General features: G+C 66.2%; 62 protein-coding genes and 1 riboswitch (1 of these 63 cut by a window edge). Of the genes, 26 read left to right on the forward strand and 36 right to left on the reverse strand.

Going from position 1 to position 54487, the window contains the following annotated elements:
- Positions 1-131: 131 nt before the first annotated feature.
- Together GGR40_RS10830 and GGR40_RS10835 are read right to left on the reverse strand one after the other, a co-directional pair.
- A complete protein-coding gene (locus GGR40_RS10830; protein ID WP_429276255.1) occupies positions 132-1160 on the reverse strand; it encodes a HoxN/HupN/NixA family nickel/cobalt transporter in 1029 nt (342 codons plus the stop codon).
- Positions 1161-1336: 176 nt separating this feature from the next.
- Positions 1337-1581, reverse strand: a riboswitch (cobalamin riboswitch).
- Between the two features lie 87 nt (positions 1582-1668).
- A complete protein-coding gene (locus GGR40_RS10835; RefSeq protein WP_429276256.1) occupies positions 1669-2238 on the reverse strand; it encodes an FMN-dependent NADH-azoreductase in 570 nt (189 codons plus the stop codon).
- Between the two features lie 91 nt (positions 2239-2329).
- Between GGR40_RS10835 and GGR40_RS10840 the strand changes: the two genes are divergently transcribed.
- The 3 genes from GGR40_RS10840 to nadB all read left to right on the forward strand — a co-directional run bounded on the left by GGR40_RS10840 (position 2330) and on the right by nadB (position 5946).
- Positions 2330-2740 carry a winged helix-turn-helix transcriptional regulator gene (locus tag GGR40_RS10840; protein ID WP_429276257.1) on the forward strand — a complete coding sequence of 137 codons (411 nt, stop codon included), beginning with the start codon at positions 2330-2332 and terminating at the stop codon, positions 2738-2740.
- Positions 2741-2782: 42 nt separating this feature from the next.
- Positions 2783-3745, forward strand: coding sequence for an ABC transporter ATP-binding protein (locus tag GGR40_RS10845; protein WP_429276258.1), 963 nt, complete (start codon positions 2783-2785; stop codon positions 3743-3745).
- Positions 3746-4344: 599 nt separating this feature from the next.
- A complete protein-coding gene (gene nadB, locus GGR40_RS10850) occupies positions 4345-5946 on the forward strand; it encodes an L-aspartate oxidase (RefSeq protein WP_429276259.1) in 1602 nt (533 codons plus the stop codon).
- A 36-nt stretch (positions 5947-5982) separates the two neighbouring features.
- Here nadB and GGR40_RS10855 read toward each other — a convergent pair whose 3' ends face one another.
- Positions 5983-6225 carry a GlsB/YeaQ/YmgE family stress response membrane protein gene (locus GGR40_RS10855; RefSeq protein ID WP_429276260.1) on the reverse strand — a complete coding sequence of 81 codons (243 nt, stop codon included), beginning with the start codon at positions 6223-6225 and terminating at the stop codon, positions 5983-5985.
- 557 nt (positions 6226-6782) lie between these two features.
- Here GGR40_RS10855 and GGR40_RS10860 point away from each other — a divergent pair.
- The 5 genes from GGR40_RS10860 to GGR40_RS10880 all read left to right on the forward strand — a co-directional run bounded on the left by GGR40_RS10860 (position 6783) and on the right by GGR40_RS10880 (position 12931).
- The gene (locus GGR40_RS10860) at positions 6783-8705 is read left to right on the forward strand and encodes a ribonucleoside-diphosphate reductase subunit alpha (protein WP_429276529.1); all 1923 of its coding nucleotides are present in this window, start codon (positions 6783-6785) and stop codon (positions 8703-8705) included.
- 94 nt (positions 8706-8799) lie between these two features.
- A complete protein-coding gene (locus tag GGR40_RS10865; RefSeq protein WP_429276261.1) occupies positions 8800-10335 on the forward strand; it encodes a peptide chain release factor 3 in 1536 nt (511 codons plus the stop codon).
- Between the two features lie 64 nt (positions 10336-10399).
- Positions 10400-11104, forward strand: coding sequence for an endonuclease/exonuclease/phosphatase family protein (locus GGR40_RS10870; RefSeq protein ID WP_429276262.1), 705 nt, complete (start codon positions 10400-10402; stop codon positions 11102-11104).
- Between the two features lie 164 nt (positions 11105-11268).
- Positions 11269-11607, forward strand: coding sequence for a P-II family nitrogen regulator (locus GGR40_RS10875; protein WP_007687500.1), 339 nt, complete (start codon positions 11269-11271; stop codon positions 11605-11607).
- A 13-nt stretch (positions 11608-11620) separates the two neighbouring features.
- Positions 11621-12931, forward strand: coding sequence for an ammonium transporter (locus tag GGR40_RS10880; RefSeq protein WP_429276263.1), 1311 nt, complete (start codon positions 11621-11623; stop codon positions 12929-12931).
- Between the two features lie 220 nt (positions 12932-13151).
- On the opposite strand, the gene GGR40_RS10885 is transcribed toward GGR40_RS10880, so the two are convergent.
- Entirely contained in the window at positions 13152-13577 is a 426-nt protein-coding gene (locus tag GGR40_RS10885; RefSeq protein WP_429276264.1) for a protein tyrosine phosphatase family protein, read from the reverse strand.
- 283 nt (positions 13578-13860) lie between these two features.
- On the opposite strand from GGR40_RS10885, the gene GGR40_RS10890 reads away from it, so the two are divergent.
- From GGR40_RS10890 to queC, 6 genes are all read left to right on the forward strand, one after another.
- Entirely contained in the window at positions 13861-14643 is a 783-nt protein-coding gene (locus GGR40_RS10890) for a cold-shock protein (protein WP_429276265.1), read from the forward strand.
- Positions 14644-14806: 163 nt separating this feature from the next.
- Positions 14807-15997, forward strand: coding sequence for an aspartate aminotransferase family protein (locus tag GGR40_RS10895; protein ID WP_429276266.1), 1191 nt, complete (start codon positions 14807-14809; stop codon positions 15995-15997).
- Positions 15997-16923 (forward strand): ornithine carbamoyltransferase, encoded by a 927-nt coding sequence (gene argF / locus GGR40_RS10900; protein WP_429276267.1) that lies wholly within the window; start codon positions 15997-15999, stop codon positions 16921-16923. The genes GGR40_RS10895 and argF overlap by 1 nt, the downstream gene beginning before the upstream one ends.
- Positions 16920-17822 (forward strand): Hsp33 family molecular chaperone HslO, encoded by a 903-nt coding sequence (gene hslO, locus GGR40_RS10905; protein ID WP_429276268.1) that lies wholly within the window; start codon positions 16920-16922, stop codon positions 17820-17822. Before argF ends, hslO begins: the two co-directional genes overlap by 4 nt.
- 93 nt (positions 17823-17915) lie before the next feature.
- Positions 17916-18335 (forward strand): DUF3617 domain-containing protein, encoded by a 420-nt coding sequence (locus tag GGR40_RS10910; protein ID WP_429276269.1) that lies wholly within the window; start codon positions 17916-17918, stop codon positions 18333-18335.
- 53 nt (positions 18336-18388) lie between these two features.
- On the forward strand, positions 18389-19102 hold the full coding sequence (gene queC / locus GGR40_RS10915; protein ID WP_429276270.1) for a 7-cyano-7-deazaguanine synthase QueC: 714 nt from the start codon (positions 18389-18391) through the stop codon (positions 19100-19102).
- A 145-nt stretch (positions 19103-19247) separates the two neighbouring features.
- On the opposite strand, the gene GGR40_RS10920 is transcribed toward queC, so the two are convergent.
- The 19 genes from GGR40_RS10920 to GGR40_RS11010 all read right to left on the reverse strand — a co-directional run bounded on the left by GGR40_RS10920 (position 19248) and on the right by GGR40_RS11010 (position 34511).
- The gene (locus GGR40_RS10920) at positions 19248-20270 is read right to left on the reverse strand and encodes an OmpA family protein (RefSeq protein ID WP_429276271.1); all 1023 of its coding nucleotides are present in this window, start codon (positions 20268-20270) and stop codon (positions 19248-19250) included.
- Positions 20271-20460: 190 nt separating this feature from the next.
- On the reverse strand, positions 20461-20919 hold the full coding sequence (locus GGR40_RS10925; protein ID WP_429276272.1) for a DUF2793 domain-containing protein: 459 nt from the start codon (positions 20917-20919) through the stop codon (positions 20461-20463).
- Positions 20920-20947: 28 nt separating this feature from the next.
- The gene (locus tag GGR40_RS10930) at positions 20948-23143 is read right to left on the reverse strand and encodes a GTA baseplate fiber-binding domain-containing protein (protein WP_429276273.1); all 2196 of its coding nucleotides are present in this window, start codon (positions 23141-23143) and stop codon (positions 20948-20950) included.
- Positions 23144-23153: 10 nt separating this feature from the next.
- Complete coding sequence (locus GGR40_RS10935) at positions 23154-23558, reverse strand: hypothetical protein (protein ID WP_429276274.1); 405 nt, start codon at positions 23556-23558, stop codon at positions 23154-23156.
- Positions 23555-24379, reverse strand: coding sequence for a DUF2163 domain-containing protein (locus tag GGR40_RS10940; RefSeq protein WP_429276275.1), 825 nt, complete (start codon positions 24377-24379; stop codon positions 23555-23557). Before GGR40_RS10940 ends, GGR40_RS10935 begins: the two co-directional genes overlap by 4 nt.
- A complete protein-coding gene (locus tag GGR40_RS10945; RefSeq protein ID WP_429276276.1) occupies positions 24376-26724 on the reverse strand; it encodes a phage distal tail protein, Rcc01695 family in 2349 nt (782 codons plus the stop codon). The genes GGR40_RS10940 and GGR40_RS10945 overlap by 4 nt, the downstream gene beginning before the upstream one ends.
- 10 nt (positions 26725-26734) lie before the next feature.
- Positions 26735-27295, reverse strand: coding sequence for a tail tape measure protein (locus GGR40_RS10950; RefSeq protein ID WP_429276277.1), 561 nt, complete (start codon positions 27293-27295; stop codon positions 26735-26737).
- Positions 27285-27476 (reverse strand): phage tail assembly chaperone, encoded by a 192-nt coding sequence (locus GGR40_RS10955; RefSeq protein WP_429276278.1) that lies wholly within the window; start codon positions 27474-27476, stop codon positions 27285-27287. The genes GGR40_RS10950 and GGR40_RS10955 overlap by 11 nt, the downstream gene beginning before the upstream one ends.
- Positions 27473-27778 carry a gene transfer agent family protein gene (locus tag GGR40_RS10960; RefSeq protein WP_429276279.1) on the reverse strand — a complete coding sequence of 102 codons (306 nt, stop codon included), beginning with the start codon at positions 27776-27778 and terminating at the stop codon, positions 27473-27475. The genes GGR40_RS10955 and GGR40_RS10960 overlap by 4 nt, the downstream gene beginning before the upstream one ends.
- Positions 27775-28182 carry a phage major tail protein, TP901-1 family gene (locus GGR40_RS10965; protein ID WP_429276280.1) on the reverse strand — a complete coding sequence of 136 codons (408 nt, stop codon included), beginning with the start codon at positions 28180-28182 and terminating at the stop codon, positions 27775-27777. The genes GGR40_RS10960 and GGR40_RS10965 overlap by 4 nt, the downstream gene beginning before the upstream one ends.
- Before the next feature lie 39 nt (positions 28183-28221).
- On the reverse strand, positions 28222-28611 hold the full coding sequence (locus tag GGR40_RS10970) for a DUF3168 domain-containing protein (protein ID WP_429276281.1): 390 nt from the start codon (positions 28609-28611) through the stop codon (positions 28222-28224).
- Between the two features lie 3 nt (positions 28612-28614).
- Entirely contained in the window at positions 28615-28776 is a 162-nt protein-coding gene (locus tag GGR40_RS10975) for a hypothetical protein (protein ID WP_429276282.1), read from the reverse strand.
- The gene (locus GGR40_RS10980; protein WP_429276283.1) at positions 28773-29321 is read right to left on the reverse strand and encodes a head-tail connector protein; all 549 of its coding nucleotides are present in this window, start codon (positions 29319-29321) and stop codon (positions 28773-28775) included. The genes GGR40_RS10975 and GGR40_RS10980 overlap by 4 nt, the downstream gene beginning before the upstream one ends.
- Before the next feature lie 99 nt (positions 29322-29420).
- On the reverse strand, positions 29421-30560 hold the full coding sequence (locus GGR40_RS10985; RefSeq protein WP_429276284.1) for a phage major capsid protein: 1140 nt from the start codon (positions 30558-30560) through the stop codon (positions 29421-29423).
- 43 nt (positions 30561-30603) lie between these two features.
- Positions 30604-31008 (reverse strand): HK97 family phage prohead protease, encoded by a 405-nt coding sequence (locus GGR40_RS10990; protein ID WP_429276530.1) that lies wholly within the window; start codon positions 31006-31008, stop codon positions 30604-30606.
- Positions 31008-31316 carry a DUF6127 family protein gene (locus GGR40_RS10995; protein ID WP_429276285.1) on the reverse strand — a complete coding sequence of 103 codons (309 nt, stop codon included), beginning with the start codon at positions 31314-31316 and terminating at the stop codon, positions 31008-31010. The genes GGR40_RS10990 and GGR40_RS10995 overlap by 1 nt, the downstream gene beginning before the upstream one ends.
- Positions 31313-32461 (reverse strand): phage portal protein, encoded by a 1149-nt coding sequence (locus GGR40_RS11000; protein WP_429276286.1) that lies wholly within the window; start codon positions 32459-32461, stop codon positions 31313-31315. The genes GGR40_RS10995 and GGR40_RS11000 overlap by 4 nt, the downstream gene beginning before the upstream one ends.
- Before the next feature lie 222 nt (positions 32462-32683).
- Complete coding sequence (locus tag GGR40_RS11005; protein WP_429276287.1) at positions 32684-34009, reverse strand: DNA-packaging protein; 1326 nt, start codon at positions 34007-34009, stop codon at positions 32684-32686.
- Positions 33996-34511 (reverse strand): hypothetical protein, encoded by a 516-nt coding sequence (locus GGR40_RS11010; protein ID WP_429276288.1) that lies wholly within the window; start codon positions 34509-34511, stop codon positions 33996-33998. The genes GGR40_RS11005 and GGR40_RS11010 overlap by 14 nt, the downstream gene beginning before the upstream one ends.
- Positions 34512-34691: 180 nt before the next feature.
- On the opposite strand from GGR40_RS11010, the gene GGR40_RS11015 reads away from it, so the two are divergent.
- The 7 genes from GGR40_RS11015 (at position 34692) to GGR40_RS11045 (ending at position 40894) form a co-directional block, all read left to right on the forward strand.
- Complete coding sequence (locus GGR40_RS11015) at positions 34692-35330, forward strand: YqaA family protein (RefSeq protein WP_429276289.1); 639 nt, start codon at positions 34692-34694, stop codon at positions 35328-35330.
- A gap of 117 nt (positions 35331-35447) precedes the next feature.
- A complete protein-coding gene (locus GGR40_RS11020) occupies positions 35448-35996 on the forward strand; it encodes an NADPH-dependent FMN reductase (protein ID WP_429276290.1) in 549 nt (182 codons plus the stop codon).
- A 177-nt stretch (positions 35997-36173) separates the two neighbouring features.
- Positions 36174-37307, forward strand: coding sequence for a DUF47 family protein (locus GGR40_RS11025; RefSeq protein ID WP_429276291.1), 1134 nt, complete (start codon positions 36174-36176; stop codon positions 37305-37307).
- 11 nt (positions 37308-37318) lie between these two features.
- The gene (locus GGR40_RS11030; RefSeq protein WP_429276292.1) at positions 37319-38320 is read left to right on the forward strand and encodes an inorganic phosphate transporter; all 1002 of its coding nucleotides are present in this window, start codon (positions 37319-37321) and stop codon (positions 38318-38320) included.
- 120 nt (positions 38321-38440) lie between these two features.
- Positions 38441-39106, forward strand: coding sequence for a glutathione S-transferase family protein (locus GGR40_RS11035; protein WP_429276293.1), 666 nt, complete (start codon positions 38441-38443; stop codon positions 39104-39106).
- Positions 39107-39110: 4 nt separating this feature from the next.
- A complete protein-coding gene (locus GGR40_RS11040) occupies positions 39111-39956 on the forward strand; it encodes a S1/P1 nuclease (protein ID WP_429276294.1) in 846 nt (281 codons plus the stop codon).
- 35 nt (positions 39957-39991) lie between these two features.
- Positions 39992-40894, forward strand: a complete 903-nt coding sequence (locus tag GGR40_RS11045; protein WP_429276295.1) for a DMT family transporter — start codon at positions 39992-39994, stop codon at positions 40892-40894.
- Here GGR40_RS11045 and GGR40_RS11050 read toward each other — a convergent pair.
- From GGR40_RS11050 to GGR40_RS11060, 3 genes are all read right to left on the reverse strand, one after another.
- The gene (locus tag GGR40_RS11050; protein ID WP_429276296.1) at positions 40891-42216 is read right to left on the reverse strand and encodes a NupC/NupG family nucleoside CNT transporter; all 1326 of its coding nucleotides are present in this window, start codon (positions 42214-42216) and stop codon (positions 40891-40893) included. The genes GGR40_RS11045 and GGR40_RS11050 overlap by 4 nt on opposite strands.
- Positions 42217-42325: 109 nt before the next feature.
- On the reverse strand, positions 42326-42529 hold the full coding sequence (locus GGR40_RS11055; protein ID WP_429276297.1) for a hypothetical protein: 204 nt from the start codon (positions 42527-42529) through the stop codon (positions 42326-42328).
- Positions 42530-42561: 32 nt separating this feature from the next.
- Positions 42562-43863 (reverse strand): replication-associated recombination protein A, encoded by a 1302-nt coding sequence (locus GGR40_RS11060; RefSeq protein ID WP_429276298.1) that lies wholly within the window; start codon positions 43861-43863, stop codon positions 42562-42564.
- An 81-nt stretch (positions 43864-43944) separates the two neighbouring features.
- Between GGR40_RS11060 and GGR40_RS11065 the strand changes: the two genes are divergently transcribed.
- Together GGR40_RS11065 and GGR40_RS11070 are read left to right on the forward strand one after the other, a co-directional pair.
- Positions 43945-44385, forward strand: a complete 441-nt coding sequence (locus tag GGR40_RS11065; protein ID WP_429276299.1) for a hypothetical protein — start codon at positions 43945-43947, stop codon at positions 44383-44385.
- A gap of 69 nt (positions 44386-44454) precedes the next feature.
- Complete coding sequence (locus GGR40_RS11070) at positions 44455-45288, forward strand: sugar phosphate isomerase/epimerase family protein (RefSeq protein WP_429276300.1); 834 nt, start codon at positions 44455-44457, stop codon at positions 45286-45288.
- A 33-nt stretch (positions 45289-45321) separates the two neighbouring features.
- On the opposite strand, the gene ilvD is transcribed toward GGR40_RS11070, so the two are convergent.
- The 10 genes from ilvD to gmk all read right to left on the reverse strand — a co-directional run bounded on the left by ilvD (position 45322) and on the right by gmk (position 52585).
- Positions 45322-47178 (reverse strand): dihydroxy-acid dehydratase, encoded by a 1857-nt coding sequence (gene ilvD, locus GGR40_RS11075; protein WP_429276531.1) that lies wholly within the window; start codon positions 47176-47178, stop codon positions 45322-45324.
- A 102-nt stretch (positions 47179-47280) separates the two neighbouring features.
- Positions 47281-47856 carry a DUF805 domain-containing protein gene (locus GGR40_RS11080; protein WP_429276301.1) on the reverse strand — a complete coding sequence of 192 codons (576 nt, stop codon included), beginning with the start codon at positions 47854-47856 and terminating at the stop codon, positions 47281-47283.
- Entirely contained in the window at positions 47853-48599 is a 747-nt protein-coding gene (locus GGR40_RS11085) for an N-formylglutamate amidohydrolase (protein ID WP_429276302.1), read from the reverse strand. Before GGR40_RS11085 ends, GGR40_RS11080 begins: the two co-directional genes overlap by 4 nt.
- Positions 48600-48639: 40 nt before the next feature.
- Positions 48640-49461: a 4-(cytidine 5'-diphospho)-2-C-methyl-D-erythritol kinase gene (locus GGR40_RS11090; protein ID WP_429276303.1), complete on the reverse strand. Its 822-nt coding sequence runs from the start codon at positions 49459-49461 to the stop codon at positions 48640-48642.
- A gap of 226 nt (positions 49462-49687) precedes the next feature.
- Positions 49688-49891 (reverse strand): hypothetical protein, encoded by a 204-nt coding sequence (locus GGR40_RS11095; RefSeq protein WP_429276304.1) that lies wholly within the window; start codon positions 49889-49891, stop codon positions 49688-49690.
- A gap of 39 nt (positions 49892-49930) precedes the next feature.
- On the reverse strand, positions 49931-50413 hold the full coding sequence (locus tag GGR40_RS11100) for a DUF1810 domain-containing protein (protein ID WP_429276305.1): 483 nt from the start codon (positions 50411-50413) through the stop codon (positions 49931-49933).
- Positions 50410-50631, reverse strand: coding sequence for a hypervirulence associated TUDOR domain-containing protein (locus tag GGR40_RS11105; RefSeq protein WP_429276306.1), 222 nt, complete (start codon positions 50629-50631; stop codon positions 50410-50412). Before GGR40_RS11105 ends, GGR40_RS11100 begins: the two co-directional genes overlap by 4 nt.
- Complete coding sequence (locus GGR40_RS11110) at positions 50628-50843, reverse strand: hypothetical protein (RefSeq protein WP_429276307.1); 216 nt, start codon at positions 50841-50843, stop codon at positions 50628-50630. The genes GGR40_RS11105 and GGR40_RS11110 overlap by 4 nt, the downstream gene beginning before the upstream one ends.
- A 103-nt stretch (positions 50844-50946) precedes the next feature.
- On the reverse strand, positions 50947-51780 hold the full coding sequence (dapD, locus tag GGR40_RS11115) for a 2,3,4,5-tetrahydropyridine-2,6-dicarboxylate N-succinyltransferase (protein WP_429276308.1): 834 nt from the start codon (positions 51778-51780) through the stop codon (positions 50947-50949).
- A gap of 139 nt (positions 51781-51919) precedes the next feature.
- Complete coding sequence (gene gmk, locus GGR40_RS11120) at positions 51920-52585, reverse strand: guanylate kinase (protein WP_429276309.1); 666 nt, start codon at positions 52583-52585, stop codon at positions 51920-51922.
- Between the two features lie 180 nt (positions 52586-52765).
- Between gmk and GGR40_RS11125 the strand changes: the two genes are divergently transcribed.
- The 3 genes in view from GGR40_RS11125 to GGR40_RS11135 are tightly spaced (at most 8 nt apart) and all read left to right on the forward strand, a layout consistent with a single transcriptional unit that may run on beyond the window.
- Positions 52766-53059, forward strand: a complete 294-nt coding sequence (locus GGR40_RS11125; protein ID WP_429276532.1) for a YggT family protein — start codon at positions 52766-52768, stop codon at positions 53057-53059.
- A complete protein-coding gene (gene folD / locus GGR40_RS11130) occupies positions 53059-53949 on the forward strand; it encodes a bifunctional methylenetetrahydrofolate dehydrogenase/methenyltetrahydrofolate cyclohydrolase FolD (RefSeq protein WP_429276310.1) in 891 nt (296 codons plus the stop codon). Before GGR40_RS11125 ends, folD begins: the two co-directional genes overlap by 1 nt.
- Before the next feature lie 8 nt (positions 53950-53957).
- Positions 53958-54487 carry the 5' portion of a hypothetical protein gene (locus GGR40_RS11135; RefSeq protein ID WP_429276311.1) on the forward strand. The gene runs 148 nt beyond the window's last position, so 530 of the gene's 678 nt are visible here — the first part of the coding sequence; it begins with the start codon at positions 53958-53960; the stop codon falls past the right edge of the window.

Below are 54487 nucleotides of genomic sequence, written 5' to 3' on the forward strand. Positions count from 1 at the left end.
CCAACCAGAGCCAGCAGAACGTCCTGTCGCTGCTGCGGTAAGGAAAGAGGCATAGAGCTTTCCGTCCCCGGAAGGCCCGGAAAAGCCCGGCGGACTCCATGCCGCCGGGCTTTTTTATCATGTCGTGCAGGTCAGGTTTCGCTGCGGACCTCGATCGCGTCCAGCCCGCCCCAGCGATAGACCGCCCAACTGATCAGCCAGCAGGCCACGAACAGGCCGATGATGAGGAAGCCCAGCGTGTTGAAGCGCTCCGACAGCGACGCCGCGCCGGACCACAGGCCGCCTTCCAGCCCGAACTTTTCGGACAGCAGCGCGGCCGTCTGGATCGATCCGATCACCAGCGCCACCATGGCCGAGATCGCGGTGATGACGATGTTGTAGTAGAGCTTGCGGATCGGCTTGACGAAGGCCCATTCGTAAGCGCCCAGCATGATGACGCCGTCGGCGGTATCCACCAGCGCCATGCCGGCCGCGAACAGCACCGGGAACACCAGCACCGTCCCCAGTGATACGCCATCCGCCGCATGGGCGCCCGACAGGCCCAGGATCGCTACTTCGGTCGCGGTGTCGAAGCCCAGTCCGAACAGGAAGCCCAGCGGCGCCATGTGCCATGCGTGGCGCACCAGCCGGAACACCGGACGCAGCACGCGCGCGATCAGGCCGCGCCCGGCCAGCAGCATGTCGAGGTCTTCCTCCACATATGTGCCGCCGCGCCGGACCTGCTGGAAACGTTCCCAGACGCCGCGCAGGATCGCCAGGTTCATGATCGCGATCACGAACAGGAAGGAGGCCGATATGATCGTGGCGATGACCCCGCCGGAACGACCGAACGCCTCGAAGTCGTCCAGCGTGCCGGCGGCCAGCGCGATCGTCGTCGCGGCGATGAGGACGATGGCGGAATGGCCCAGCGCGAACCACAGGCCCACCGTGACCGGGCGCTGACCGTCCTGCATGAGCTTGCGCGTGACGTTGTCGATCGCGGCGATGTGATCGGCATCGACCGCGTGGCGCAGGCCCAGGCTCCAGGCAAGCAGGGCGGTTCCCAGCATCACCGGATCGGCGTGGAACAGGCTGAACGCCCAGGCCCATACGGCCAGGTTGGCGGCGACCAGTATCGCGAAGAGAAGGGAAATGCGGCTTTTCAGATTGGCTTGCGGCATCGAACGTATCCGTCGGGCGTCTGCGACCTGACGGGGAGCCTCCGCTTGCGCAGCCGGCGTAGAGCCGCCGGACGGACGCAACCCTGCGCCCGGCGATCCTGCCGGTGCGGCCCCCGCCGCGTAAGCGTCGCTCTGACGGAGTGTTTCCGTGCCTCGACCATCCCCTGGGCCACGGCATGAGCGACCGGACGCAGGCAGGTCTCCTGGCTCACGGGTCAATGCGGCGATGCACGGCCTTCCCGAAGCCTCGCGTGTTTCAGCGTCCGGCCCAGTGGCTGCGGCATGGCACCTGTGGCCTGCCGCCTGTGCATCGCGCTCACCGCTTACAGTTGCAGGGACAGCCGCGGAATCGAAGGGAGAACCCCTCTCACCGCGTTCCCTTTTAAGCCTCTTTCAAGGCACCGGCGCGATCTTCGCCCACGGCACGCCGCGAACGAACGCCGTGCGTACCCGGACATGCAACGGCGCGCAAGGCATAGCCCCGTGCGCCGCCGCAGTTGCTACCGATTTACGCCGCGACAGTGAGGGCGCCGGCTTCCTCGATGGCTCCGGCGATCGCCTTTGCGCGGGTGTCGGCGTCGATGGCGATGCCTTCGGCCAGCACGAAGGTGGGGTTGGCGATGCCCACGAAGCCCAGCACCGCGCGCAGGTAGCTTTCCGCGTGCTCGATGGCTGCAGCGGGCTGGCCCTCGCCATAATAGCCGCCGCGCGCCAGGGCGATGAAGACCTTCTTCTCACCGGCCAGCCCCTGCGGGCCTTCGGCGGTGTAGCGGAAGGTCTTGCCCGCCACCAGAACGCGGTCGATCCAGGCCTTGAGCTGGCTGGGTATCGTGAAGTTGTACATGCCCGCACCGATCACGATCACGTCGGCTGCGAGGAACTCTGCCAGTTCGGGGGTGCCGTCGGGATTGCCGAGCACGTCCAGCGTCAGGTGCGGCAGCGCGTCTGCGGCAAGGTCGCGGTGCGTCACCTCGATCGCGGGATCGGCGGCGGTAAGGGCAGAGACGATGGCGGCGGATACGGCGCGGCTGGCCGAATTGTCGCCAAGGATGCTGGAATCGAGATGGAGAAGCTTCATGGGAGATGGCCTCGGTCTGGAAAAATGACCAGGTCTAGCTATGTTGCCAGCGTACTCACGCCAAGAGCGCATATTTTCGGGACCAGGTACCATGAAGTTGACCACGTTCGACGAAGCTGACCAGCCGTTGCCAGTCCTGGTGCACGATCCTGCGGGCAAGGACTGCCGCCTCGTCGGCGACATTCTTGCGCGGGTGGGGGACAAGTGGTCGATGCTGGTGATCATGACGCTGCTCGACGGGCCGCTGCGCTTCAACGAACTCAAGCGTGCGATCCGGGGCGTTTCGCAGCAGATGCTGTCGCGCAACCTGCGCGCGCTGGAGCGCGACGGGCTGCTCACGCGCACCGTGCACGCCGAAGCGACCGTGCGCGTGGAATATGCGCTCTCGGACCTTGGGCGCTCACTCTCCGCGCCGGTCAAGGCGCTGGGCGCGTGGGCGATGGCCAGCCGCCCCGCGATAGAGGCCAGCCGCGCGCACTATGACGCGGTGCATGACGAATAGCGCTCTTTACCTGCGTGCGCCGATGGCCCACATGCACGCACCATGAGCACCTCTACGTCTGGCCCGACGCCCGCAATCGCCATCCGTGACCTCGTCAAGCGTTATGCCCCGGCGGGCACCGGCGAAGGCAAGCTGGCTCTCAAGGGCGTCTCGTTCGACGTGTCAGAGGGCGGCATCTTCGGCCTGCTCGGCCCCAACGGCGCGGGCAAGTCGACGCTCATCAACATCCTTGCCGGTATGGTGATGAAGACGTCGGGCAGCGTCGACATCTGGGGCTTCGACATCGACCGCGACCAGCGCAATGCCAAGCGCGCGATCGGCATCGTGCCGCAGGAGATCGTCTTCGACCCCTTCTTCACCCCGTTCGAGGTGCTGGAAATCCAGGCGGGCCTCTACGGAATCACCAAGGCACTGCGCCGGTCCGAAGATCTGCTGCGCGCCGTTCATCTGGCCGACAAGCGCGATGCCTATGCCCGCACGCTGTCGGGCGGCATGAAGCGCCGCCTGCTTATCGCCAAGGCGCTGGTGCACCGCCCCCCGGTGCTGGTGCTGGACGAACCGACCGCAGGGGTCGACGTCGAACTGCGTCGCCAGTTGTGGGAACTGGTGACCGAACTGAACAACGAAGGCGCGACCATCGTGCTGACCACGCACTATCTCGAAGAAGCCGAAGAGTTGTGCGACCGGATCGCCATCATCAACCACGGCGAACTGATCGCCAATAAGCCGACACGTGAACTGGTGGGCATGGCGCGTGAGAAGATCATCGTCCTGACGCTGGATCGCGATGTCACCGAGCTGCCCGCGCATCCCGGCTTCGTGAAATGCGCGCGGACCGGGGAGCGGGTGCTGGAGATCACGTATGACAAGGACCGCGCCAATGCCGGCGAGATCATGTCGGCGCTGCAGGCTCAGGGCTTTTCCATCGTCGATGTGACGACCCGAGAGGCTGACCTGGAAGACGTGTTCGTCACCCTGACGACGCAGGCCCACGCCACCGCCTGACGCCTTCTAAGGCGCGGCTCGACGCAGCGACAGGGCGATTCGACCCGATTCGGGCACATCCTGTTAGCTGATCGGCGCCGTTTTCGTCGTTCCGAACGCTCGTGCCCAGTCCAAATGTTAGTTAATGTTTATTACTTTGCGCCGCTGCAGGAAACAACGACCGGATACCGCGTTTGCGGAGGGCAATAATCACCACGCAACAGTCCGGAAACATTGAGATAAGTGTTAGTGCTTATTTTGTGTTTTCTTCTGCGTTGGCAAGATTCCACACCTTGCTTTTCTTTCGGCGGATAGTTCTTCCGCAGTTTTTGCAGGTGCCAACGTAACTAACACCATCCCATTTAACGTCGTGGCGGTTCGGTTCGTGCCTATTGGCAAAGCATAAGGGTATCGAAATCGCCACGAAGACATGTCCTTCAGGGTGGAACGGAAGCTGACTAGACTAATCGCCCTGCTTGGCAAGCGTCGTGTTCGCAGATCGCGACAGATATTAAATCTAGTAACTTTTTCTTTGTAACAATATTGTCGTATATCGACATGAAAATGCACTTCTGACCAAACAGTTGCGGGACGGTAGCGGTGGCGGCTAGGAGGCCGTCATGGAAACGCCATCCAGCGCGACAAGCGCCTTCGACGTCCTCGTGATCGGTTCCGGCGCTGCCGGGCTTACCGCCGCGCTTGCCCTGGCAGACACGGTCAGGGTAGCTGTTCTGGCCAAAGGGACGCTGACCGGCGGATCGACTGCATGGGCGCAGGGCGGGATCGCCGCGGTGCTGGACGCGGGCGACACGTTCGAGGAACACGTCCGCGACACCATGGTCGCGGGGGCTGGCCTGAACCGTCGCGAAACGGTTGAATTCGTCATCGAGCGAGCGCCACATGCGATCGAGCGGCTGGTGGAACTGGGCGTACCTTTCAACACCGACGGCGAGGCGCTGCATCTTACGCGTGAAGGCGGGCACTCGCACCGGCGCATCGTCCACGTCGCCGATGCAACCGGGTGGGCGGTGCAGCAGGCCCTGCTGGAAGCCGCGCAGGCACACCCCAACATCACCCTGCTGCCCGGACGTTCGTGCATCGACCTCATCACCGGGCGGCACGAGCAGCGCTACTCCGGCTCCGGCCGTGTCTGGGGCGTCTATGCCCTGAACGAGGAAACCGGCAGCGTCGAGGCCTTCACTGCGCGCGCCACAGTGCTGGCCACGGGCGGGGCCGGACGCGTCTACCAGTTCAGCACCGCGCCGCGCGGCGCCACCGGCGACGGCATCGCCATGGCCTGGCGCGCGGGCGCGCGCGTCTCCAACATGGAGATGATGCAGTTCCACCCGACCTGCCTCTACAATCTGGAGGTCAAGAACTTCCTGATCACCGAGGCCGTGCGCGGCGAGGGTGGGCACCTGATCAACCCGCGCACCGGCAAGCGCTTCATGACCTTCTACGATCCCGAGCGGCTGGAACTGGCCCCGCGCGACGTCGTGGCGCGCGCCATCGACTCAGAGATCAAGCGCTTCGGCCTCGATTACGTTCACCTTGATATCAGCCACCAGCCCGCGGACTTCGTGAAGGAGCACTTCCCGAATATCTACGAAAAGCTGATCGTTCTGGGCATCGACATGACGAGGGAGCCGATCCCCGTGGTGCCCGCGCAGCATTATACCTGCGGCGGCATTCTGGTGGATCTGGACGGGCGGACCGACCTGCCGGGGCTTTATGCGGCGGGAGAATGCACCGAAAGCGGACTGCACGGCGCCAACCGACTGGCCTCCAACTCGCTGCTGGAATGCTTCGTCTTCGGAGAAGCCGCCGCAGCCGACATTCTTGCCCGATGGAACAGCTTCGAGGCACCGCCCACCGTGCGCGCCTGGGACGAAAGCCGCGTCACCGAGCCGGACGAAGAAGTCGTCATCAAGCAGAACTGGACCGAAATCCGCCGCTTCATGTGGAACTACGTGGGCATCGTGCGCACCACCAAGCGGCTGGAGCGCGCCATGCATCGTATCCAGATGCTCAATGGCGAGATCGAGGAATACTATCGCCACTTCCGCGTCTCGACCGACCTCATCGAACTGCGCAACTTGTTGCAAAGCGCGGAACTGATCGTCGAATCGGCGCTCAAGCGGCACGAGAGCCGGGGCCTGCACTATACGCTGGACTATCCGGCGGCGGACGCCCAACCGCTGGACACGGTGCTGGTGCCGTAAGAACTGTCAGGCAGCGGCGGGCGTCGCCGCCAGCCCTCAGCCGATATGCAGCAGTCGCCCGACAAGGATCAGCACGATCGCGCCGATCACCGAGGCGAGGCACCCCGCCCGGCTGAAATCACCACGCCCGCGGCTCGTGACAAGCCCCGCCAGCAGCGAACCGCCGATGCCCAGCAGGATCGTCGCGATCCAGCCCATCGGTACGGAACCGGGATAGAACCAGCGGGCCAGCGCGCCGATGACGAGGCCGCTGATGATCGCACCGATGATGTTGAGCACTGTTCTGATAACTCCCTCTGCCGGCGGGCGGCGCCGCCGGTTGTGCTAATTCGCATGGAAGCGTGAGGTTGCACGGTCGTGGGGGCGGAGTCGATTTTCATCGGCGAAAGCATCTCCGGGATCGACCGGCGACGAAGACGTGCCGGGGGGATGTGCCGAGAGATGTGCTGGTGGGGGATAAGTTTTTTTGGCGGGGCGCGTTGACAGCGGGTTGCTGCTGACTCGCACCAACGAGGTGCTTGCAGCGCCATTGACTTTGTGATTCAAGATACCACAGATGGTGCCGGTAAGCGACGCGGCCACTAGGTTTGGTGCCTTGGCCTGTTCGCCGCCGGAAGAAACGGAAGGCATTTTTCGCCCGCTTCGCCTGAGAAGGCAGACCGTAGGCGGCAGATGCTCGACCATCTCTTGATATGATTTTTAGATGCATTGGGGGCGCACCAGTGGATTTCAGGAACGGAAGCGACGGACACGTGTCTGATTCGGATGTGAGCTACGCGGATCCCGCTCAGGTCGACATGGAGGCGCTTCTCGCCGGCCACGTCGCCGAGGATCGCATGAAGAAGGAAGGCCAGGCAGTCGCCATGGACAAGACCGACACCGTCACGGCGGACCTCGTCGCATCGGCACCCGTGTCGAAGGCGAAGAAGGCCGGCGATTCCAAGCGTATCAACGATCGCCGCTTCACCATCGCGACCGACGCGTCGCGCGATGCGCTGCTGACCGATTTCGGCAAGGAAACGCTCGACGACCGTTACCTCCTGCCCGGCGAGAAGTACCAGGACCTGTTCGCCCGCGTGGCCGATGCCTATGCGGACGATCAGGAGCACGCCCAGCGCCTGTACGACTACATCTCACGCCTGTGGTTCATGCCTGCCACGCCCGTGCTTTCGAACGGCGGCACCGGGCGCGGCCTGCCGATCTCGTGCTACCTCAACTCGGTGGAGGACAGCCTTGAGGGTATCGTCGCCACCTGGAACGAGAACGTCTGGCTCGCCTCGCGCGGGGGCGGCATCGGCACCTACTGGGGCAACGTGCGCGGTATCGGCGAGCCGGTGGGCCTGAACGGCAAGACCAGCGGCATCATCCCCTTCGTGCGCGTCATGGATTCGCTGACGCTGGCGATCAGCCAGGGCTCGCTGCGTCGCGGCTCGGCGGCCTGCTACCTCGACGTCTCGCACCCCGAGATCGAGGAGTTCCTGGAGATCCGCAAGACCTCCGGCGACTTCAACCGCAAGGCGCTCAACCTGCACCACGGCGTGCTGCTGACCGACGAGTTCATGGAAGCCGTGCGCGACGGCACCGACTTTGCGCTGCGCAGCCCCAAGGACGGCTCGGTGCGCGGCAAGGTCCACGCCCGCTCGCTGTTCCAGAAGCTGGTCGAAGTGCGCCTTGCCACGGGCGAACCGTACCTCGTCTTCTCCGACACCGTGAACCGCATGATGCCCAAGCATCACCGCGATCTGGGCCTCAAGGTCTCGACATCGAACCTGTGCTCGGAAATCACGCTGCCTACCGGTCGCGACCATCTGGGCAACGACCGCACGGCGGTGTGCTGCCTGTCCTCGCTCAACCTGGAAACCTGGGAAGAGTGGAAGGGCGACAAGCGTTTCATCGAGGACGTGCTGCGCTTCCTCGACAACGTGCTGCAGGACTATATCGACCGCGCGCCTGATGAAATGGCCCGCGCCCGCTATTCGGCGGAGCGTGAGCGGTCGGTCGGCATGGGCGTGATGGGCTTCCACTCGTACCTGCAGAAGAAGGGCATCGGCTTCGAAAGCGCGATGGCCAAGGCGCTGAACCTGCAGATGTTCCAGCACATCAACGCCAAGGCCAACGAAGCCTCGATGATGCTGGCGAAGGAGCGCGGGCCGTGCCTCGACGCCGCCGATCAGGGCGTGATGGAGCGTTTCAGCTGCAAGATGGCGATCGCGCCCACCGCGTCGATCTCGATCATCTGCGGCGGCACCTCGGCCTGCATCGAGCCGATCCCGGCGAACATCTACACGCACAAGACGCTTTCGGGCAGCTTCGTGGTGAAGAACCCCTACCTGCAGAAGCTGCTGGCGGCGAAGTCCAAGGATTCCAACAATGTGTGGAATTCGATCCTGGAGCAGGGCGGTTCCGTCCAGCACCTCGACTTCCTCTCGGTCGATGAAAAGGCGGTCTACAAGACCAGCTTCGAGATCGACCAGCGCTGGCTGCTCGAATTCGCCGCCGACCGCACGCCCTACATCGATCAGGCACAGTCGCTGAACCTGTTCATCCCGGCAGACGTCGACAAGTGGGATCTGATGATGCTCCACTACCAGGCGTGGGAAAAGGGCATCAAGTCGCTGTACTACCTGCGCTCCAAGTCGGTGCAGCGCGCTGGTTTCGCCGGCGGCGTCGAAGCCGACAACACCAGCGAACTGCCCAAGTTCGAACTGGCGGCCAGCGGCGGCTCGACCGACTATGACGAATGTCTCGCCTGCCAGTAAGCTGAGGCGAAGTTTCCACCGAGGGCGGCCTTCCGGGTGACCGGGGGGCCGCTTTCGGTTTGCGCCATACGTGATGCGTCAGTAAAGGCGCGCGATGACCACGTCTCCTCACCAGTCCCGGCGCACGTTCGCGATCATCTCGCACCCCGACGCCGGCAAGACCACCCTGACCGAAAAGCTGCTGCTGCAGGGCGGCGCCATCCATCTTGCAGGTCAGGTCAAGGCCCGCGGCGCGGCCCGCCGTGCCCGTTCGGACTGGATGAAGATCGAACAGCAGCGCGGCATTTCCGTCACCAGCTCGGTCATGACGTTCGAGCGGAACGGGATCACCTTCAACCTGCTCGACACGCCGGGCCACGAGGACTTCTCGGAAGACACCTACCGCACGCTGACGGCGGTCGATTCGGCCATCATGGTGATCGACGCGGCCAAGGGCATCGAGCCGCAGACCCGCAAGCTGTTCGAGGTCTGTCGCCTGCGGTCGGTCCCGATCATCACCTTCATCAACAAGGTCGATCGCGAAGGCCGCGCCTGCTTTGACCTGCTGGACGAAGTGGCCGACATGCTCGCGCTCGACGTGTGCCCGATGTCCTGGCCGGTCGGCATGGGCGGTGTGTTCGAGGGCATCCTCGACCTTGCCAGCGGCGGCATCAGCCGCCCCGAAGGCCCGTCGAAGGAGTTCCTCGGCAAGATCGATCAGGGCGCCGCGCTGCCGGACGCCGTCGCAGAGGAACTGGAACTGGCGCAGGCCGGCTATCCCGAATTCGACGTCGATGCCTATCGTGCCGGCGACCTTACCCCGGTCTACTTCGGGTCCGCGCTCAAGAACTTCGGCGTCATGGAACTGATCGACGCGATTTCGCGCCACGCCCCGCCGCCGCGTCCGCAGCCTTCGGATCAGGGCACGATCGAGCCAGAGAACAAGGAAGTCACCGGCTTCATCTTCAAGGTGCAGGCCAACATGGACCCAATGCACCGCGACCGCATCGCTTTCATGCGGCTGGTTTCGGGCACCTTCAAGCGCGGCATGAAGCTGACGCCGTCGGGTTTGGGCAAGCCGATCGCCGTGCACTCGCCTATCCTGTTCTTCGCGCAGGACCGCGAGATCGCCGACAATGCCGAGCCTGGCGACATCATCGGCATTCCCAATCACGGCACCCTGCGCGTGGGCGATACGCTGTCGGAAAAGAACGACGTGCGCTTCGTCGGCCTGCCCAACTTCGCGCCGGAAATCCTGCGCCGCGTGGCGCTGAAGGATCCCACCAAGACCAAGCAGCTGCGCAAGGCGCTGGACGATCTTTCCGAAGAAGGGGTGATCCAGGTGTTCTACCCGGAGATCGGTTCGCAGTGGGTGGTCGGCGTGGTCGGCCAGCTGCAGCTCGACGTGCTCATCAGCCGGCTGGAGGCGGAATACAAGGTGGAGGCGGTGCTGGAACCGGCGCCCTTCGATACCGCCCGCTGGCTCAAGGGCGATGACAAGGCGCTGCGCGACTTCGGCGAGTTCAACAAGATGAACCTTGCCAAGGACCGCGATGGCGACCCGGTGTTCATGGCGCGTTCCGCGTGGGACGTCAGCTACCAGCAGGAGCGCAACCCGGACCTGACGTTCAGCGCCACCAAGGAGCGTTGAGGTCCGGGAAAGGGAACCTGTCTGGCCCTCGACGAATTTCTCTCGCATTCCCGGGAGCCGTCCGTTGCAGATCACGTTCGCCAGCTACAACATCCACAAGGCCGTCGGCCTCGACCGGCGGCGCGATCCCGAACGTATCCTGACGGTCCTGCGCGAGGTGAACGCCGACGTCGTGGCGTTGCAGGAAGTGGATCGCCGCTATGGCCGGCGCATGGCCGTTCTTCCCCTCGACATGATCCAGGCGAGCACCGACTACGTGCCCGTGCCCATGTCGATGAAGCCCGACAGTCTGGGCTGGCATGGAAATGCGATCCTTGTGCGCAAGGGCATCGATCTGGTGGAGGCGGCGCCGGTGCCGCTGCCCGTGTTGGAACCGCGCGGCGCGGTGCGGGCGGACCTCATGATCGAAGGCCGGCGCCTGCGCGTGGTCGGGATGCATCTCGATCTCTCTGGCCTGCGTCGCCGTCATCAGGTGCGTTCGATCCTGTCCCATTGCGCCGACTGCGCGCAGCGCGTGCCCACCGTCATGATGGGCGACTTCAACGAATGGACCCGCGCGGGCGGCTGCTTCCGGGAATTCGACCGCGATTGGCAGGTGCTGGCACCCGGACGCAGCTTTCCCTCGCGCCGACCGATGGCGACGCTCGACCGGATCATCGTTTCATCCGAGTGGGACGTGCTGGGAACCAGTGTCCACCATAGCCCGTTGTCCGCCGTGGGTTCCGACCACCTACCGGTCTCCGCATCACTAGTGCTGCCTAAATTTTAGGCAACTGCACAGGATTAGGGCGACGATCCGTGATCGCGGAACGATCAATCGTGTATTCGTTTGCCTAATCGCCCATAAATCTCGCCTTCCCCTGAGTTTGGCACATCCCTTGCTAAGTCTATCCCGAAGCCGGCGCTGGGGCCGGTTGCTAACAGGGGATAGGCATGAAGTTCATCATCGCCATCATCAAGCCCTTCAAGCTGGACGAAGTGCGGGAGGCGCTGGGGGCCATTGGCGTCGCCGGCATGACCGTTTCGGAAGTGAAGGGCTTCGGCCGCCAGAAGGGTCAGACCGAGATCTATCGCGGCGCCGAGTATTCGACCAACATGCTGCCCAAGGTGAAGATCGAGGTTGCCGCACCTGACGATCTGGCGCCCAAGATCGTCGAGACGATCCAGCAGGTCGCAAGCACCGAGGCCATCGGCGATGGCAAGATCTTCGTCCTCGACCTCGCTTCCGCCGTGCGCATCCGCACCGGCGAAGCAGGCGACACCGCGCTCTGAGGGGGGCTTTTCAATGAACCGCAAGATTTTCGCCAAGGTTTCGGGCGGCATCGCGGCGACGATCGCGTCGCTCGCTGTTTCCACCGCCGCCTTTGCGCAGGACGCCACGCCGACCATCGACAAGGGTGACACCGCCTGGATGCTCACGTCGACGCTGCTTGTCTTCCTGATGATCCTCCCCGGCCTGGCGCTGTTCTACGGCGGCCTCACCCGCTCGAAGAACATGCTCTCGACGATGACGCAGATCGGCGCCGCAGCCGCGCTCGCCATGCTGATCTGGGTCATGTACGGCTATTCGATGGCCTTTGGTGAAGGCGGCAATGCCTTCGTGGCCGGCTTCGGCAAGGCGTTCCTCGCCGGGGTCACCCCTGATTCGGTTTCGGGCACCATCCCCGAGTACGTCTTCGTCTGCTTCCAGATGACCTTCGCTGCGATCACCATCGCGCTGGTGCTGGGATCGACGGTCGAGCGTATCAAGTTCTCGGCGGTCATGGTCTTCGCCATCGTCTGGCTGACGATCGTGTATTTCCCGATCGCGCACATGGTCTGGGCCCCGACCGGCTACTTCTTCGGCCTCGGCGCGCTCGACTATGCGGGCGGCACCGTGGTTCACATCAACGCGGGCGTCTCGGCACTGGTCGCCGCGATCATCCTGGGCAAGCGCAAGGGCTTCCCGACCGAGCCGATGATGCCGCACTCGCTGACGCTGACTTTCGTCGGCACCGGCCTGCTGTGGGTGGGCTGGTTCGGGTTCAACGCCGGTTCGGCCCTCTCGGCCAATGGCGCGGCTTCGCTGGCCATGATCAACACGTTCGTCGCGACGGCTTCGGGCGGACTGTCCTGGATGCTGGTCGAGCGCCTTGCCGGCCACAAGGGTTCGGCTCTGGGCTTCTGCTCGGGCGTCGTCGCCGGTCTGGTCGCCGTGACCCCGGCAGCCGGCAACTCGGGCCCGTTCGGCGCGATCGTGCTGGGTGCGGTGGCATCGGTGGTCTGCTTCTTCGCGGTCAGCAAGCTCAAGCCGATGTTCGGCTATGACGACGCGCTCGATGCTTTCGGCGTCCATGGCGTGGGCGGCATCGTCGGCGCCATCGGCACCGGCATCGTCTGCGCCCCGTCGCTGGGCGGCCCAGGCAAGGCGGACTTCGCGATCGGCCACCAGCTGGTGATCCAGATCGAAGCGACCCTTGCCACCATCGTGCTCTCCACGATCGGCACCGTGATCGCGATCTTCATCGCCAAGGCAGTCACCGGCCTGCGCGTCACTCCCGAGATCGAAGCCGACGGCCTCGACATCGGTGAGCATGGCGAGCGCGCCTACAACTAAGTTTCCACCAGTTTGGCGGCGGCGGGATCTTCTCTCCTCCCAACCTCGTCGTCGCCAGCCGATGTTCCTCCTGCGAACACAGCCTTACAAGGGCCGGAGCCAGCCGCTCCGGCCCCTTTTTTCGTCATGCTCGTGGGATATGGACAAGGCACGAAAAAGCCCGATGCCAAAGGGGCACCGGGCTGTTTTTCGTTGAGTTCAGGCAGAAGGTCGCAGGGCCTCAGCGACCTGCAGCAAACATCTCGATCAGTTCGCGCACCGGCGTCACGTCATACCCGGCGCCTGCCGCCTTGGAGGCGATGACCGCAGGATTGTCGCCCGCCTTTGCGCGGGCCAGCGCCCAAAGCAGAGTCGAACGGGTACCGGAACGGCAATACGCCAGCACGGGCCCTTCGATGGCAAGAGCCTGTTCCATCGCGTCGACCTGAGCCTGGCTGAACCCGGCATGACTCACCGGAATCGCGACGTAATCGATGCCTGCAGCACGGGCGGCGGCTTCGATCTCGTCACCGGGGGTCTGATCGTCGCTTTCGCCTTCGGGACGGTTGTTTATTACCCGAACGATTCCAAGACGTTGAGCCTCCTCGATGGCGGCGACGTCGATCTGCGGGCTGGCGAAGACGGTCTCTGTGATCTGGCGGAACATCTTGCACATTCTCCCGTGGTCTGGCGATGGGAAGCTTCGGAAAGGGGTCATCAAGACGCTTCCGGGCCGGCTGGCAAGCCATTTCATCGCATAAAAACCCATGATTCATCGTGAATGGCTGCAAACACCTCTCATTTCCGTTCGCCATGCCTGAATGAGTCGTGTAAGAGTGATGTTTGCAGGCAAAGGCCGGGCCTCCCGGTCGCTTGTCTGACGTCATGACGCGGATCGTCCGCCCGTCTGGCGAATACTTCTGGGGCGCAGCGAAGGTACGCTAGTAGACATGGGTTTTGATAGAGGTCGTCGCGGAAGGGGACGCGACAATAAGCGGGGCGGAGAAGACGAGTTCGATCCGTTCTTCGCCGGCCAGGACCGCTTCGGCGGCGGTGACCGTTTCGGCGGCGGCTTCGGTGGCGGCGACCGTTTCGGCGGTGGTGGCAGCTACGGTGGTGGCGGTGATCGCGGCGGCTTCGGTGGCGGCGGTGGCGGCTTCGGCGGTGGCAACCGTGGCGGCGGCTTCGGCGGCGGCGGTGGCGGCGGCTTTGGTGGTCGCGGCGGCGGTGGTGGCGGAATGCCCGCCCAGGTCGTCGGCCAGGGCAAGGGCGTCGTGAAGTTCTTCAACGCAGCCAAGGGCTTCGGCTTCATCCAGCGCGACGAAGGTGGCGACGATGTGTTCGTGCACATCAGCTCGGTAGAGCGCGCCGGCCTTGAAGGTCTGGCTGAAGGCCAGCAGCTGGAATTCCAGCTCGTCGATCGCGGCGGCAAGGTTTCGGCAACCGACCTCGTGGTCGTGGGCGACGTGATCCCCGTCGCCAAGCGCGAACCGGCGCCGCAGCGCCAGCTGACCGGCGAAAAGGCGACCGGCACGGTCAAGTTCTTCAACTCCATGAAGGGCTTCGGCTTCATCACGCGTGATGACGGCCAGCCGGACGCATTCGTGCACATCAGTGCCGTTGAGCGCTCGGGCATGTCCGGCCTCAACGAAGGCGATCAGGTCGAGTTCGACATCGAGGTCGATCGACGAGGCAAGTACTCGGCGGTCAACCTGCAGCCGCGCCAGGGTTGATCCTGCCTGCACTCCTCCCGGCCGTTTGACCGGGAGGCTGCAAACATCTAAATGCGCGCAAATGGCGGTCCGACAGGGCCGCCATTTGTCGTTTGCGATCTTCAAAGCGAGATTTCTCTACGGCCCGGATTTCCAAGGGCTCGATTCTGCAAGGAATACCGACATGTCCATTACCCCGCTGATGCCCGTATATCCCCGGTGCGGCGTGCGTCCCGTTCGCGGTGAGCATTGCCATCTTATCAGCGAGGACGGTCGTCGTTTCCTCGATTTCGCCAGCGGCATCGCCGTCAACGCGCTCGGTCATTCGCATCCGGGCCTGATCGGCGCGATCCAGAAGCAGGCTGAGACGCTGATGCACGTCTCCAACCTCTACGGCAGCCCGCAGGGGGAGGCCGCAGCCAGGCGACTGGTCGACCTGACGTTTGCGGACACGGTGTTCTTCACCAATTCGGGTGCCGAAGCGGTCGAATGCGCGATGAAGACCGCGCGTGCCTATCACCAGTCGATCGGCAACGATCACAAGTACGAACTGATCACCTTCAACAACGCCTTCCACGGCCGCACCATGGCGACCATCAGCGCCTCCAGCCAGGAGAAGATGCACAAGGGCTTCCTGCCCCTTCTGCCGGGCTTCAAGTACGTCGAGTTCAACGACCTGGAAGCCGCCAAGGCTGCCATCGGTCCGAATACGGCGGGCTTCATGGTCGAGCCGATCCAGGGCGAAGGCGGCATCCGCATCGCCACCGAGGCGTTCCTGCAGGGCCTGCGCGCGCTGTGCGACGAACATGACCTGATGCTGGTACTGGACGAAGTGCAGAGCGGCGTGGGCCGCGCCGGCACCTTCTACGCCTACGAACAGTACGGCATCGAGCCGGATATCCTGGCAACGGCCAAGGGCATCGGCGGCGGCTTCCCCGTCGGCGCCTGCCTTGCTACCGAGAAGGCGGCGCGGGGCATGACGGCCGGCACCCACGGCTCGACTTATGGCGGCAACCCCTTTGCCATGGCTGCGATCGAGGCGGTGCTGGACGTCATTCCGGACGAAGCTTTCCTGGCCGATGTGCGCGCCAAGGGCGAGCGGATCAAGGCACGGCTGGAACAGTTCATCGGCAACTATCCCGAACTATTCGATTCGGTGCGCGGGCGGGGCCTGTTCATCGGCGTGAAGATGAAGGTCGAGCCACGCGCGTTCGTTGCCCACATGCGTGACGCCCACGGCCTGCTGACGGTCTCCGCCGGCGACAATGTGGTGCGCGTGCTGCCGCCGCTCGTCATCGACGACAGCCACATCGACGAATTCATGGAAAAGCTTTCCGCCGCAGCGGCCAGCTACAAGCCCGAAGAGACCGCCTGATGTTCCGCGATTTCCTCAGCCTGTCCGATGCGGGCGGTGACACCGTGGCCGCCATGATCGCCGATGCGATCGACCGTAAGGCCGCGCGCAAGCCGTGGCCCAAGGGGCGCGCCGATGCGGATGCGCCGCTGGCCGGGCACGTGCTGGCCATGATCTTCGAGAAGAACTCAACCCGTACGCGCGTCTCGTTCGACATGGCGATGCGGCAGCTGGGGGGATCGGCGCTGATCCTTGAGGCTGGCAGCACGCAGATCGGCCGCGGCGAGACGATCGCCGATACCGCGCGCGTGCTCAGCCGGATGGTCGATGCGATCATGATCCGCACCGACGATCATGCCAAGATCGAGGAGCTGGCGCATTATGCCGACGTCCCCGTCATCAACGGCCTGACCGATCTGTCGCACCCGTGCCAGATCGTGGCAGACCTGCTGACGATCGTCGAGCATGGCCATGCACTGCCGGGCCTGCAACTGGCCTGGCTGGGTGACGGCAACAACGTCGCCAATTCGCTGATCGAGGCGGCGGGCCTGATGAAGTTCACGATCCGCATCGGCGGCCCCTCCGGCTACGAGCCGGATGCGGGTTTCGTGGAACGGTGCCGCGCTGCGGGTGGCGAGGTGATCCTGACCACCGATCCGCGTGAGGCAGTGGCCGGAGCGCAGGTCGTGGTCACCGACACATGGGTTTCCATGGGCCAGCCCGGCGGTGAGCAGCACGTGGCGGCAATGCAGCCCTATCAGGTCAATGCCGCGTTGATGGCGGCGGCGCGTCCCGACGCCACGTTCCTCCACTGCCTGCCCGCGCACCGCAACGAGGAAGTCACCGACGAGGTGATCGACGGGCCACGATCCGCCGTCTGGGACGAGGCGGAAAACCGCATCCATGCCCAGAAGTCGGTGTTGCTGTGGGCACTGGGCAAGCTGTGACCGAGGATCTGCGTAACGACGATACCGGATTCGACCGCGTCCTGGCCTTCACCGTACCCGCGCGCCACGTTCGTGGCCGCGTGGTGCGGCTGGGGCCGGTGCTGGAGACGGTGCTCTCGGCTCACGATTATCCCAAGGTCGTCAAGCACATTCTGGCCGAGGCTCTGGTGCTGACGGCGCTGATGGGGTCGCTGTTGAAGCAGGAGAACGCCCAGCTTACCCTTCAGGCCCAGGCCGAAGGCGGGGCGGTGAGGCTGCTCGTGTGCGACTACCGTGACGGCGAACTGCGTGGCTACCTGCAGCACGATGCCGAACGCGCGCCGCTGCTGGAGGAAGACTGCTCTCTGGAGACGATCTTCGGCAAGGGCTATCTGGCGATCACGTTCGACCTGGCCACCACCGGGGAACGCTATCAGGGCGTGGTGCCGCTGGAAGGGGCGTCGCTGGCCCAGGCCTGCGAGAATTATTTCGCGCAGTCGGAGCAGGTGCCCACGCTAATCCGCATCGCGGTGCGCTCCAATGGTGTGCGCTGCGTGGCGGGGGGGATGCTGCTGCAGCACCTCCCCGATGGCGAAGAAGGGCGCGAGCGTCTTCACGCGCAGGACGATCATCCCGACTGGGAACACATCTCGATCCTGGGCAGCACGATCCAGGACGGCGAACTGGTCGATCCGGTGCTCAATCTGGAGCAGCTCGTCTGGCGCCTGTTCCACGAAGAGGACGAAGTTCGCGTCGAGCCGCTGGCGCCGCTAGAGCGCGGATGCCGGTGCACGGTGGACCATTACCTGTCCATCCTGTCCAGCTTCCCGGAGGACCAGCGCGTGGAAATGCGTGATCCGGACGGGCTCATTCCGGTCGATTGTGCGTTCTGTTCCAAGGTGCTGCGGATTCCAGCCTGACCGGCAGGGGGCGGCTATACTGTCGGATGGCTTGAAAAAGCCGGGCCGGGCACCGATATTGCGCGCGACAAGGCGGTGTCAGGAAGCGATGGAATGAAATTCAGGACCATCACGGCAGGGCTGACCCTGGTCCTTGCGGCGGCAGCCGCGGGGCTGGGGACGGGTGCTGCTTCGGCTTATGGCCAGAAGCAGACGCTCGGCATGCTCGACGAGCTGGATCACGGCGGCTGGGAACTGCGCGAACGCGGCGGTCCGGTGCGCAACATCTGTCTCGACAGCGGGCGGCGGCTTATCCAGTTGCGCCATCCTGGACAGCCCTGCAGTTCGGTGGTGGTCGATGATCAGTCTGACCAGGTGACCGTGCAGTACAGCTGCCGCGGGCAGGGTTATGGGCGCACGCACATCCGTCGCGAAACCGATGGGCTGATCCAGATAGACAGCCAGGGAATCGTCAACGGCGTGCCGTTCTCGTTCTCTGCCGAAGGGCGCAGGGCTGGCGACTGCCGCAACTGACGGCACGATTTCCGGCATTGTCCTGACTGCGCCGGAAGCGTAGCGGAACAGCCATGCAGGAAACGACACTCACATCCTCTCCCTCCACGCAGGACCGTCCCAAGGCGGTCGTCCTGTTGTCCGGCGGGCTCGACTCCATGGTTTCGGCAGGCATCGCGCTGGAACAGGGCTTTGCCGTCAATGCGCTGACGATCGACTACAACCAGCGTCATCGTCGCGAATTGGACGCCGCAGCGAAAATATCGCGGGTCATTGGTGCGGAACGGCACGTCGTGCTGCCCCTCGATCTTCGCCGCTTCGGCGGATCGGCGCTGACGGACGACATCGCGGTGCCCAAGGGCGGCGTTGGCGAAGACATTCCGGTAACATATGTGCCGGCACGCAACCTTGTGTTCCTTTCGCTGACCCTTGCCTGGGCCGAAGCGATCGGCGCGCACGACATCTTCATCGGCGTCAATGCGCTCGACTATTCGGGCTACCCGGACTGCCGGCCGGAGTTCATCGCCGCCTTCGAGAACATCGCGACGCTGGCGACCAAGATGGGCGATGAAGGGCAGAAGCTGACGATCCATGCCCCGCTGCAGTTCATGAGCAAGGCCGACATTGCGCGTGAAGCACATCGGCTAGGGCTGAATCCGGGGATGAGCTGGTCGTGCTATGATCCGCAGGCTGACGGACGCGCGTGCGGAGAGTGCGACAGCTGCCGCTTGCGCAAGGGCGGCTTCGAGGAAGCAGGGCTGGTGGACCCGACGCCTTACGCCGCCTGAAGCGGATCAACCGATAATTTGAAAAAGGTCCGGCGTTGCGTTCGCCGGGCCTTTTCTTTTGCCCGGACGATGCGCGCGCAATCCGGGCAAAAGAAAAGGGGGCCGGATTGCTCCGACCCCCCAATCTTTACCGTTGCCGGTTCGCTTACATGCCCGAACCCGGACCGTAAGTGATTTCGACGCGACGGTTCTGCAGCTCGCGCACGCCGTCCGCAGTCGGAACGCGCGGGTTGGCTTCACCGAAGCCCTGGCTCGAGATCGAGCCGTCGGGGATGCCGTGGCTGGTCAGGTACGAACGAACCGAAGCGTTACGACGCTCCGACAGGCCCTGGTTGTACTTAGCCGAACCCGAACGGTCGGTGTAACCCGCGAGCATGATCGGCACGCTGTCGCAGTTCGCGTAAGCGCTGACGGCGCTGTCGAGAATGGTCGACGCTTCCGGCGTGATGTCCGACTTATCCCAGTCGAAGAACACGATGTACGGGCCCTTGTTGCACACCGGCGGCGGCGGCGGGGGCGGCGGGGGAGGCGGCGGCGGGGGCGGCGGGGGCGGCGGGGGCGGCGGGGGAGCCGCTTCTTCGCCACCGAAGTTGTACGCCAGCGTACCCAGGATCGAGTGCGAGCGCCAACGGGTGCTTACGTTGTCGCCAGCGGGGCTGACGAGGTCAACGTTCGACACGTTCTGGAAGCGGTACTTAAGACCCACGTCCCAGTGCGAGCTGAGCGGAGCGCGGATACCCGCGATCGCCTGCCATGCGAAGCCCGTGTCCGAATCGTCGATCACGTCGGCGTGAACGCGAGCAACACCGGCGCCACCGCCGACGAAGCCCTGCAGACCATCGTCCGGACCGAAGTCCAGAAGGCCGTTCACCATGAACGACAGGTTGCTCATGTCAGCGCCGCCAGAGTTCTTGATAGCAGCCTGGCGATAGCTGGCTTCGGTTTCCAGACGGAAGGGGCCGAAGTCATAACCGAGAGAGGCGCCGCCGTCGAAGCCCTTCTTGAAGTCGAGCTGAGCAGCGTTGTTCACGCCGTCAATGTCGACATCAGCGTCTTCGACGATCATGCCGCCGAAACCACCTTCAAGATACCACGACTTGTCGCGCGCCAGCGCGGGAGTGGCGAAGGCGGTCGAAGCCAGCGCCAGTCCAAGGACGAGTTTCCTCATACGTTTCCCCTACTAAGAGATTTGGAGCCACCGAGTGCGAGAGTGTCTAACCGCATGGCTTTGCGTGTGCAAGCGCACATTAAACGCGACTGTTGCAAATTTGTCGCGTTTTCGGGAGCTTGGGAAATCGTCGCGCCCTCAATATCCTGATTCTGCAACACCCCGAAGGACCCCTGTTTCCTTGCATCCGTTATTCCATGGGAAGAATTCCCAAGGCTTGGAGAGCCGAGACCAGATCGTTGATCGCGGTCCGAGCCTCCCCATCAACACTCGACCCACCAAGTGGTTCCACGGGGATAGAACCTTTTCTCCAGTAACCGAAAAACAGCATTCCGGCGCCGGACGCCCGGTTGAAGACGCGCATGCCGTCGCGCGGGGGGATGAAGACCCAGGCGCCGCTGCGCTGCACTGCAATATGGGCGTCGTGACCAGCCCATTCGCCGGTCGCACCCGGAGCGACGATCCATGTGTCGTTTTCCTGCGCGTTTTGTGCAGGTGTGGCCGTCTCGCCAAGGACGGTGCAATGGAGCAGCAGGTCGGTGAGCATCGTCGCTTCATTGACGAACACCTCCTTCTGCGCCTGTCCGGCGTGGAGAAGGGGAAGGGCGAAGCGAGGGCTGGCGCTGGCGAATTCGATGGGGTCAGGCATGAATGCGGCTCCGTTTGTTTAAGGCAGATCAGGCGAGGGGGCCGAGCGGAAGGGCGTGCGACAGGGCATGAGTACCCTGTTGACGCACGCGCAGGACCGCGTCGGGCGCGGTGGCGAGGAGACGGTCGCGCGTGGCGGCGTCGATCATGAGCAGCGGTTCGGTGCAGATCCAGCTTGCTACCGGCGCGTCGGGTTCGCCGAGCGTGACCAGATAGCGCTCGTTCTGTTCGACGAGCGGCACGTCGATGCCGTCCTGCCATGACCATCCGCCTCTGGCCCGGCGAGTCCACGCATACGTGCGCGCGCCGTCGTTGGCGGTTATGCATCGCGGGTGGACGGGCGAGAGCGGGCGCAGGCCGATGCCGTCGAGATGCACCGGGGACGCAGCGGCAACCGCGTCTCCGCGCCCGAGGGCGAGCACCTGCCGTCCCGGCGCGCTGCCGAGTTTCGCGGTGCTGAGGGGAACCAGCCCGGCTCGAAGGAGAACGAAGGCTTCTCCTGCCGCGTGACTGCCGATCATGGCTTCGGTGCCGCCGCGCCCGCGCAGCAGGCCTTGCAGGCGCCAGCGGCCTTCGCCGAGCGAAGTTGCATGCACGAACTGTACGATCTCCTCACCGACGAGAGCGAGATTCGCGCCTTCCGCGATCCCGGCCATGTCGGTGCCGACCAGCTGCATCGCCGGATCGACAAGGGTGACGATCAGCTCCGAACCACGGTCGAAAAGCAGCGGGCTGGCCGGGCCGAGCAGCGAAACCGCTTCACCGATGACCGCCCGATTGCGTCCACTGGGGCCAAGCGGCTGCAGAGCACCGTCGCCGCGATCGGCGTAGAGTGCAGTGCCGCTCCACCCGGCGCTTGTGGCGGAAACGGCGGCGACGGGGCGCGGCGTGTCGGGTGAGCCTTCGTTTGCATCGAAGGGCAGCTCTAAGGCCACTAGGCGGGTCAGGCCGGGGCCGATGTCTGCGGGCGGATTGGGTCGTCCAGGGTCCGAACCCAGCGCCGGGGCGATGTCTGCACCGGTGGGCGCGGCGCGTTCCAGAGCCAGCTCGACACCGCCATCGCGCCATTCCCAGTCGCGCACGCGCCAGTGGCCGTCGATGCCCGGCAGAGCGACGAGGGCGCCGGGTGCGACTTGTGGGTCCAGCTCGCAGGTGCGCCACGAAATGCGATCGCGCGACCAGTCCACCCGCCGCGCGGTACGCTCTATCAGTGCGCGGGCGGAGGCTGCGGACAGCGCTGCCGGCAAGTCGATGGCACCGGGTTCGCCCGACGCGACGCGCCCCGTCGCGCGTTGCACTCCGGCCTGATAGTCGCGGTCGAGATCGTAGTAGCGCAGGATCTGCGGCGGGTTCTCGACCGGCGCGGCGCGGTGCCGGGCGAAGCCGGAGCGGGCGCCGAAGGAATCGTCGTCAGTCGGGATGGCCGGTTCGGGCAGCGTGAAGACTTCGTGCTGGCGCCGCTGGCGGGCGATGACCAGCGCATCGCCGGCAGCATCGATTTCCAGCGGCTCGATCTGGTCGAAAGCCTGCAGGTCGGCGACGGGTGAGGCTTCGCTGGTATATCCCGCAAGGCCCGGCAGCGGAACGGCGGCGTCGGTGTCCTCTACCAGCGGGCCGATCACGTCCTGCAGGGTGAAATCGTCGTCGGCGATCGCCTCGAACGTCAGCGATGGGATGCGGTTGTAGAAGCCGGACAGGTCGAGATCCTCGACCACCACATAGGCGAGGTCGCGCCACGCCGGGCAGCGGGCGGCACCCTCGGCAGAGACGATGAGCGGGTCGGGGGCCTGGTCGCCCGTGCCGGTGTGGACGCGCAGGGTTCCGGCCGCTTTCAGGGCTCCGTCCGCACCGCGCAGCAGCTTGCCGTCGGCCCAGATGCGGCCCAGCGCCTTGATCGGGCGGCTGGCCAGCGCGACCGCGAAGTTGGCCGAATAGGTGTAGGCGGTCAGGGCGGGGCTGCCCTTGCCGGTGCCCTGCACTTCGCTGCGTTCGACAAGGTCGGTCGCCCAAATCACCGTGCCCGCCGTGCGCATCCGCCCGAAGTGGCGCGGCAGCACCTGACCGTAGCTGGACGACGTGACCGCCAGTTCGCGCAGACGCGGACCCTGACGGCTGCCGGAACCGAACAGCGCAGAATCGAACTGCCGCCCGATCAGCGAGCCTACCGCGCCGCCGATGGGCCCGCCCAGCATCGTGCCCAGGCTTCCGAAAACGAGAGTCGCCATGTCGGCTCCTTTATTGAGTGGAGAAGCGCCAGTGGCCGATAAGCGGCCAGTCGGCGGGCAGCGGGCCGATCACCACTTTGCCAAGGCCCGCATGGGCGTGGACCACGGTGCCGGGATCGGCGGCGATGGCGAGGTGGAGCTGGCAGGACGCGGGGCGCAGCATCAGCACGTCGCCCCGCGCGATGCCGCCGCCCGCCGGCATCAGGCCGAGGCTCTTGGCCAGTGCCGACAGGTCCGGCGCGTTACGGTGGCGCAGGGGGTAACCGGTCGGCAGCGGCGCGGGTCTGCCCAGCCGTGCCAGCGCTGCCGCCAGTACGCCCACACAGTCGAGGCCGGATGCCTCGGTGCGTCCGTGGAGGCGAAAGGGCGTGCCCGCCAGAGCGCAGGCGGCGGCGGCAAGATCGTCTCCGGTCATCCCTGCGGCCCCGGATAGCGGGTGAGCATGTCGTTGCCCGGCAGGAACGGCTCGCCCCGGAAATTCACGGCATTGCCGAAGCGCCTGGCACAGGTGTCCAGCGTGCGGTCGCAGCCCTGCCGCAGCAGCGCGCGGGTGCCGGTGGGGATGGTCGGGTCAAGCGGCACGTCCACCACCAGCGCGCCGGATTGCGTGCCGTCCATCACGCCCATCGCCTGTCCTGCCTGCGGACCGTCCAGCCAGCGCAAGGTGCCTCCGGCATGGATCGCGGCATCGGGGTCATCGGTGAAGCGCGCGGCATTGCGCACGGGATCGATGACCGCCAGCCGCACCTCACGCGTGAAGGCCTGCGGGTTCAGGTTGCAGCCGGGGCCGCAGAACGTGGCGCGGCAGGCCGGGCTGGTGCGCGGGGTGGGATCGCGCCACAACTGCGCCTTGCGCGAGACAAGCTCGGCGGAGAACGCGCCGTCTTCTTCCGCGACGGCGCCGATGGTCCCGGCATAGAGCACTTCACTCTCCAGGCTTTCCCAGTCGATCAGCCCGATCCGGACCTGCGCGCCGTCGAACTTTCCGGCGGCAAGATCGGCGCCGTCGATCGCCTCGTGCGTCAGCGAGCCCCGCACTTCGGCGCTGTCGGCTTCGAAACCGGCGCTCTTGCGCAGGGCGCTGGGCACCATGCCGGGGGAGGCGCGGTGGAGCACGCCGTCGAACCACAAGTCGGCGTCGTGCGATGTCAGGCCCAGCGTCACCCCGTCTGCGCGCAGGATGCGCCAGAAGGTGGCCGCGGTTTCAAGATCGCGGGCGAACCAGGCGCGGGTCATGACGCCTCCCGGATTTCGACGACCGGCACGCTGGGCGCTTCGCCTGCGGCGAACGATGCGCCCGCGATCTCCAGGCTGTCCTCGGCAAAGCGGACCGGCACGTCGAACAGGAACCCGGCGCGCACTTCGGAACCGTGGGCCGGGGCTTCGGCAAAGGCGATCACACCGCCTTCGGCCAGCGTCCAGTTGCCGACCTGCAGCGCGCCGTTCACCGACACCACGATGGTCGCGAAATCGGGGCGGGTGATGCGGCGCAACTGCGCCCCATCGCCACTTCCGTCGCCGTAGCGTTTCACCAGCGGGAAGTCGGCCTTGAGGCCATCGCCGGTGCCGATCAACTGGTCGAGCGGGCCGGGCGCGCCGACCATGCCGCTGGAACTGTGGTCGCTGGGATCGCGCAGGCGAAAGCCCCGCGCCGGGCCGCGCCGGGCACGGAAAAAGGCGATCAGCGCGCCCAGCTCCGCCTCGGACCGAACGCCGGGGCCGACGTCGAAGCGCAGGCGGGCGTTCGACCACAGCGCATTGCGCCGCTCGAACCCTGACGCGGTGACGGAGACGCTGGTGGAGAATTCGGGCACTATGGTAGCATCCCGGCCCAGCGCCAGCGGATAGAGCACGTCGTCGAAGGCCTGCATGGGGTCGGCTCCTGAGATGCGGGAAGGGGGCAGCCGCACGTATCCGTCACGCGCGACCTGTGGCAGCGCCCAGACGACGACTTCGTGCGGGGCGCGGGACAGCGCTTCGTCGATCCCGGCGTCGATCAGCCGCCACTGGTCGCGTTGATCGGGACGCAGGACGAACCCGGCGAGGTAGTCCTGTTCGTGCGGCGGGTAGCCGAGCCGGGCATCGACTTCGGCATGGGCATTGCGGCGATGGGCGTCGGCACCGGCAGTCAGCCAGTCGTAATCCTCCACCTGCAACCGGTCGAACGCAGGCGCGGCCCAGCCGAGCGGGAGGTTGGCGCGCTTGAGTTCAGGCATGTCGGGCGCGAGCAGCGTCGGCGTGAAGACCAGCGCCAGCGATTCGACCGGGGCGGGGGCGACTGCGGCGCGGACGGCGTTGACGAGGTCGGCGGTCGATTGCGCCAGCAGCGCCCCGGCGTGATCGAGCAGCGCGGTCTGCGCGTCGGACAACGATGCACGCATGTCCGGGATGGTGGGCGGCGATCCACCGAATGCGGCACGGGCGGCCTCGTCGTAAAGGTGGATGCGGCCATCGGCCACGGTCCACCACCAAGGTTCGCCTACCTGAAAGCGCACGGGCGCGCCGGTTTCCGCCGCAATCTGTGCGAACTCTGCGCCGACCGATTGCAGCCACCCCATTGCTTCCCGGTTTGCGGGTGAGAGCAGGGTGGAAGGCGGGTCCCAGCCGGTAAGGGCAGGATTGCCTTTCATGTCGCGCTGCTTCCAGCCTTCCGGAGCGTGCTGGTCCAGCAGTTCATAGGACAGCGATATCATCGGGCTGAGGCCCGCCGCGTGGCATCCGGCGAAGAAGGCCCGGTGCCAGCTGCGGGTGGGGCCATTGAGCGGGTCGCCATCCTGCCCGGTCAGGAAGCGGCCATCGATGTCCCTGAGCCGGAAATAGTGGCTCATCCCGACGTAATGCACCACCGAGCCGCGATAGCCCAGCTGGCGCAGACCGCGCAGCAGCCGCGCGGGGGTCTGCACACCCTGATCGTCATAGCCGGTGGCGATGGCAAGGCCGTTGGCGGGCATCGCCACGTCGCCAATCTCCAGCATTGCGCGGGCGCCGTCGGTGGCGATTTCGGACATTTCTATCCAGCCTTCGGCCTCTGCTGGCAGGGGGGCAGCGCTGGCGCGGTCGTAGCCGGGCGGGGCGAAGGAAATGAACATCCGCTCGATCGCGCCGGGCCACACCCGGTCGGCGTCGGCGGGCAGGGCGAAGCCGCCATCCAGCGCCGAGAAGTCGAGCGCTATCTTTGCGTCCTCGCCCGACCCCTGCGCGTAGTTCCAGAGGCGCACGTACCAGCTACGCGGCGCGCCATTCTGGTCCTTGCCTTCGATCGTCAGGGTCGGGCCGTTGATGGCGTCGAGCGGGATCACGCCTGACGAACGCCAGCGGAACCGCAGCGAGGTGTGCGCGTAATCGCGGTCGGTGCGGTAGGCCAGCAGCGGATGATCGAGCGTATCGACGCTGTCCCAGATCAGCCCGCCCAGATCCGCGCGGCGCAGAAAGGATGCCTCCACGCGCAAGGCATCGGGCGCGGTGGACACGATGGTCGCCACCATCGGGCGGGGGAAGTTGACGGTCCAGAAACGTGGGTCGAAGCGCATGATCCAGTCGCTCGCCTGACCCTCTCGCTTGCTGGCGAGCCAGAATGCCATGAGGTTTTCCTTAGTTTGAAAGCGCGCGGCGCACGGCGCTGGCCACCTGCCGGGAGGAGCGCTGCAGCGACTGCGGCGTGCTGGAGCCGCGCGGGGCCGAAAGGTTGATCGCCACCCGCACGTCGCGGCGGGCGGGGCTGCCGGTTTCGATGCGACCGGCAGAGGTGGGGACGAACAGTTCCGGCCCCCGCTCGCCCACGACATAGCCGCGCCCCGGCGCGACGTTGCCGCCGGTGGCGCGACCGGGAAGGCCAAGTGCGCCCGTCAGCACGCCTGACAGGTCCAGCCCGCCGCCCGCGCCACTGCCGCCGACGAGCGCCGAGGCCAAAGTTCGCGCGGCTTGCCCGGCGATGGCGTCGAGCGTGGACGACGCGGTGCGCTTCAGGTCGTCGAAGCTGAGGCTGCCTTTGCGGATCGCGCCGGAAAGCCCGCGCTCCAGTGCATCGCCCGCGCGGGTGAACCCGGAAACGAGGTTGCCGTCCACCTGCCCGCGCATCTGCGCGATGTCGCGGGCGAAGCCATCGGTACCGGCGCGGACCTCCACGAGGAGGCTGTCGATTTCATCGTCCATGATCGTTCTCCATCAGCCTGTTGAGCGCAGCCCGATCGAAGCCGGGGGCGGTGTCGGGAGAAAGCAGGCCCAGCGCGGCGGCCAGTTCGGCGGGGGTGGCGATCCAGAAATCGTGCGGCCGCCAGCCGAGCGTGCGCGCGGCCAGACCGCACAGGGCCAGCGAAGCGGCCGCAAAGGTCACGCGCTGCCTTTCAGAATCTGACCCAGCAGCATGCGCAGGGGCGCGGCGACGGCGGCAAGGCCCTGCGCGACGACTGCCTCGCCTACCATCTCACGCGGAATCGCGGGGTCGGCCAGGCAGTGCCAGAACAGGGCGGCGATCTCGGTCAGGCGCAGCTGGCCCGACCCCGCCCGCTCGACCAGCGCGAACAGCGGGCCGAGTTCCTCCTCCGCCGCGACCAGCGCGGTGAAGGTGGGGCGCAGCAGGTGCTCCGTCCCGGCGATGACGAGCGTGGCTTCTCCGCGCAAGGCGTTCGCCGTCATGCCGGGACGACCTGTCCCGAGCTTTCCAGCTGCAGGGTGTAGTTGCGTTCGCCGTTGAAATCGCCGGCATAGTCGAGACGCTGGACGAGGAACCTGCCGCGCAGCCGCTCGCCATCCTCGAAGCTGAGTTCGTAGCTGTCGAGCGTGCCTGCCATGGCGTTGGCGCGCACCTGCGCCTCAGCCGCACTGCCGAGGAAGATGCCTGCAGCGCTGACCGAGACGGAGCGCACTCCGGCGCCCGACAGCAGTTCGCGCCAGCCGCCGCTGTCCTTGGAGGTGACGACCACGGCATCGCCGGTGACGGACATCTGCGTGGTGCGCAGCCCGGCAACGGTCTGGTAGACGTCGGGGGTTGCACCGTTGGAAATCTTGAGAAGGAAGGCGCTGCCTTTCTGGGCGGGCATGGGGTTTCTCCTTTGGTGTTTTGGTCGGGCAGGCTGCGGTCACGCAGCCAGCAGGCGGAACCGGTATTCCAGCAGGATCGCGCGGCGGCTTTCGCCGCGCTGTTCGGCACGGGCGCGCAGGAACTGGATCGTCGCCACCTGAAAACCCGGCTGCGTGCGCGGCAGGCTTTCCACCCGCGCTTCGATCGCAGCGACGAGGGTGGCTGCGGATGCGGGCGCATCGCCCCGGCAGTGCAGTTCCAGCGCCACGCGCACTTCGCGGCCCGGTGCGGTCTTGCAACTCCAGTCGGTGCTGGCGCTGGATGCGATGGCGAGCCACGGCAGGCTGGTGCGCGACGGTGCTTCCTCGACCACGGCGTTGCAGCCGGCATCCAGCGTGGCGTCGGCGGCGAGCCATGCGATCAGGGCGGCGCGCAAGGCGATTTCCATGGCTTATCCTTTCGCGAAAAGCGGCCACAGCAGGCCAGCGTTGCGCCAGCGGGCGCCGTCCCTGCGGGCAGCAAGGCGACGGCTGGTGGCCCAGGCGACCGCCAATGCGCCTGCTTGCGTAGACAGTCGCCGGGCGACGGCGTCGAAATTCGTCTCGGCAGTCATGTCAGGCGCATCCGCCGCCAGGGGCGCCATAGCGCGGCAACCGAGGCGGGCGGCAGGGGCGCGCTGCCTGAACCATCGCGCTCTCGGTGCTGATGCGCGGCGAGGCGGACGATGCCATGGCGCAGGCCTTCGGGCAGGGCGTTCCACTCGGGAGCGAGACCGGCGGTGAAGCGCACCGCGACGCGGCTGGCCGCGCCGGGGGACGGCAGACGCACGCGGCCCGTGCCGTCTGCGTCGAGGTCCGCTTCCCAGCTGCCGGAAGCAAGGGCGCTGCGGGCACCGTCGGCGGCGATCGTCTCTACAGCGGCGATGGCCAGCACCGGGCGCGTCGCCAGCCGGTGCCAGCCGGCGCGGGCGGGGAGCAGTTCCTCGCACTCGGCTTCCACGGGCAGGGTGCCGGTGAACGCCTCGCAGGTTTCCAGCGCGGCGGACAGCAGCGCGGTCAGCGGGGCATCGTCCCCGCCGGTGGTGATGCCCAGCCATTGCTTCAGCTCGGCAAGCGCCGGGGCCGGCAGCGTGGCCGGGGTGAGGATGACCCGCTTCATGGGTGTCTCCGATAACTTGGGGGAAGGGGCTGCGTGCCTCGCAAGGCCGGTCACCCGCGCTGCCGGAGAGGGGCGGCGGCGCGGGTGCTCGACCCTGGATCAGGTCGAGATCTTGAGCAGCTTGATCGCGTCGGAATCCAGCACCTGTCCGCCGATCCGCTTGGTGGCGTAGAAGTGGACGAAGGGCTTGTTGGTGAACGGATCGCGCAGGATCGAGGTGGCCGTGCGTTCGGCGATCAGGTAACCGGCGCGGAAGTTGCCAAAGGCGATCGGCAGGGCGCCGGCGGCGACGTCGGGCATGTCCTCGGCTTCGACCACCGGATAGCCGAGCAGGCGGTTGGGCTGGCCTTCCATCAGGCCCGGCTGCCACAGGAACGAGCCGTCCGCCGCCTTCAGCTTGCGCACCTGCGCCAGCGTCTTGGAGTTCATCACCCAGCTGGCGCCCTGACGATGCCCAGCCTTCAGCGAGTGGACGAGGTCGATCAGCTTCAGTTCGGGCGACGCGTCGAAGGCGGTGGCATGGCCCGAGACGACGTGCTGCAAGGTGCCGAACGCGCGGGTGCCGTCAACGGCGGCGCTGGTCGCTCCGTTCAGGAAACCGCGCGGCTGGTTGGTGCCGGTGCCGGTGACGAAGGCAGCGCCTTCGGCGCGGGCGAACTCCATGGCGATCTCGTCCGCCAGCCACGACTGGATGTCGAACGCGGCGTCGTCCAGCATCGCCTGGCTTGCTGCCGGGTTGGCGTAGAGTTCGCCGGACGGCGGGGCGATTTCCGCGAAGGACGGCGTTGCGGTTTCAGCGCGGGCAGCGGTTTCGCTCACCCAGCCGGATGCGGTGCCGCCGGTGGTGATGAGCTTGCGGTAGCCCGCAGAGCCAGTCTGCACCACCTGCGCGATGGAGCGGATCGGGCTGATGTTCTTCAGCCGGGCAGAGATCAGCGCGTCGATTTCGCGCGGGACGGCATAGCCACCGTCTGCCGCGACCGCGCCCGAGAGCGACTTCAGTTCGGTTTCGCGGCCCTGTCGCAGATAGCCCTGGACGAAGCTCTTCACTTCAAGGCTGGGCGCGGCGCCCGTGCCTTCGATCAGCGGCCGGGCAGCGGCGCGCGATACGCGGTCGAGGCGGGCCTTCACATCGTCGACGTCGCTGCGAAGCGCAGTGACGGCGGCGTCGGTCGCATCCTGACGGGCGACCAGATCGAACGAGGCGTCGATCGCCTCGACGGGAGAAGTGGATTCCATGGGTAGGCACCTTTCGTTGGTGGGAAACTTGGGGGATGAGGGATCAGTCCGGAGTGGCAGGCGAAACCAGATGCACCCGCGCGCCGTGCTGCATCGGGTGAGTGACGAGGCTGACCTCGAACAGCTCCAGATCCAGCAGTTCGCGCCCCGCTTCGGAGCGGCGGCTGGAGCGGGTGCGGTAGCCGAACGACAGGCCGGTAACGGCGCCGCGCTTCAGCGCCAGCCCAGCCGCGCCGTCTGGGTTGTCCACCCGCGCCACCACGCGCAGGCCGCGTTCGTCCTCCGTCGCGGTTTCGACCCAGCCGATGCGCAGGTCGGGGCGATGCTGCCAGAACAGCGGGATCGGATCGCTGCGCTCGGCAAGGCTGCGGGCGAAGGCCCCGGCGCGGATGGTGTCGCGGCCGGCGTCTGGCTTGCCGAACAGGGCGGCGTAACCGGCGAAGCGCATCATCGCAGCAGCTCCGTCGCGCCAAGCCGCACCGTCAGGCCCAGCAGCAGCAGGGCAAGCGCGCCGCGCATGAACCAGCTGAGCACCGTGCGGCGCGCGCTGGACTTGGCGTCGCGCCACGCCTGCAGCAGTTCGCGCAGCTCGCTCACGTCCTGCGGGGCGGTGGCGTCATCCAGACCGATGCGTGCCAGCATCCGCCGGGCGCCCAGTTCGCTCGCTTCCTCGACCACGGCGCGCAAAGTGACGATGTCGCTTCCCTGAGAGGCCGCTTGCGCCAGCAGCCCTGCCAGCATGTCGTTTGAGTTCATGATTTGTTCCCTTCATCAAGGCCCAGAAGACGGCGCTTCTCGGCGGTGTCGAGGAAGTCTGCGGCGTTGATCTGCGTCCACAGCCGCTCACGGTCCTCGGCCAGTGCGGGCACGCGGTCCAAGTCGATGGCAAGGGTTGCGTCGGGGAACCACGGGGCCAGCCCCTCGCCGATGGCGGCAAGGATCTTGGCGGCCAGCGGCAGCAGGGTCAGCCGCCACAAGGCGCGATTGGCCTCGCGGTAATTGTTGTAGGTGGCATCGCCCGGCAGCCCCAGCAACATCGGCGGGACACCGAAGGCCAGCGCGATGTCGCGTGCGGCGGCGGCCTTCAGCGTGGCGAAATCCATGTCGGCGGGCGTCATCGCCATCGCCTGCCAGCTGAGGCCGCCTTCCAGCAGCATCGGACGCCCGGCGTTCGCCATGCCGGAATAGGCGGCGGTCAGTTCGGCCTTCAGCCGGTCGAATTGCTCGGACGTCAGCGCCGATCCGTCGCCGCCTTCGTAGACCAGAGCGCCCGATGGCCGCGCGGCATTCTCCAGCAACTGCCGGTTCCACGTGGAGGCGGCGTTGTGCGTGGCGATGGCCTGGTCGGCGGCGCTCAGGCAACCGGCGCCATAGTGGTCGTCGCCGGGATGGAACGTGCGGATGTGGATCACATTGGGAGAGGCGTCCTCGTCCAGCAGCGGGATCGACAGGCGGCGTCCGGCGACGTCGTAGGCATAGGCGGCGGGCCAGCCGTCCTCACCGGCCACCACGCTGACGCGCTCGGGCCTGAGGGCGAACAGCTCCACCGGGCGACCGCGCGCGTCCTTCATCACTTGCACATAGGCATTGCCGTGAAGCAGCAACTGCGAGGCCAGTGTTTCCAGCAGCGACTGCCCGGCGCTGGTATCGGCGACCAGCGCTGCCAGTTGCGCGTCGACCGGCTTGAGCGGTGCGCCGCCGATGCCTTCGGCCACAAGGCGCACGGCCCGCTGGGCGACCGGGTTCTCCAGATAGGCGCGGCGGACGGCGGCGTTGTATTCAAAGGGCGCGGCGCCGTCTCCGGTCTGGCCGAAGAACCACGGCGATGCGGAGCCTCTTGCGAGGGGGACGCGGTCGCCTGTGCCCTTGAAGGCGGCGATGAGCGATTCGAGGAAGGACACGGGGGACGGTTCCTTTCAGAAGAAGGGGGAAGCAAAGAAGGGGAAGTTCTGGGGCCATCGCCCCAGACCCCGGAAATGTCGGCCTTGCGTAGTCAGCAGCCTCAGGCTTGCGCCGCAGACTTTGAAGTCTCCCGCCTCACCATGAGTGCACGACATAGCTGCGCGCGTGCCCTCGACGGTACCGGGGGTGCAGGGGGGCGATGCTCCCCTGCTTTTCTTCCTTCAGGCCATTCTGACCCGAGGTTCCGCAACCTTGCCAAGCATCAGTTCGGTCAGCGCCCAGACCAGCGCATCGGCGCGGTCCGGCGATCGGCCCGGCCCCTGATAGGCACCGCCTGCGACCAGCCCGCACAATTCGTCCTCCAGTCGCGCGAAAGTGCCGACGTGATGCACCCGGCCCGCTTCGTAGAGCGCTGCGACGGGCTCGGCGCGGGCGGCCTTGCCCCGGCTGGCGTGGACCAGCCGAAGCGGCAGCGAAAGCTGTGCCGCGCGCAGGACCGATGCGACCATCGCGCCACCCTGATTCGCTTCGGCGACGACGCGGTCGGCGTTCCAGGCCTGCGCCGTGTCCGCGACGGCGCGGGCCCAGCGTTCCGGGCCTGCCTTGCGGACCGATGCGTCGGCAAGAACATGCGCCTTGCCGTCGGCGCACAGGCCCGCCACCACGATCCCGCAGGCATCGCCGTTGGCCGAAGCAGGCGGATCGACGGCGACGACGATGCGCGTCAGGTCGGGCGCGGTATCCGTTCGGCAGGCTTCCAGCAGGCCGCGGGTCCACAGCGCGCCTTCGATGTCGGCAATCAGTTCGCCGTCCAGTTCCTGCCGCGCCAGCAACGATGTGCCGAAGCTGCGGCGCATGTCGCTGAGGAAGCGGGTGGGTAGGTTGGCGCGGTTGTCCTCGGTCCGGCCACGGGTGACGCGGGTGTCGTCGCCCGGTTCGGCCAGCAGGCGCTGCACCAGTGGCACCGCGCGGGGCGTGGTGGTGGCCAGCACGCGCTGGTCCTCACCCAGACGAAGGCCCAGCAGCAGGTTGTCCCAGGCGCGCGTGGCACGGGCGGATGCGTTGTCCCACTTGGCGATTTCATCGCACCAGGCATGGCTGTGCTGCGGACCGCGCAGCGCTTCGGGTTCCTGTGCGGAATAGAGCAGGGCCTGCGCGCCGTTGGGCCAGACCAGCCGCCGCAGCGACGGTTCGAACACGGGCCGGTGACGGCCGGGGCAGACCGGCATGACGCCACTTTCCCCTTCCACCATCACCGCGCGCACTTCGGGCAGCGTGGCGCCGACAAGGGCGATGCGGGCGGCAGGGTCGGCATCGGCGATGGCGCGGACCCATTCGGCCCCCGCGCGCGTCTTGCCGAAGCCGCGCCCGGCCATGACCAGCCAGGTGCGCCATTCTCCGGACGGCGGCAGCTGTTCGGGACGGCCCCAGAGCTGCCAGTGCGTAAGCAGTTCCTCCTGTTCCTTTGCGCTGAACTTGCGCAGTTCGGTGCGGCGTTCCTCCAGCGGCAGGGCTTCCAGCGTTTCGAGATGGTCACTGATCGACATCGATGACCTTTTCGGCAGCGGGGAGGGTGGGGGTGGCAGGAGCGGCAGCCAGGCGGCGCTGCTTGATCTTCTCGATCTTGGCGTTGATCGCGTCGATGATCGCCTCGGAATTGCGGTTCTCGATCACGGCGCGCTGGCGGGTGGCGCTGTCGCGATGGGCCACGAGCAGGCGCAGCGCGGTGGCATTGTCGAACACGCGGGTGCCGCGCTTCGCGCCGGGGGCGGGCTTGATCTCCCCTTCGCGCAGGCGATGGAGCAGGTTCAGTTCCAGCAGGTCATAGCCTTCGCACAGGGCTTCCTGCCATTCGCGGTAGAACTCGGGGTCGGCGCGGCGCGCTTCATACGCCTGCGCGGTGTTGATCCCGGCGGCGCGGGCGGATGCGGCGACGTTGGACGTCGCTGCCAGTTCGGCCAGGAATACGCGGCGCCAGCTCCGGGTGGAGGCGCGCGTCGATTTGCTTCCCGCAGGCTTCGCCGTGCGAGGCAGGCTTGTGTCCGCCATCGTGCTGTCCGTCTGTTCGAGGAGGGAAGGAGTGACTCGTCCTTCGCCGTATGTTCCTGATATGTACCGATATGGCGCAGTAATGTCAAGTGCAAATAACCAATTTGGTTTTCAGCTTCACGCTTGCCGCGATGCGGTGCGGCTTCTAATCAGGGCGCGACTTGCCTTGGGGGAACTTGAATGCTGCGCCGCCTCTACGAATGGACCATGGCCAAGGCGGCGCACCGCCATGCCGGCTGGTGGCTGGCCGCGTTCGCGTTCATGGAGGCCAGCTTCTTCCCGGTGCCGCCGCACCCCCTGCTGGGCCTCATGTGCCTGGCAGAGCCGAAGAAGGCGATTCGCTTTGCCGCCATCGCCACGCTGGCGTCGGTCGCGGGCGGCCTGCTGGGCTATGCGATCGGCCACTTCGCCTATGCCGCCTTCGGCGAAGCGCTGCTGAAGGCGCTGCACCTGTCGGAAAGCTTCCCCAAGGCGGCGTGCTACCTGAACCTTTACGGCGCTCAGATCATCATCGTGAAGGGCGCAACGCCCATTCCGTTCAAGCTCATCACCATCACCGCCGGGTTCATCGGCATGAACCTGCTGGTGTTCATCGGTGCCTCGATCGTTTCGCGCTCGATCAGCTTCATGATCGTGGGCGTGCTGTTCCGCCTGTTCGGTGCGCCGATCAAGGCGGTGATCGACAAACATCTGGGCAAGGTGACGGTGGGCTTCGTGGTCCTGATCGTGGCGGGTTTCATGGCCGTCAGCCTGTTGGGCGGCGGTTCGAAGGATACGAATGAGAAGTGCGCGTCGGCGGTCGTTCTACCTTCGACCTGATCCGGACTGACGCAAAGCTGCAACCCGGAGTGCCTACGCCTATTCCATCGTATGGTTTGCATTGACCGCGCATCAGTGCACAAGTCGACGTAAGTTCATGAGAGGGAATGTGCAGCCATGTCCAAGATCGCCATCGTCGTCGGCAGCCTTCGCGCTGAATCCTTCAACCATCGCGTGGCCGAAGCGCTGACACGCCTTCCTGCAGGGCAGGGGCATGATTTCACGTTCGCCGACATCGGCTCGCTCCCGCTTTACGATCAGGACGACGACGCCGATCAGGCGGACAGCGTAAAGGCGCTGAAGGCGCTGATCGCCGATTCGGACGGCGTGATCTTCCTGACGCCCGAATACAATCGCTCGATGCCCGGCGTGCTCAAGAACGCCATCGACCATGCCTCGCGCCCCTATGGGCAGAGCGCGTGGTCGGGCAAGCCGGCGGGTGTGCTGGGCGTCTCGGTCGGCGCGATCGGCACTGCACTGGCGCAGCAGCACTTGCGCAACGTGCTGGCCTACCTGCACATGCCGACACTGGGGCAGCCCGAAGTGTTCCTGCAGTGGAAGGACGGCCTGGTGACGGAAGAAGGCACGATCGGCGAATCGTCCGCCGCATTCCTCGACGGCTGGCTGCAGGCGTTCCTTGCCCTCGTCGAAACCCACGGCGGGTAACACATATGTTAATGCAGGACACAAATGCGAAGCGTTGCGTGCCCGGCGTTAAACCTCATCTTCATGGTTTTAGGTCCAAGTATGGGATGCGCGGTTAGTTTATGACGATTGCGTGACGGCCACGGCTCGATTATGGGCCGCGGCTTCACGTGCAGGGATGACAAGGAGATCTTGCCGGTGCGCCAGATTGCCGTTCTTCCCTACCGCACCGTCGGGCCCGCTATCGACGCGCCGATCCAGATTCTCCTGATTACCTCGCGCAGCTCGCGCCGCTGGGTGATTCCCAAAGGCGGCCTGATGAAGGGCATGGCACCCCACGCCGCCGCATCGCAGGAAGCGGAAGAGGAAGCGGGCGTGCTGGGCGCGACCTGTCCGGTGCCGCTGGGCTCGTACCGCTATCGCAAGCAGCGCAATTCCGGGGCGTCGGTCTGGGCTGATGTCGACGTCTATCCCTTTGCGGTGACGGACGAACTTTCCACATGGGACGAACAGCATCAGCGCGAACGACGCTGGTTCTCGCTGGAGGAAGCGGCTAGGGCGGTCGACGAAGAGGACCTTCGGGCCCTTATCCGTTCCTTCGGCGCCAGAGAATTCCGCGCCGCCGCCAGTCCCGCGCGCCTGTTCGGCGCTGCCGTGGATTCGGTGGCCAGCAAGACAGGGGTCAATGCCATGTTCGCCTGGTTCCAGAAGCTGCTGCCCGAACAGGGCAACTTCTTCGACCTGTTCGAGAAGCAGGCCGCCACGCTGGTGGCCGGCGCCGATGCGCTCGCCCGCCTGGCGCAGGGCGGCCCCGGCCGCGCCCAGCACATCCGCGAAATCGCCGAGCGTGAGCACGACGCCGACGACATCACGCGCGAAGTGCTGCAGACGGTGCGCCGCAGCTTCCTGACCCCGTTCGACCGTTCGGCGATCACCGACCTCATCAACACGATGGACGACGCCATCGACGAGATGCAGCAGACGGCGAACGCGGTCGATCTGTACGAAGTGACCGAGTTCGAGCCCGAGATGATCGACATGACCGCGATCATCGTCGACGCCGCGCGCCTCACCGCAGAAGCGATCCCGCTGCTGCGCAAGATCGGCGACAATGGCCACCGCCTGCACGAACTGACCGAGCGCCTTGTCCGCATGGAAGGCCACGCCGACGAAATTCACGCCGCCGGCCTCAAGCGTCTGTTCAAGGCGGACCTGAAGGAGCCGATGCACTTCTTCGTGCGGCAGGAAATGTTCAAGCGTCTTGAGCGCGTGGTCGACCGTTTCGAAGACCTCGCGAACGAGATCGACGGGCTGGTCATCGACCACTCTTAAGGCTTTCATCAATGGACCACAGCCTCGCCCTGCCGCTGCTGATCGGCCTTGTCGCGCTTGCGCTGGCGTTCGATTTCCTCAACGGCCTGCATGACGCCGCCAACGCCATCGCCACCGTGGTGGCGACGCGGCTGCTTTCGCCGGTGTTCGCGGTGCTGTTCGCCGCAGCGGGCAACTTCGCGGCCTATTTCTTCATGGGCCTGCACGTTGCCGAAACGGTGGGCAAGGGCATCGTCCAGGTCGATGCGGTAACTCCTTCAGTAGTCTTCGGGGCGCTGGTGGGCGCGATGTTCTGGAACGTGCTGACCTGGGTGAAGGGCATTCCCTCCAGTTCCAGCCACGCGCTGATCGGCGGCCTGCTGGGCGCGGGCATCGCCCACGGCGGATTCGGCGTTGTGGAAAGTTCGGGCACGGTGAAAACCATTGCGGCGATCTTCGTGTCGCCGGTGCTGGGCTTTGCCATCGCGATGCTGCTGATGCTGCTGACCAGCTGGCTGTTCAAGGGCTCCAGCCCGCGCCAGTCGAACGGTATCTTCAAGAGCCTGCACCTGCTGTCCAGCGCCGCCTATTCGATCAGCCACGGCGGCAACGATGCGCAGAAGACGATGGGGATCATCGCCGTGCTGCTCTATTCGACCGGCCACATGAGCGGCGGTTTCCACGTTCCCGAATGGGTGGTGCTGTCCTGCTACGCGGCGATTTCGCTGGGTACGCTGTCGGGCGGCTGGAAGATCATCAAGACGATGGGCTCCAAGCTGACCAAGCTGAACCACCATTCCGGCTTCTGCGCGTCGACCGCGGGTTCGATCGTGGTCTTCGGCGCGTCGGCGCTGGGCATCCCGGTTTCGACCACTCACGCCATTACCGGCTCCATCGTCGGCACGGGCGCGGCCCGGCGCTCCAGCGCGGTGCGCTGGTCGGTGGCAAGCCGCGTGATCGTGGCCTGGTTCGTCACCATCCCCGCCAGCGCGGCGGTGGGTGCGGCGTTCTACCTGCTGACGCGGGCGTTCTGAAGGCATCGCCATCCCGGACATGATCCGGGACGACGTATGGTCCGGCCGCGCCTTCAAACTCGACAGGCCGCGCCCCAGCCTCTAGGCCCGATGTTCAGCCATTCCGAGGAACGCCGCCCCGTGAAGCTTATCATCGGCAACAAGAACTACTCCAGCTGGTCGCTTCGCGGCTGGCTTGCGTGCAGGCAGTCGGGCCTGCACTTCGACGAGATCACCGTTCCCCTGTTCGGCGAGGAATGGGAAGCCTTCAAGAAGACCTCCGACGACCTCGCGCCCAGCCAGGGCAAGGTGCCGATCCTTTGGGACGGCGACGCGGTCGTGTGGGATTCGCTGGCCATCGTCGATTATCTGGCAGACAAGGTGGGCCGCGACCGTTTCTGGCCCAAGGACGATGCCGCGCGCGCCATGGCCCGCTCGATGGTGGCGGAAATGCATTCCAGCTATCTGGCACTGCGGCGCAACTGCCCGATGAACATCCGCGCCCGCGTGGAATTGCCGGGGCTTGAGGACGAAACCCGCACCGACATCGTGCGCATCCTGACGCTGTGGGCAGAGGCCCGGGCGCGCTTCGGCAAGGGCGGGCCTTTCCTGTTCGGCACCTTCGGCGCGGCTGACGTGTTCTATGCGCCCGTGGTTAGCCGGTTCCTGACTTACGGCATCGGCGTTCCCGGCTTCGCACAGGCCTACATGCAGGCGGTGTGGGAGCACGAATGGATGCAGGCCTGGATCTCCGCCGCCGAGGCGGAGGACTGGGTCATCGAACAGTACGAGACCCCGGTGGCCTGAAGACATGCGCAAGATCGTCCTGTTCCTCGCTGTCGTGGCGAGCCTGCTGTCGGGCCCGGCCATGGCGTGGGGCTATCTCGGCCACGCCACCATCGGCAAGATCGCTCTGGCCAACGTCAAGCCGTCCACTCGCGCGGAAATCCGCCGCCTGATGACCTATCAGGCGCAGTTGGACACGCCCGAATGCGCGATGACCTCGATCGACAAGGTCGCCACATGGCCCGATTGCATCAAGGGCGAGCGGGAGCGCTGGGCTTACCAGAATTCGTGGCACTATCACGACCAGCCGATCTGCGGCACGTTCGACCTCAAGCTGAACTGTCGCGACGGCATGTGTGCCACCGCCCAAATCCTGCGGGATGAAAAGCTGCTGGCGAATCGCAAGCTGGCTCCCGTGCTGCGGCTGGAGGCGCTGGCGTTCCTGGTCCATTTCGTGGGCGACATCCACCAGCCCCTCCACGTGGGCGAGAACGAGGATCAGGGCGGCAACAAGGTGAAGGCCGATTATGGCGACGCGCCGGGCCGCAACCTGCATTCGATCTGGGACACCACGCTGGCTGAGCGTGCGATCACGTCGGCGCGCCCGCCGCTGGTGCGCGTCTACAGCCCTGCGGAAAAGGCGCGGCTGGCGACCGGCGCGCTGGAGGACTGGACCCGCGAAAGCTACGAGATCAGCCGCGACGTGCTCTATCCGCTGGCGTTCGGCGGCACGCTGCCGTGCCATGTGAAGGAGCCGCAAAAGGTGGTGTGGACCAACGCCGCGATCGAGCAGGCCATCCCCATCGTCGACGAACGCATCGAGCGCGCCGGCCTGCGGCTGGCGAAGATGCTCGACAAGGCGCTGGGATAAGCATCGGCGTCGCCGGGAGCGCCGAGAAAGAGGTCATGCCCAAGTCCACTTCCCACACTCGCGCGTTCCTGCTGCTGGGCCTTGTCATGCTGTTCTGGGCGGGCAATTCGATCACCGGGCGCGCGGTGCGGGACGATATTGCGCCGTTCACGCTGGCTTTCGGGCGCTGGCTTATCGCGGCGCTGGTGTTGCTGCCCATCGCCGCGCGCCAAGTCTGGACCGAGCGGGCTGAAATCCGCGCCGGGTGGCGCTGGATCGTGGCGCTGGGTTTCCTGGGCATCGTCTGCTTTAATTCGTTCATCTATTCTGGGCTGCATTACACCAGCGCGGCCAATGCGCTGCTGCTGCAGGCCTCCATCCCGGCGCTGGTGCTGGTGCTGGACCGCGTGATCTTCGGTGGCAGAGCGGGAGCGCTGCATACGCTGGGCGTGATCGCGTCCACCATCGGCGTCGTCGCCATCGTGTTCCGGGGTGACGTGTCGGCACTGACCACGCTGCGGCTGGGTGCAGGCGATGCGCTGGTGCTGTGCGGGGTGGTGGTCTGGGCGCTCTACACAGTGCTGTTGCGCAAGCGCCCGCCGATCTCTCCGGCGACGTTCCTGTTGCTGGTCTTCCTGATCGGCGCGCTGGCGATGGCGCCGCTGGCGGCATGGGAAGCTTCACGCGGTCCGGGCATCACGTGGACGCCCGCAGTCTTCGCAGCGTTCGCCTATGTCGGGATATTCCCGTCGGTGCTGGCCTACTTCATCTACAACGCGGCCACCGCACAACTCGGACCTGCGCGGTCGGGTCAGGCGATCACGCTGATGCCGCTGTTCGGCGCGCTGCTGTCGGCGCTGCTGTTGGGAGAGAAGCTGGAGGGCTACCACGCTTTCGGCATGGCGCTGATCCTTGCCGGGATCGTGCTTTCCGCCGTCGAACTGGCGCGGCAGCGTTAGACGACGGTCAGGAATAGCCCGGCCAGCGCCGCGCTCATCAGGTTTGAAAGACTGCCCGCCGCCAGTGCGCGCAGGCCCAGCTTGGCGATCATGGGGCGCTGGTTGGGGGCAAGGCTGCCGGTAACCGCCATCTGGATCGCGATGGACGAGAAGTTGGCGAAGCCGCACAATGCGAACGTCACCACCGCCACGGTGCGCGGCGAAAGGGCGCCATCCTTGCCCAGTTCGATGAACGAGACGAATTCGTTCAGCACGATCTTGGTGCCGAACAGGCCGCCCGCATGCATCGCCTCGGTCCAGTCGGGCGTGGCGAGGAGGTAGAACACCGGCGCGAAGATGTAGCCCAGCAGCGCCTGGAAGGTCACGCCTTGGAACCCTAGCAGCCCGGCAGCCCAGCCGACGAAACCGTTGGCCAGCGCGATCAGCGCCACGAAGGCCAGCACCATCGCACCGACCGCGACTGCCAGCTTCACGCCGGTCTGCGCGCCCTGCGAGGCGGCCATGATGATGTTGGCGGGCTTTTCCTCGTCGTGCTCGACCGCTTCGGGCTCGTCGATGTGGACGCCGGGCTGATGCGTCACGTCTTCCCGGTTGAGGGCAGCAGCGGCCAGCGCGGCGGGCGGAGTAGCCGCTTCGTGCACGTCCGCCGGAGCCTGCGCGGCGATACGCGGATCGGGCATGATCATCTTGGCCATGAAGATGCCGCCCGGCGCGGACATGAACGCGGCGGCGACCAGATAGTCGATGCGAATGCCCATCGAGGCATAGGCGGCGAGGATCGTGCCAGCCACGCCCGCAAGGCCCACGGTCATCACGCAGAACAGCTGCGAGGGGTTGAGAGAGGCGAGGTAGGGCCGGATCACCAGCGGGGCCTCGCTCTGCCCGACGAAGATGTTGGAGGCCGCGCACAGGCTTTCGACCTTGCTGATGCCGGTCACCTTCTCCAGCGCGCCGCCCAGCCAGCGCACTACCAGCGGCATGATGCGCAGGTAATAGAGGATGGAGATCAGCGAGGCGAAGAAGATGATGACCGGCAGCGCGGCGATGGCGAAGCTGGTGCCGCCGATCTCCGGCGAGGCGAGCGGCCCGAACAGGAAAGTGACGCCTTCGTGGGCGTAGCTCAGCAGCCCTTCCACCCCGGAGGCGGCCCCGCGCAGCAGGCGGTTGCCGAACGGGACGTAGAGAACCAGCGCGGCAAGGCCCGCCTGCAGCGCGAACGCCGCACCCACGACGCGCAGCCGGATGGCCCGGCGGTCGGTGGAAAGCAGGAAGGCTGCCGCCATGATGAGAACAATGCCGATCAGGCTGTAGGCGACATGCATCGAGGCGCTGGGCTCCGGGAGGTGAGGGGGAAACAGCCGCCGACCCTAGAGATGCGCGCGCGGCAGGGCCAGAGGATTTTGACGGCTCTGCCTGCCTAAGTTCCCCCGGCTATCCCGCCTGTCGTTTCATTTCGAGATAGGCCGCATCACGGGCGTCGTCGGGCAGGGTGAGCAGGTAGCGGCTGGCCTCCCTAAAGGTCAGGAACGGCCTGCCGTCTATAACGACGGGTTCGGTGCGCCCGTTGTAGATCCGGCGTAGCAGGCGGCGCTGGGGTCGGCTGAGGGCGGATTCGTCGGCATCGTCTTCGGTCATCGCTGGGCTCGCATCGGGGCGTGAGGGGTGGATCACCGTCCGGTACGCCGCTTGTTCCAGAAGTCGATGCGCTTCTTCACGTCGCGCTCGAAGCCGCGCTCGTTCGGTTCGTACAGCACTTCGTGTGCGGCGCCGCCCAGTTCGTCGGGAAAGAAGGTCTGGCCGGAGAAGGCATCGGGGTGATCGTGGTCGTACTGGTACCCCTCGTTGTAACCCAGTTCCTTCATCAGCTTGGTCGGCGCATTGAGGATATGCTTTGGCGGCGGGATGGAACCTGTTGCCTTGGCCAGCGCCGCCGCCTTGTTGAAGGCCATGTACGAGGCGTTCGATTTGGGCGCCGTCGCCACGTAGTTGATCGCCTGTGCCAGGAACAGCCGGCCTTCGGGCAGGCCGACGCGCTCGAACGCCTGCCATGCGGTCATCGCCTGAACCAGCGCCTGCGGATCGGCCATGCCGACATCCTCGGACGCTGCGCAGCACAGCCGGCGGAAGATGACGCCGGCATCCTCCCCGCCGTTCAGCATGCGGGCGGCCCAGTAGAGTGCCGCATCGGGATCGCTTCCCCGCAGGCTCTTGTGGAAGCAGCTGAGCAGGTTGTAATGTTCTTCCTGCCCCTTGTCGTAGAGCGGCGCGCGCTGCTGGACCAGCCGGGCAAGGGCGACGGCGTCGATCGGCTCGGCGGGATCGACGGCCATGATCTCCTCGCACAGGCCCAGCAGATAGCGCGCATCGCCGTCCGCCATCGCGATGAGCGAGGCCCGCGCTTCCTCCGTCACCGCAAGCGGCCTGCCGATGTGCGCCTCGGCCCGGTGCATCACCATCTCCAGGTCCTCGGCGGTCAGGCGATGGAGCGTATAGACCTTGGAGCGGGACAGCAGCGCCGAAACCAGGCTGAAGCTGGGGTTCTCGGTCGTCGCGCCGATCAGGACGATGGTGCCGTCCTCTATCGCGGGAAGCAGTGCGTCCTGCACCGGGCGCGAGAAGCGGTGAAGCTCGTCGATGAAGGCGGCGGTCGGGCGGCCTGCCGATTCGCGAGTCTGGGTCGCCTGCGCCAATGCCTTGCGCAAGTCGGCGATGCCGGTGGAGACGGCGGACAACTGGATGAATTCGTACCCCACCTCGTTCGCCATCAGCCGGGCGATGGTGGTCTTGCCGACGCCGGGCGGCCCCCACAGGATGAACGACGACAGCCGCCGCGCCTCGATCATGCGGCCCAGCGGCCCATCCGCCCCCAGCAGGTGCTGCTGGCCAACGATGTCCGCGAAGCGATCGGGGCGCAGCACCTCGGCAAGGGGCCGGGGGGCTTGCTGATCGAAGAGAGTGCTGCGCGTCATGGCGGCGTACTTAGTCATTTCTCCGGCGAATTGCATCGGTTCGCACACGCGCGTAGATTCGGGCGCGAAGGGAGACGCGCCATGGCAACCATCGGATCGGCGTACAGACCGGGGCCCGTGTACTGGATCATCGCCGTCGCAGCCGTTTTGTGGAACGGTTTTGGATGCCTAGACTTCACCATGACCGCCTCACGCAATCCCGCCTATCTGGCGCAGGTTCCGCCCGAGGTCATCGACTGGCTCGATTCCGCGCCCACCTGGACGCTGCTGCCCTGGGCACTGGGCGTCGGTGCGGGGCTGCTGGGAGCACTGCTGCTGCTGGCGCGCTCGCGTCTGGCGGTGGGTGCCTTCGCGGCGTCTCTGGCCGGTTTGTCGGTGTCGCAGGTCTGGCAGGCCTCCAGCGATCGGCCGGCAAGCATGACCACGCCGGCGATGATCGCGATGACGCTGCTGATCTGGGCCGTGACGCTGGCGCTGCTGTGGCATGCCTGGCAACAACGGCGCAGGGGTGTGCTGCGCTGACATAATCCTTTGCACTAAGTGTCTTGCGCGCAGTATAGCGCCGCCCGCGATACGAGAGGGGACGCATCAATGCCACATCCGCTGGGGCTGGAACTGTTGACGGTGCTGGGTCTCGATCCCGTGGCGCACGCGACGCTGGCCGCCGAGCTTGGCTGTCGGACGATGTCCGTGGGGCTGCAGCAGGTGCCCGCGGCGCTCAATCCGCATGGCTATCCCGGCTGGTCCCTGCGCAACGATCCGCCCCTGCGCCGCGCATTCCGGGCGGCGCTGGCGGACCACGGGGTGACCATCGCGCTGGCCGAGGGCATCGACCTGTCGCCACAGGCGGACAGCGAGCGTTGGGAGGCCGACCTCGACCTGATGGCCGAACTGGGCGCGGTGCGGGTGAGCGCGCGCGACATGGGGATGGAACGCGCGCAGGCGTTCGACCGGTTCGCGCTGCTGGCGCGGATGGTGGAACAGCGCGGGATGGAACTGGCCATCGCATTCTCGCCCGTGCTGACGATCCGCTCGCTGGACGAGGCTCTGGCGGCGATCGCGCATATCGATCAGGGGCAGGATGGTCAGGATCGGCTGCGCGCCACGGTGCTGATCGATGCGATGCATTTCTTCCGCTCGGGCGGCACCGTGCGCCAGATCGCCGACCTCGACCCCGCGTTGATCGGCTGCGTCCAGATCTGCGATGGCGCGCGCAAGGGCGAAGGCGACTACATCGCCGAACAGATCACCGGGCGCATGGTGCCGGGGCAGGGCGAACTGCCGCTGCGCGAATTCGTGGACGCCCTGCCGCGCGGGCAGGGGCTGGGGCTGGCGGTGCCGCTGACGGCGGCGGCGCGCAGCGGACGGCCCGCAAGCGACTACGTGGCCGAAGTCGTCCGGCGCACGCGCGAATTCCTGGCCTGACGGACCCCTCTCCGGCTGGAGAGGGGCGGCGAATCAGCCGCGCTTGAGCTGGGTGACGTCGCGGATGGCGCCCTTGGCAGCGCTGGTGGTCATTGCCGCATAAGCCTGCAGCGCAGCCGAGACCTTGCGGGGGCGCGGGTGGACCGGCGACCATGCATCGGCGCCGCGCGCGTCCTGCTGCGACCGGCGATGGGCCATGACTTCGTCCGAGATCATCAGGTTGATCGTGCGGCCGGGGATGTCGATCTCGATCGTGTCGCCGTTCTCGACCAGACCGATCTCGCCGCCTTCCGCCGCCTCGGGCGAGGCGTGGCCGATGGAAAGGCCCGAGGTGCCGCCGGAAAAGCGCCCGTCGGTCAGCAGCGCGCAGGCCTTGCCCAGCCCCTTCGACTTCAGATAGCTGGTGGGATAGAGCATTTCCTGCATGCCCGGCCCACCGCGCGGCCCTTCGTAGCGGATGACCACGACGTCGCCCGCCGCCACCTGACCGCCCAGGATGCCCGCCACGGCAGCGTCCTGCGATTCGTAGACGCGCGCTGTGCCGGTGAACTTCAGGATGCCGTCATCCACGCCCGCCGTCTTCACGATGCAGCCATCGCGCGCGATGTTGCCGTAAAGCACCGCGATGCCGCCGTCCTGGCTGAAGGCGTGCTCTTTGGACCGGATGACGCCGTTTTCACGGTCGAGGTCCAGTTCCTGCCACCGGCGAGACTGGCTGAAGGCGGTCTGCGTCGGCACGCCGCCGGGCGCGGCCTTGTAGAATTCCTGTACCGACGGCTCGTTTGTGCGGCTGATGTCCCAGCGGTTGAGCGCGTCGCCCAGCGTGCGCGAATGCACCGTCGGCAGGTCGGTGTGCAGCAGGCCGGCGCGGTCCAGCTGGCCCAGGATCGCCATGATGCCGCCCGCGCGGTGGACGTCTTCCATGTGGACGTCGGACTTGGCCGGCGCCACCTTGGACAGGCAGGGCACCTGGCGGCTCAGCCGGTCGATGTCGGCCATGGTGAAATCGACGCCCGCTTCGGCGGCGGCGGCCAGCAGGTGCAGCACGGTGTTGGTGGATCCGCCCATGGCGATGTCCAGGCTCATGGCATTCTCGAACGCCTTGAAGCTGGCGACATTGCGCGGCAGCACGCTTTCGTCTTCCTGATCGTAATAGCGGTGGCAAAGGTCGACCGAAAGGCGCCCGGCTTCAAGGAACAGCCGCTCACGGTCGGAGTGGGTCGCCAGCGTGGAGCCGTTGCCGGGCAGCGACAGGCCCAGCGCTTCGGTCAGGCAGTTCATCGAATTGGCGGTGAACATGCCCGAGCACGATCCGCAGGTAGGGCAGGCGGACCGCTCGATCGCCTTCACTTCTTCGTCGGTATAGCTTTCGTCGGCAGCGGCGACCATTGCGTCGACCAGATCGAGCGCGTGTTCCTTGCCGCGCAGAACCACCTTGCCCGCCTCCATCGGCCCGCCGGACACGAAGACGGCGGGGATGTTCAGGCGCATCGCGGCCATCAGCATGCCGGGCGTGATCTTGTCGCAGTTGGAGATGCAGACCATGGCGTCGGCGCAGTGCGCGTTGACCATGTATTCCACGCTGTCGGCGATCAGGTCGCGGCTGGGCAGCGAATAGAGCATGCCGTCGTGGCCCATGGCGATGCCGTCGTCGACCGCGATGGTGTTGAATTCCTTGGCGACGCCGCCTGCCGCCTCGATCTCTCGTGCGACCAACTGGCCCAGATCCTTGAGGTGGACGTGGCCGGGCACGAACTGGGTGAACGAGTTCACCACGGCGATGATCGGCTTGCCGAAGTCGCCATCCTTCATCCCCGTCGCCCGCCAGAGACCCCGCGCGCCCGCCATGTTGCGGCCGTGAGTGGAGGTGCGCGAACGATAGGCAGGCATGAGGAAAGCTCCGGTATGCGTCATGGGCGCGCGGATTCCCGCGCTAGTGTTGCAGCGGCCTCTACACGGCGATTGATTTCAATTCAACGTGAGTTTTAGAAATTATATTTCACGCCTTGAGGCGGGGCTTCCACGAACCCGTCCAGCGCGCTTTGTCGGCTGAGCCAGCAGCACGATCAGCACCACCAGCGACGCGTTGTACAGCAGGCTGTTCAGGAACAGCAGGCCGAACGTTCCGAAGTCCGGCCGGGCTGCGGCGAACAGGCGCGGCATGAAGATCATGCCGAGAACCAGGAAGGGCAACGGCATCAGTCCCCACAACCCGCTCCGTCCGGCATCGCGCAGGCGGCGGGAAATGGCGGCTCCCAGGAACAGGATCAGCAGAACTGCAGTCACGCCAAGGCTCGCCATCGCTGGCGTCAGGTCCGGCATCAGTTCCGGGTGATGGCCATGGACCTGCATTTCGTAGTGCCCCGGCCCGGAACGTACCGTGACCTGATCGGGATGCTCCCGCGCGAACTGCTGCATCCTGTCGAACGTGCCGAGAATTGTGGCCACCATGCTGCCGATGAAGGGGAGCAACGATACGGCAAGGACGATTCCCGCCCACGGCCAGAACTGCGCGCGGGTTTCCGTCCCCGAGAACTGGCGCAGGCTGCGCAGATGCGAGGCGATCATTGCGCGCCTTCGCCCAGAGCCGCGACCACTGCCGCGCACAGCCGCGTCATGACATCGGCCCATTCGGCCTGTCCGGCGGGGTCGCGAATCAGGTCCTGCCGAATTTCGATGCTGATGTACGGCAGGCCGGCCGGTTCGGCGTGGCGGTTCATCGAGGCGTTCAGGAGCTTGCCCGAATAGGGCTGCTGGTCGCCGACCACGAAGCCCTGCGCTTCCAGCCAGGCGATGGCGATGCGGGCGGCGCGTTCGTCCTCGTTGTAGAGGACGCCGACCTCCCATGGCCGCGGTTGGTCGCTGGTGCGGAGCGCGGGCGTGAAGCTGTGCAGCGAGAGGATGAGCGCGGGCGGAGCGTCATCAAGCACGCCGGTAAGGCCCGCATGGTACGGGTCGAAGAAGCGATCGACCCGCGCCTGCCGCTGTGCGGGGCTGAGGACGTTGCCCGGGATCGTGTGACCGTCGCTGGTTTCGGGCATCATGCCGGGGACGTCATGCTTGCGGTTGAAGTCGCACACCAGGCGGCTGACGTTGCCCAGCCATGCCGCAGTCGGTATCGCGCCGGGGTGCTCCACCATGCGTTCGGCGATCGCGGCGACGCCGATGTCCACCGCGATGTGCTCGTTCAGCAGGGCCGGGTCGATCCCCAGGTCGATGTCGTCCGGCACGCGGTTGGAAGCATGATCCGACACGACCAGCACGCCGCCGGGCGTAGGCGTGCCGAGCAGGCGGTGGAACTCGGTTTCCAATCTGACCTCCAGTTGCGCGATGGCGACTTTCCGGCAGACCTTATCGCAACTTTCCGCGCATTTGCCACCAGTCGGGGTGCGTTTCCGCCAGCTTATCCGCTGCTGCCTGCATCTGCGCTGCGCCGTCATACAGCGCAAAGCAGGTCGCGCCCGAACCCGACATGCGGGCAAGGAACGGGTCTGTGACGTTCAGGGCAGACAGTACTTCGGCGACTGCCGGGCAGATCGCGATGGCCGGGGCTTCCAGATCGTTGCGTCCGTCAAGCGCGATGGCGCGCACGGAGCCTGTGGGCAGCCGCCCTCGATCGATCCCGTCCCAGGCCTTGAACACCGGCCCGGTCGGCACGCCGATACGCGGGTTGACCAGCAAAACCGGGGTGCCGGCAAGGTCGCTGTCCACCGGATCCAGATCGGTGCCGGTGCCCGTGCCGATGCATGTGGTGGAGAGCACGCAGGCGGGCACGTCCGCGCCCAGCCGCGCGGCCCGCTGGCGCCAGTCGTCGGGGAGACCGTGCGCGGCTTCCACCATGCGGAAGATCGCCCCGGCATCCGCCGAACCGCCGCCAAGCCCCGCAGCCACGGGCAACCGCTTTTCCAGTGCGACATTCCAGCCCTTGCCATGCGGCAGTGCCAACAGCGCCTTGGCGACGATGTTGCCGAACGGATTCTCGATCTTCGCGGCAAATTCGCCAACCGTTGTCAGCCGGTCCGCGTCCGACGGGGCGGCGTCAAGGCGGTCGCCGTCGTCCACGAAGGCGAACAGGGTCTCCAGCTCGTGGTAGCCGTCTTCGCGACGACGGCGGACGTGGAGCGCAAGGTTAATCTTGGCATAGGCGGTTTCGGACAGCATCCGTGCACCCATGCCGCCGCCGAAGGGGGGACGCAATGCCCATCACCGCCCGACATAGTGACCGGGCCGTTAACGAATTGGCAACCGATAGGGACTAACCCCGAGCATACAGGAGACGGCGATTTCGGTCGCCGGATTGACAGGAGCCGCCGAAAAGCCGGATGGGACCGATCGTCGGGGGGCGAGAAGGTCTTTATCCGTTCCCGACGGCGGCTCCTGGCATTTCACGCCTTCGTCGTCAGTTGCCCAGCGCGTGCTGCTCCGCCGTGACCGGCGCGCGGTTCGGCTGCTCTGACAGGGCCCTGATGATCCACACCGTAGACATGGCCAGGATCGCCAGCACCAGACTGGTCAACAATACGTAGCGGACAATATGCGGAGTGCTGCCGCCGCGCGCTTCGTCATCGTCGAGATGAACTTCGTCACCTGATCGATACATCATCGCTCTCCCGTCGGTTCGACGGCGGCCTTGATGGTCGCGCTATTCGACCGAACCGTGGAGGTGGAACGATGATGCAGACCCGTTCGTTCCCGGCGGGGCCTGCGACCGGAGCAGTTGCAACGTCCGCTCGTCCCGCTGTCCCTCGCACAAGCCGTCGAGCGCTGTGCCGAAGCAGCCTGCCATGCCATCATTGCCCGCAGCCTCGAACAGGGTCATCGAACTGCGGAACTTCATGGCATCGATCGAGCCAAGGATCGTCCGGGCATCGCGGCGCCCGGCCCATCCCATCAGCAACTGCGTCGCTTCGGCCAGCCGCGCGCCCAGTTTCGGATGATCGAGGTAGGCCCGCGCCTCATCAAGGTCGGCGATGGCATAGCGGCGTGCCATCGGGCTTGAACCCAGCCCGGCGATCTGCGGGAACACGAACCACATCCAGTGCGTGCGCTTGTCGCCCTGAGCCAGTTCCAGGCGAACCTGATCCCACACCTCGTCCTGCGCGGCGGTGAAGCGTTCGACGCTCATCGCGCGTGTTCGAGTTCGGATCCCCGCTTCAGGGCACGGGCGCCATCCTCCTGCTCGATCAGATAGGCGGGGTTCTCGGAGGTGCCGTTGCGCACGATCCGCTTGCCAGAAATGGTCCGGCTGACGCGGCGATCGAAGCGTTCGGCGATCTGGCCGGTGGCCGTGCCGCTGCCCCAGTTCCAGCGCACCTTGCTTCCCTTGCGGAAAGCGGCGCTCACGGGGTCTGGTCCTTCTGCTCGGCAACGGCGCGCTCGGTGTCGGCATGGCCGCCGGTCTCGGGCGTGGTCAGCGCGCCTGTCATCCAGACCGCTGTCAGCGCCACGACGACGAGCGCAAGGCTGATAAGCAGAACGTAGCGCACGATGCCCGGCGTCTCGCCGCTGCGGGCTTCCTGCTTGTCGAGATGAACTTCGGGTGCACGGTTATCCATGGCGTGTCTCTCCGATTGCGGGCGGCACACCGGCCGCCCCTTTCCATCGACAACACGCCGGGGCGGGCGATCGTTCCGTCAGCCCGCCCCGTGCAGATGCAGATCAGTCGCGCAGGAGTTCGTTGATGCCCGTCTTGGAGCGGGTCTGCGCGTCCACCGTCTTGACGATGACGGCGCAGTAGAGCGACGGGCCGGGGGTGCCATCGGGCAGCGGCTTGCCGGGCAGGGCGCCGGGGACGACGACTGCATAAGGCGGCACTCGGCCGATGTGGACCTCGCCGGTTGCGCGATCGACGATCTTGGTCGATGCGCCGATGAACACGCCCATCGACAGCACCGCGCCTTCGCCCACGATCACGCCTTCGGCCACTTCCGAACGCGCGCCGATGAAGGCGCCGTCCTCGATGATGACCGGCCCGGCCTGCAGCGGCTCAAGCACGCCGCCGATGCCCGCGCCACCCGAGATGTGGACGTTTTTGCCGATCTGCGCGCACGAGCCGACGGTCGCCCAGGTGTCGACCATGGTGCCTTCGCCGACATAGGCGCCCAGGTTCACAAAGCTGGGCATCAGCACCACGCCCTTCGAGATGTGCGCGCTGCGGCGCACGACGGCGCCCGGCACCACGCGCACGCCTGCCGCCTTGAAGCGGGCATCGTCCCAGCCGGCGAACTTGAGCGGCACCTTGTCGTAAGCGGGCGCGCCTGCCGCGCCGTAGTCGATCACGGCATTGTCGTTCAGGCGGAAGCTGAGCAGCACCGCCTTCTTGAGCCACTGGTTGACGACCCATTCGCCGTCCACCTTCTCGGCAACGCGGGCCTTGCCCGAATCGAGCAGCTCCAGTGCCTCGTCGACGATCTTGCGCACGTCGGCGCTGGCGGGGGTGACGGTGTCACGCGCGTCGAACGCGGCTTCGATCTGGGCGGCGAGGTCGGACATGGCGTTTGGTCTCCGAAAAACGAAAGAATGTATCGCGGCGCGGCCTAGAGGCAGATGGCGCGCGGGGCAAGGCCGTCGTCGGGCAAGGGTGGCGTGCGTGGCTGAGCCTGTCGAAGCCCCAGCGCCCCGGCACTGGCTCTCAGTCGTCAGGCTGCATCAGCTCGCGCACGAACCCGATCAGCCCCGTCTGGCGAGCGCGGCGCAGGCGTTCGGCGTGGAGGATCTTCTTCACTTCCTCGAAGCAGCTGGCGATGTCATCATTGACGACGACATAGTCGTAGCCGTCCCAGTGGCTGATTTCCGAGCGCGCGCGTTCCATCCGGCCATGGATCACCTCGGCGCTGTCGGTGCCGCGCCCGGTCAGGCGGCGGCGCAGTTCCTCTATGCTGGGGGGCAACAGGAACACGCGCACGACGTCGCGTTCCAGCTTCTGGTACAGCTGCTGCGTACCCTGCCAGTCGATGTCGAACATATAGTCGATGCCGTCTTTCAGGCCGGCCTTAACCTGCGCCTTGGGCGTGCCGTAGCTCTGCCCGAAGACGGTCGCCCATTCCAGGAACTCGCCCGCTTCGGCCATGCGGTCGAACTGTTCGTGGCTGACGAAGTGGTAATGCTCGCCATCGACTTCGCCGGGGCGGGGCTGGCGCGTGGTGCAGGACACCGAATTGCGCAGCTGCGGATCGTGCTCCAGCAACATGCGCGCGATCGTCGTCTTGCCCGCGCCCGACGGGGAGGACAGGATGAACATCAGGCCGCGCCGCGCAAGCGTGCCGGTGGCGTCGGAGGAAGGAGTGGACTGGACCATGGCCTCCGATGCCGATGCCGGGCGCGCAAATCAAGCGCGGAAACACGAAACCGTGCGCGAAAACCCCCTTTCGCGCGCTTGCCCCGGTGCGGTCTGCTCGGCTATCAGCGCGCAGAAACCTGACGGGTGCGGCAAATCCCGCCGTGCCCGCGCGTCATGCCTTTATCCAAGGAGCCGGTGTTGCTGTTCCTCACCATCTTCCAGATCGTCAGCTACCTGATCGACATCATCGTCTTCGTGGTGATCGTGCAGTTCGTGCTTGGCCTGCTGATCGCGTTCAACGTGGTCAACATGCACAACCAGTTCGTCTCGGCGCTCTACACGGCGCTGAATGCGATTCTGGACCCCATGCTACGCCCGATCCGGCGGATCATGCCCAACACCGGCGCGATCGATTTTTCGCCGATGGTGCTGATAATCGGCCTGAAGATCCTGCAGATCATCTTCGGCAACCTGGCCATGGCAGGCTACTGATGGCGGACATCATCGACGGCAAGGCCTTCGCCGAAGGCCTGCGCGCGCGGATCGGCACGGTCGCCGCCGCGTTCGAGGCGGGGGCGGGGCGCAAGGCGGGTCTGGCCGTGGTATTGGTGGGCGAAGACCCGGCAAGCCAGGTCTACGTGCGCAACAAGGGCAAGCAGACCCTTGCCGCGGGCATGAACAGTTTCGAGCACACGCTGCCCGCAGACACGTCCGAAGCGGACCTGCTGGCCGTGGTGGAGCAATTGAATCAGGATCCCGCGGTGGACGGCATCCTCGTCCAGCTGCCGCTGCCCGCGCACATGAACGAGCAGAAGGTCATCGCCACGATCAACCCCGACAAGGACGTGGACGGCTTCCACGTCGTCAACGTCGGGCGGCTGGCGACGGGGCTGCCGGGGTTCGTACCCTGCACCCCGCTGGGCTGCGTGATGCTGCTGAAGGATCGCCTCGGCTCGCTGTCGGGGCTGAATGCGGTGGTGATCGGGCGCTCCAACATCGTCGGCAAGCCGATGGCGCAGCTGCTGATCGCGGAAAGCTGCACCGTCACGGTCGCGCATAGCCGCACGAAGGATTTGCCCGAAGTGGTGCGCCGCGCCGACATCGTGGTGGCGGCTGTTGGCCGACCCGAAATGGTCAAGGGCGACTGGCTCAAGCCTGGCGCAACCGTGATCGACGTGGGCATCAACCGTGTTCCGGGCGCGCAAGAGGGCAAGACGAAGCTTGTGGGCGACGTTGATTTCGCCTCCGCCGCGCAAGTTGCCGGAGCGATCACGCCGGTTCCGGGCGGAGTGGGGCCGATGACCATCGCGGTGCTGCTGCGCAACACGGTGGTCGCCGCGCACCGCAACGCGGGGCTGGCGCTGGACGAGGGCAGCCTTTGAAGCGGATCATGGTCGGTCTAGTGCTGGCGGCGGCGATCGTCGCCCCGCTTCAGACCGACGCACGCCCCCGGCGGCAGCTTGCTCCGGGGACAGGCACCGCGAACCCCAGCGTTCTGGTCGCCGAAGAGATCGCCTTTGCCCGGATGGCGCGTGAAAAGGGCCAGTGGAAGGCCTTTCGCGAATTCGCCGATGAAACGGCGCTTATGTTCGTCCCGCAGGAAGTCGTGGCGCAGGACTGGCTGAAGAAGCAGGCCGAGCCCACCGCGCCTTTGCAATGGGATGCCCATCGCATCTGGATGAGCTGCGACGGCACGCTGGGCGTCACCAAGGGCGCGTGGACGCGGCCCGATGGCACCGTCGGCTGGTACACCACGATCTGGAAGCGGCAGAAGAAGGGCGAATACCGCTGGGTGCTCGATCACGGCGATACGCTGGCCACGGCGCTGCCGGAACCTGACATGCTGACCGCAAAAGTGGCGCAGTGCGGGCGCAAGCCCGACGTTGCCGCGCCCGCGACGCCGCCCGCCGATGCGCGCAC

Source organism: Novosphingobium gossypii (assembly GCF_050433305.1).
GTDB classification, from domain to species: domain Bacteria; phylum Pseudomonadota; class Alphaproteobacteria; order Sphingomonadales; family Sphingomonadaceae; genus Novosphingobium; species Novosphingobium gossypii.

Excerpts from the sequence above, each read along its gene's own strand:
- GGR40_RS10830 (WP_429276255.1), bottom strand. The coding sequence starts at position 1,160 with ATGCCGCAAGCCAATCTGAAAAGCCGCATTTCCCTTCTCTTCGCGATA.
- GGR40_RS10835 (WP_429276256.1), bottom strand. The coding sequence starts at position 2,238 with ATGAAGCTTCTCCATCTCGATTCCAGCATCCTTGGCGACAATTCGGCC.
- GGR40_RS10840 (WP_429276257.1), top strand. The coding sequence starts at position 2,330 with ATGAAGTTGACCACGTTCGACGAAGCTGACCAGCCGTTGCCAGTCCTG.
- GGR40_RS10845 (WP_429276258.1), top strand. The coding sequence starts at position 2,783 with ATGAGCACCTCTACGTCTGGCCCGACGCCCGCAATCGCCATCCGTGAC.
- nadB (WP_429276259.1), top strand. The coding sequence starts at position 4,345 with ATGGAAACGCCATCCAGCGCGACAAGCGCCTTCGACGTCCTCGTGATC.
- GGR40_RS10860 (WP_429276529.1), top strand. The coding sequence starts at position 6,783 with ATGAAGAAGGAAGGCCAGGCAGTCGCCATGGACAAGACCGACACCGTC.
- GGR40_RS10865 (WP_429276261.1), top strand. The coding sequence starts at position 8,800 with ATGACCACGTCTCCTCACCAGTCCCGGCGCACGTTCGCGATCATCTCG.
- GGR40_RS10875 (WP_007687500.1), top strand. The coding sequence starts at position 11,269 with ATGAAGTTCATCATCGCCATCATCAAGCCCTTCAAGCTGGACGAAGTG.
- GGR40_RS10880 (WP_429276263.1), top strand. The coding sequence starts at position 11,621 with ATGAACCGCAAGATTTTCGCCAAGGTTTCGGGCGGCATCGCGGCGACG.
- GGR40_RS10885 (WP_429276264.1), bottom strand. The coding sequence starts at position 13,577 with ATGTTCCGCCAGATCACAGAGACCGTCTTCGCCAGCCCGCAGATCGAC.
- GGR40_RS10890 (WP_429276265.1), top strand. The coding sequence starts at position 13,861 with ATGGGTTTTGATAGAGGTCGTCGCGGAAGGGGACGCGACAATAAGCGG.
- GGR40_RS10895 (WP_429276266.1), top strand. The coding sequence starts at position 14,807 with ATGTCCATTACCCCGCTGATGCCCGTATATCCCCGGTGCGGCGTGCGT.
- argF (WP_429276267.1), top strand. The coding sequence starts at position 15,997 with ATGTTCCGCGATTTCCTCAGCCTGTCCGATGCGGGCGGTGACACCGTG.
- GGR40_RS10910 (WP_429276269.1), top strand. The coding sequence starts at position 17,916 with ATGAAATTCAGGACCATCACGGCAGGGCTGACCCTGGTCCTTGCGGCG.
- queC (WP_429276270.1), top strand. The coding sequence starts at position 18,389 with ATGCAGGAAACGACACTCACATCCTCTCCCTCCACGCAGGACCGTCCC.
- GGR40_RS10920 (WP_429276271.1), bottom strand. The coding sequence starts at position 20,270 with ATGAGGAAACTCGTCCTTGGACTGGCGCTGGCTTCGACCGCCTTCGCC.
- GGR40_RS10925 (WP_429276272.1), bottom strand. The coding sequence starts at position 20,919 with ATGCCTGACCCCATCGAATTCGCCAGCGCCAGCCCTCGCTTCGCCCTT.
- GGR40_RS10930 (WP_429276273.1), bottom strand. The coding sequence starts at position 23,143 with ATGGCGACTCTCGTTTTCGGAAGCCTGGGCACGATGCTGGGCGGGCCC.
- GGR40_RS10935 (WP_429276274.1), bottom strand. The coding sequence starts at position 23,558 with ATGACCGGAGACGATCTTGCCGCCGCCGCCTGCGCTCTGGCGGGCACG.
- GGR40_RS10940 (WP_429276275.1), bottom strand. The coding sequence starts at position 24,379 with ATGACCCGCGCCTGGTTCGCCCGCGATCTTGAAACCGCGGCCACCTTC.
- GGR40_RS10945 (WP_429276276.1), bottom strand. The coding sequence starts at position 26,724 with ATGGCATTCTGGCTCGCCAGCAAGCGAGAGGGTCAGGCGAGCGACTGG.
- GGR40_RS10950 (WP_429276277.1), bottom strand. The coding sequence starts at position 27,295 with ATGGACGATGAAATCGACAGCCTCCTCGTGGAGGTCCGCGCCGGTACC.
- GGR40_RS10960 (WP_429276279.1), bottom strand. The coding sequence starts at position 27,778 with ATGACGGCGAACGCCTTGCGCGGAGAAGCCACGCTCGTCATCGCCGGG.
- GGR40_RS10965 (WP_429276280.1), bottom strand. The coding sequence starts at position 28,182 with ATGCCCGCCCAGAAAGGCAGCGCCTTCCTTCTCAAGATTTCCAACGGT.
- GGR40_RS10970 (WP_429276281.1), bottom strand. The coding sequence starts at position 28,611 with ATGGAAATCGCCTTGCGCGCCGCCCTGATCGCATGGCTCGCCGCCGAC.
- GGR40_RS10975 (WP_429276282.1), bottom strand. The coding sequence starts at position 28,776 with ATGACTGCCGAGACGAATTTCGACGCCGTCGCCCGGCGACTGTCTACG.
- GGR40_RS10980 (WP_429276283.1), bottom strand. The coding sequence starts at position 29,321 with ATGAAGCGGGTCATCCTCACCCCGGCCACGCTGCCGGCCCCGGCGCTT.
- GGR40_RS10985 (WP_429276284.1), bottom strand. The coding sequence starts at position 30,560 with ATGGAATCCACTTCTCCCGTCGAGGCGATCGACGCCTCGTTCGATCTG.
- GGR40_RS10990 (WP_429276530.1), bottom strand. The coding sequence starts at position 31,008 with ATGCGCTTCGCCGGTTACGCCGCCCTGTTCGGCAAGCCAGACGCCGGC.
- GGR40_RS10995 (WP_429276285.1), bottom strand. The coding sequence starts at position 31,316 with ATGAACTCAAACGACATGCTGGCAGGGCTGCTGGCGCAAGCGGCCTCT.
- GGR40_RS11005 (WP_429276287.1), bottom strand. The coding sequence starts at position 34,009 with ATGTCGATCAGTGACCATCTCGAAACGCTGGAAGCCCTGCCGCTGGAG.
- GGR40_RS11010 (WP_429276288.1), bottom strand. The coding sequence starts at position 34,511 with ATGGCGGACACAAGCCTGCCTCGCACGGCGAAGCCTGCGGGAAGCAAA.
- GGR40_RS11015 (WP_429276289.1), top strand. The coding sequence starts at position 34,692 with ATGCTGCGCCGCCTCTACGAATGGACCATGGCCAAGGCGGCGCACCGC.
- GGR40_RS11020 (WP_429276290.1), top strand. The coding sequence starts at position 35,448 with ATGTCCAAGATCGCCATCGTCGTCGGCAGCCTTCGCGCTGAATCCTTC.
- GGR40_RS11030 (WP_429276292.1), top strand. The coding sequence starts at position 37,319 with ATGGACCACAGCCTCGCCCTGCCGCTGCTGATCGGCCTTGTCGCGCTT.
- GGR40_RS11040 (WP_429276294.1), top strand. The coding sequence starts at position 39,111 with ATGCGCAAGATCGTCCTGTTCCTCGCTGTCGTGGCGAGCCTGCTGTCG.
- GGR40_RS11045 (WP_429276295.1), top strand. The coding sequence starts at position 39,992 with ATGCCCAAGTCCACTTCCCACACTCGCGCGTTCCTGCTGCTGGGCCTT.
- GGR40_RS11050 (WP_429276296.1), bottom strand. The coding sequence starts at position 42,216 with ATGCATGTCGCCTACAGCCTGATCGGCATTGTTCTCATCATGGCGGCA.
- GGR40_RS11055 (WP_429276297.1), bottom strand. The coding sequence starts at position 42,529 with ATGACCGAAGACGATGCCGACGAATCCGCCCTCAGCCGACCCCAGCGC.
- GGR40_RS11060 (WP_429276298.1), bottom strand. The coding sequence starts at position 43,863 with ATGACGCGCAGCACTCTCTTCGATCAGCAAGCCCCCCGGCCCCTTGCC.
- GGR40_RS11065 (WP_429276299.1), top strand. The coding sequence starts at position 43,945 with ATGGCAACCATCGGATCGGCGTACAGACCGGGGCCCGTGTACTGGATC.
- GGR40_RS11070 (WP_429276300.1), top strand. The coding sequence starts at position 44,455 with ATGCCACATCCGCTGGGGCTGGAACTGTTGACGGTGCTGGGTCTCGAT.
- ilvD (WP_429276531.1), bottom strand. The coding sequence starts at position 47,178 with ATGCCTGCCTATCGTTCGCGCACCTCCACTCACGGCCGCAACATGGCG.
- GGR40_RS11080 (WP_429276301.1), bottom strand. The coding sequence starts at position 47,856 with ATGATCGCCTCGCATCTGCGCAGCCTGCGCCAGTTCTCGGGGACGGAA.
- GGR40_RS11090 (WP_429276303.1), bottom strand. The coding sequence starts at position 49,461 with ATGGGTGCACGGATGCTGTCCGAAACCGCCTATGCCAAGATTAACCTT.
- GGR40_RS11095 (WP_429276304.1), bottom strand. The coding sequence starts at position 49,891 with ATGATGTATCGATCAGGTGACGAAGTTCATCTCGACGATGACGAAGCG.
- GGR40_RS11100 (WP_429276305.1), bottom strand. The coding sequence starts at position 50,413 with ATGAGCGTCGAACGCTTCACCGCCGCGCAGGACGAGGTGTGGGATCAG.
- GGR40_RS11110 (WP_429276307.1), bottom strand. The coding sequence starts at position 50,843 with ATGGATAACCGTGCACCCGAAGTTCATCTCGACAAGCAGGAAGCCCGC.
- dapD (WP_429276308.1), bottom strand. The coding sequence starts at position 51,780 with ATGTCCGACCTCGCCGCCCAGATCGAAGCCGCGTTCGACGCGCGTGAC.
- gmk (WP_429276309.1), bottom strand. The coding sequence starts at position 52,585 with ATGGTCCAGTCCACTCCTTCCTCCGACGCCACCGGCACGCTTGCGCGG.
- folD (WP_429276310.1), top strand. The coding sequence starts at position 53,059 with ATGGCGGACATCATCGACGGCAAGGCCTTCGCCGAAGGCCTGCGCGCG.